This is a genomic window from Rhizobium sp. G187 (assembly GCF_051549525.1).
In the GTDB taxonomy this organism is placed as follows: domain Bacteria; phylum Pseudomonadota; class Alphaproteobacteria; order Rhizobiales; family Rhizobiaceae; genus Allorhizobium.
The window spans coordinates 341,113-396,558 of record NZ_JBPUGM010000003.1; the positions used below are offsets into that span (position 1 = coordinate 341,113).

General features: G+C 60.8%; 57 protein-coding genes (2 of these 57 cut by a window edge). 29 read left to right on the forward strand and 28 right to left on the reverse strand.

Features of this window, described 5'->3' with window-relative positions:
* Positions 1-86, forward strand: the 3' portion of a protein-coding gene (locus tag ACSV9I_RS10815) for a Gfo/Idh/MocA family protein (protein WP_438328881.1). 1,102 nt of this gene lie to the left of the window's left edge; the window shows 86 of its 1,188 coding nt (coding positions 1,103-1,188); the start codon falls outside the window, past its left edge; it ends in the stop codon at positions 84-86.
* A gap of 57 nt (positions 87-143) precedes the next feature.
* On the opposite strand, the gene ACSV9I_RS10820 is transcribed toward ACSV9I_RS10815, so the two are convergent.
* Positions 144-1,457 (reverse strand): hypothetical protein, encoded by a 1,314-nt coding sequence (locus ACSV9I_RS10820; protein WP_438328883.1) that lies wholly within the window; start codon positions 1,455-1,457, stop codon positions 144-146.
* Positions 1,458-1,712: 255 nt separating this feature from the next.
* On the opposite strand from ACSV9I_RS10820, the gene ACSV9I_RS10825 reads away from it, so the two are divergent.
* Both ACSV9I_RS10825 and ACSV9I_RS10830 read left to right on the forward strand, forming a co-directional pair.
* Positions 1,713-3,089: a GH1 family beta-glucosidase gene (locus ACSV9I_RS10825; protein WP_438328884.1), complete on the forward strand. Its 1,377-nt coding sequence runs from the start codon at positions 1,713-1,715 to the stop codon at positions 3,087-3,089.
* A gap of 60 nt (positions 3,090-3,149) precedes the next feature.
* The gene (locus ACSV9I_RS10830) at positions 3,150-3,890 is read left to right on the forward strand and encodes an EAL domain-containing protein (protein WP_438328885.1); all 741 of its coding nucleotides are present in this window, start codon (positions 3,150-3,152) and stop codon (positions 3,888-3,890) included.
* A gap of 21 nt (positions 3,891-3,911) precedes the next feature.
* On the opposite strand, the gene ACSV9I_RS10835 is transcribed toward ACSV9I_RS10830, so the two are convergent.
* Positions 3,912-4,304: a winged helix-turn-helix transcriptional regulator gene (locus ACSV9I_RS10835; protein WP_438328886.1), complete on the reverse strand. Its 393-nt coding sequence runs from the start codon at positions 4,302-4,304 to the stop codon at positions 3,912-3,914.
* Positions 4,305-4,462: 158 nt separating this feature from the next.
* Here ACSV9I_RS10835 and ACSV9I_RS10840 point away from each other — a divergent pair, with 158 nt between their 5' ends.
* From ACSV9I_RS10840 to ACSV9I_RS10875, 8 genes are all read left to right on the forward strand, one after another.
* Positions 4,463-5,101, forward strand: coding sequence for an NAD(P)H-dependent oxidoreductase (locus tag ACSV9I_RS10840; RefSeq protein ID WP_438328887.1), 639 nt, complete (start codon positions 4,463-4,465; stop codon positions 5,099-5,101).
* Positions 5,102-5,525: 424 nt separating this feature from the next.
* Positions 5,526-5,735 (forward strand): RebB family R body protein, encoded by a 210-nt coding sequence (locus ACSV9I_RS10845; RefSeq protein ID WP_082352409.1) that lies wholly within the window; start codon positions 5,526-5,528, stop codon positions 5,733-5,735.
* Positions 5,736-6,227: 492 nt separating this feature from the next.
* Positions 6,228-6,779: a hypothetical protein gene (locus ACSV9I_RS10850; protein ID WP_438328888.1), complete on the forward strand. Its 552-nt coding sequence runs from the start codon at positions 6,228-6,230 to the stop codon at positions 6,777-6,779.
* Position 6,780: 1 nt separating this feature from the next.
* Positions 6,781-7,446 carry a hypothetical protein gene (locus ACSV9I_RS10855; RefSeq protein WP_438328890.1) on the forward strand — a complete coding sequence of 222 codons (666 nt, stop codon included), beginning with the start codon at positions 6,781-6,783 and terminating at the stop codon, positions 7,444-7,446.
* A gap of 50 nt (positions 7,447-7,496) precedes the next feature.
* Positions 7,497-7,820 carry a RebB family R body protein gene (locus tag ACSV9I_RS10860; protein ID WP_054157056.1) on the forward strand — a complete coding sequence of 108 codons (324 nt, stop codon included), beginning with the start codon at positions 7,497-7,499 and terminating at the stop codon, positions 7,818-7,820.
* Between the two features lie 232 nt (positions 7,821-8,052).
* The gene (locus ACSV9I_RS10865) at positions 8,053-8,325 is read left to right on the forward strand and encodes a RebB family R body protein (RefSeq protein WP_054157057.1); all 273 of its coding nucleotides are present in this window, start codon (positions 8,053-8,055) and stop codon (positions 8,323-8,325) included.
* 117 nt (positions 8,326-8,442) lie between these two features.
* On the forward strand, positions 8,443-9,171 hold the full coding sequence (locus ACSV9I_RS10870; RefSeq protein ID WP_438328891.1) for a Crp/Fnr family transcriptional regulator: 729 nt from the start codon (positions 8,443-8,445) through the stop codon (positions 9,169-9,171).
* Between the two features lie 149 nt (positions 9,172-9,320).
* Complete coding sequence (locus tag ACSV9I_RS10875) at positions 9,321-11,552, forward strand: putative bifunctional diguanylate cyclase/phosphodiesterase (RefSeq protein ID WP_438328892.1); 2,232 nt, start codon at positions 9,321-9,323, stop codon at positions 11,550-11,552.
* Between the two features lie 47 nt (positions 11,553-11,599).
* On the opposite strand, the gene trhO is transcribed toward ACSV9I_RS10875, so the two are convergent.
* The 3 genes from trhO to ACSV9I_RS10890 all read right to left on the reverse strand — a co-directional run bounded on the left by trhO (position 11,600) and on the right by ACSV9I_RS10890 (position 14,016).
* Positions 11,600-12,544, reverse strand: a complete 945-nt coding sequence (gene trhO, locus ACSV9I_RS10880) for an oxygen-dependent tRNA uridine(34) hydroxylase TrhO (RefSeq protein WP_054157060.1) — start codon at positions 12,542-12,544, stop codon at positions 11,600-11,602.
* Between the two features lie 70 nt (positions 12,545-12,614).
* Positions 12,615-13,544, reverse strand: a complete 930-nt coding sequence (locus ACSV9I_RS10885; RefSeq protein WP_438328893.1) for a CHAD domain-containing protein — start codon at positions 13,542-13,544, stop codon at positions 12,615-12,617.
* Positions 13,528-14,016 carry a CYTH domain-containing protein gene (locus tag ACSV9I_RS10890; RefSeq protein ID WP_438328895.1) on the reverse strand — a complete coding sequence of 163 codons (489 nt, stop codon included), beginning with the start codon at positions 14,014-14,016 and terminating at the stop codon, positions 13,528-13,530. The genes ACSV9I_RS10885 and ACSV9I_RS10890 overlap by 17 nt, the downstream gene beginning before the upstream one ends.
* 155 nt (positions 14,017-14,171) lie before the next feature.
* On the opposite strand from ACSV9I_RS10890, the gene ACSV9I_RS10895 reads away from it, so the two are divergent.
* From ACSV9I_RS10895 to ACSV9I_RS10910, 4 genes are all read left to right on the forward strand, one after another.
* Complete coding sequence (locus ACSV9I_RS10895) at positions 14,172-14,810, forward strand: 2-dehydro-3-deoxy-phosphogluconate aldolase (RefSeq protein WP_438328896.1); 639 nt, start codon at positions 14,172-14,174, stop codon at positions 14,808-14,810.
* Positions 14,811-14,911: 101 nt separating this feature from the next.
* Entirely contained in the window at positions 14,912-15,610 is a 699-nt protein-coding gene (locus tag ACSV9I_RS10900; RefSeq protein ID WP_438328897.1) for a tellurite resistance TerB family protein, read from the forward strand.
* 98 nt (positions 15,611-15,708) lie between these two features.
* Positions 15,709-16,398 carry a GNAT family N-acetyltransferase gene (locus ACSV9I_RS10905; protein ID WP_438328899.1) on the forward strand — a complete coding sequence of 230 codons (690 nt, stop codon included), beginning with the start codon at positions 15,709-15,711 and terminating at the stop codon, positions 16,396-16,398.
* A 16-nt stretch (positions 16,399-16,414) separates the two neighbouring features.
* Positions 16,415-16,810, forward strand: coding sequence for a hypothetical protein (locus tag ACSV9I_RS10910; RefSeq protein ID WP_245281386.1), 396 nt, complete (start codon positions 16,415-16,417; stop codon positions 16,808-16,810).
* Between the two features lie 3 nt (positions 16,811-16,813).
* On the opposite strand, the gene ACSV9I_RS10915 is transcribed toward ACSV9I_RS10910, so the two are convergent.
* The 3 genes from ACSV9I_RS10915 to ACSV9I_RS10925 all read right to left on the reverse strand — a co-directional run bounded on the left by ACSV9I_RS10915 (position 16,814) and on the right by ACSV9I_RS10925 (position 19,582).
* Positions 16,814-17,908 (reverse strand): nickel/cobalt transporter, encoded by a 1,095-nt coding sequence (locus ACSV9I_RS10915; RefSeq protein WP_438329135.1) that lies wholly within the window; start codon positions 17,906-17,908, stop codon positions 16,814-16,816.
* A gap of 44 nt (positions 17,909-17,952) precedes the next feature.
* Positions 17,953-18,597 carry a DUF1007 family protein gene (locus tag ACSV9I_RS10920; RefSeq protein WP_438328900.1) on the reverse strand — a complete coding sequence of 215 codons (645 nt, stop codon included), beginning with the start codon at positions 18,595-18,597 and terminating at the stop codon, positions 17,953-17,955.
* 91 nt (positions 18,598-18,688) lie between these two features.
* Positions 18,689-19,582: a LysR family transcriptional regulator gene (locus tag ACSV9I_RS10925; protein ID WP_438328902.1), complete on the reverse strand. Its 894-nt coding sequence runs from the start codon at positions 19,580-19,582 to the stop codon at positions 18,689-18,691.
* Positions 19,583-20,186: 604 nt separating this feature from the next.
* Here ACSV9I_RS10925 and odc2 point away from each other — a divergent pair.
* From odc2 to ACSV9I_RS10945, 4 genes are all read left to right on the forward strand, one after another.
* Entirely contained in the window at positions 20,187-21,320 is a 1,134-nt protein-coding gene (gene odc2, locus ACSV9I_RS10930) for an ornithine/lysine decarboxylase (RefSeq protein WP_438328903.1), read from the forward strand.
* A 69-nt stretch (positions 21,321-21,389) separates the two neighbouring features.
* Positions 21,390-21,986, forward strand: a complete 597-nt coding sequence (locus ACSV9I_RS10935; RefSeq protein ID WP_438328905.1) for a GNAT family N-acetyltransferase — start codon at positions 21,390-21,392, stop codon at positions 21,984-21,986.
* 272 nt (positions 21,987-22,258) lie between these two features.
* A complete protein-coding gene (locus tag ACSV9I_RS10940; protein ID WP_438328906.1) occupies positions 22,259-22,954 on the forward strand; it encodes an OmpW/AlkL family protein in 696 nt (231 codons plus the stop codon).
* Positions 22,955-23,260: 306 nt separating this feature from the next.
* Positions 23,261-23,878 carry an outer membrane protein gene (locus ACSV9I_RS10945; RefSeq protein WP_082352410.1) on the forward strand — a complete coding sequence of 206 codons (618 nt, stop codon included), beginning with the start codon at positions 23,261-23,263 and terminating at the stop codon, positions 23,876-23,878.
* Between the two features lie 78 nt (positions 23,879-23,956).
* Here the strand turns inward: ACSV9I_RS10945 and ACSV9I_RS10950 are convergent, their stop codons facing one another.
* The 4 genes from ACSV9I_RS10950 to ACSV9I_RS10965 all read right to left on the reverse strand — a co-directional run bounded on the left by ACSV9I_RS10950 (position 23,957) and on the right by ACSV9I_RS10965 (position 29,225).
* Positions 23,957-25,801, reverse strand: coding sequence for a methyl-accepting chemotaxis protein (locus tag ACSV9I_RS10950; RefSeq protein ID WP_438328908.1), 1,845 nt, complete (start codon positions 25,799-25,801; stop codon positions 23,957-23,959).
* A gap of 289 nt (positions 25,802-26,090) precedes the next feature.
* Positions 26,091-27,077 (reverse strand): WD40 repeat domain-containing protein, encoded by a 987-nt coding sequence (locus tag ACSV9I_RS10955; protein ID WP_438328909.1) that lies wholly within the window; start codon positions 27,075-27,077, stop codon positions 26,091-26,093.
* 56 nt (positions 27,078-27,133) lie between these two features.
* The gene (locus ACSV9I_RS10960) at positions 27,134-28,252 is read right to left on the reverse strand and encodes a CobW family GTP-binding protein (protein WP_438328910.1); all 1,119 of its coding nucleotides are present in this window, start codon (positions 28,250-28,252) and stop codon (positions 27,134-27,136) included.
* A 181-nt stretch (positions 28,253-28,433) separates the two neighbouring features.
* The gene (locus ACSV9I_RS10965; RefSeq protein WP_438328911.1) at positions 28,434-29,225 is read right to left on the reverse strand and encodes a creatininase family protein; all 792 of its coding nucleotides are present in this window, start codon (positions 29,223-29,225) and stop codon (positions 28,434-28,436) included.
* A 94-nt stretch (positions 29,226-29,319) separates the two neighbouring features.
* Between ACSV9I_RS10965 and ACSV9I_RS10970 the strand changes: the two genes are divergently transcribed.
* The 5 genes from ACSV9I_RS10970 (at position 29,320) to ACSV9I_RS10990 (ending at position 33,880) form a co-directional block, all read left to right on the forward strand.
* Positions 29,320-29,910 (forward strand): MarR family winged helix-turn-helix transcriptional regulator, encoded by a 591-nt coding sequence (locus ACSV9I_RS10970; RefSeq protein ID WP_438328912.1) that lies wholly within the window; start codon positions 29,320-29,322, stop codon positions 29,908-29,910.
* 77 nt (positions 29,911-29,987) lie between these two features.
* Positions 29,988-31,004, forward strand: coding sequence for a LacI family DNA-binding transcriptional regulator (locus tag ACSV9I_RS10975; RefSeq protein ID WP_054157074.1), 1,017 nt, complete (start codon positions 29,988-29,990; stop codon positions 31,002-31,004).
* A 20-nt stretch (positions 31,005-31,024) separates the two neighbouring features.
* Positions 31,025-31,981 carry a 2-hydroxyacid dehydrogenase gene (locus ACSV9I_RS10980; protein WP_438328914.1) on the forward strand — a complete coding sequence of 319 codons (957 nt, stop codon included), beginning with the start codon at positions 31,025-31,027 and terminating at the stop codon, positions 31,979-31,981.
* Positions 31,982-32,092: 111 nt separating this feature from the next.
* Positions 32,093-32,572, forward strand: coding sequence for a hypothetical protein (locus ACSV9I_RS10985; RefSeq protein ID WP_438328915.1), 480 nt, complete (start codon positions 32,093-32,095; stop codon positions 32,570-32,572).
* Between the two features lie 201 nt (positions 32,573-32,773).
* Positions 32,774-33,880, forward strand: a complete 1,107-nt coding sequence (locus tag ACSV9I_RS10990; protein ID WP_054157077.1) for a TRAP transporter substrate-binding protein — start codon at positions 32,774-32,776, stop codon at positions 33,878-33,880.
* 130 nt (positions 33,881-34,010) lie between these two features.
* On the opposite strand, the gene ACSV9I_RS10995 is transcribed toward ACSV9I_RS10990, so the two are convergent.
* Both ACSV9I_RS10995 and ACSV9I_RS11000 read right to left on the reverse strand, forming a co-directional pair.
* Complete coding sequence (locus tag ACSV9I_RS10995) at positions 34,011-35,870, reverse strand: TRAP transporter large permease subunit (RefSeq protein WP_438328916.1); 1,860 nt, start codon at positions 35,868-35,870, stop codon at positions 34,011-34,013.
* Position 35,871: 1 nt separating this feature from the next.
* Positions 35,872-36,423 (reverse strand): TRAP transporter small permease subunit, encoded by a 552-nt coding sequence (locus ACSV9I_RS11000; RefSeq protein WP_054157079.1) that lies wholly within the window; start codon positions 36,421-36,423, stop codon positions 35,872-35,874.
* A 261-nt stretch (positions 36,424-36,684) separates the two neighbouring features.
* Between ACSV9I_RS11000 and ACSV9I_RS11005 the strand changes: the two genes are divergently transcribed.
* Positions 36,685-36,909 carry an aa3-type cytochrome c oxidase subunit IV gene (locus ACSV9I_RS11005; RefSeq protein WP_054157080.1) on the forward strand — a complete coding sequence of 75 codons (225 nt, stop codon included), beginning with the start codon at positions 36,685-36,687 and terminating at the stop codon, positions 36,907-36,909.
* 168 nt (positions 36,910-37,077) lie between these two features.
* Here ACSV9I_RS11005 and ACSV9I_RS11010 read toward each other — a convergent pair whose 3' ends face one another.
* Positions 37,078-37,887 (reverse strand): tetratricopeptide repeat protein, encoded by an 810-nt coding sequence (locus tag ACSV9I_RS11010; protein WP_438329136.1) that lies wholly within the window; start codon positions 37,885-37,887, stop codon positions 37,078-37,080.
* 191 nt (positions 37,888-38,078) lie between these two features.
* Entirely contained in the window at positions 38,079-38,312 is a 234-nt protein-coding gene (gene rpsU / locus ACSV9I_RS11015; protein WP_054157081.1) for a 30S ribosomal protein S21, read from the reverse strand.
* Between the two features lie 307 nt (positions 38,313-38,619).
* Between rpsU and ACSV9I_RS11020 the strand changes: the two genes are divergently transcribed.
* From ACSV9I_RS11020 to ACSV9I_RS11035, 4 genes are read left to right on the forward strand one after another with little or no spacing between them, the layout of a single operon-like run.
* Positions 38,620-39,873, forward strand: coding sequence for a sarcosine oxidase subunit beta family protein (locus ACSV9I_RS11020; RefSeq protein ID WP_054157082.1), 1,254 nt, complete (start codon positions 38,620-38,622; stop codon positions 39,871-39,873).
* 18 nt (positions 39,874-39,891) lie between these two features.
* Positions 39,892-40,212, forward strand: coding sequence for a sarcosine oxidase subunit delta (locus ACSV9I_RS11025; protein ID WP_054157083.1), 321 nt, complete (start codon positions 39,892-39,894; stop codon positions 40,210-40,212).
* Complete coding sequence (locus tag ACSV9I_RS11030) at positions 40,209-43,202, forward strand: sarcosine oxidase subunit alpha (protein ID WP_438328917.1); 2,994 nt, start codon at positions 40,209-40,211, stop codon at positions 43,200-43,202. Before ACSV9I_RS11025 ends, ACSV9I_RS11030 begins: the two co-directional genes overlap by 4 nt.
* Entirely contained in the window at positions 43,195-43,749 is a 555-nt protein-coding gene (locus ACSV9I_RS11035) for a sarcosine oxidase subunit gamma (protein ID WP_438328918.1), read from the forward strand. The genes ACSV9I_RS11030 and ACSV9I_RS11035 overlap by 8 nt, the downstream gene beginning before the upstream one ends.
* Positions 43,750-43,804: 55 nt before the next feature.
* Here the strand turns inward: ACSV9I_RS11035 and ACSV9I_RS11040 are convergent, their stop codons facing one another.
* The 12 genes from ACSV9I_RS11040 to glgB form a co-directional block, all read right to left on the reverse strand.
* Positions 43,805-44,335, reverse strand: coding sequence for a DUF2314 domain-containing protein (locus ACSV9I_RS11040; RefSeq protein ID WP_438328919.1), 531 nt, complete (start codon positions 44,333-44,335; stop codon positions 43,805-43,807).
* A gap of 215 nt (positions 44,336-44,550) precedes the next feature.
* Positions 44,551-45,609 (reverse strand): DUF2332 domain-containing protein, encoded by a 1,059-nt coding sequence (locus ACSV9I_RS11045; protein ID WP_438328920.1) that lies wholly within the window; start codon positions 45,607-45,609, stop codon positions 44,551-44,553.
* On the reverse strand, positions 45,606-46,094 hold the full coding sequence (locus ACSV9I_RS11050) for a MaoC family dehydratase (RefSeq protein WP_054157393.1): 489 nt from the start codon (positions 46,092-46,094) through the stop codon (positions 45,606-45,608). Before ACSV9I_RS11050 ends, ACSV9I_RS11045 begins: the two co-directional genes overlap by 4 nt.
* Before the next feature lie 89 nt (positions 46,095-46,183).
* Entirely contained in the window at positions 46,184-48,142 is a 1,959-nt protein-coding gene (gene glgX / locus ACSV9I_RS11055; RefSeq protein WP_438328921.1) for a glycogen debranching protein GlgX, read from the reverse strand.
* An 84-nt stretch (positions 48,143-48,226) separates the two neighbouring features.
* Positions 48,227-48,976, reverse strand: a complete 750-nt coding sequence (arsH, locus tag ACSV9I_RS11060; protein ID WP_438328922.1) for an arsenical resistance protein ArsH — start codon at positions 48,974-48,976, stop codon at positions 48,227-48,229.
* Positions 48,951-49,376, reverse strand: coding sequence for an arsenate reductase (glutaredoxin) (arsC, locus tag ACSV9I_RS11065; protein ID WP_054157090.1), 426 nt, complete (start codon positions 49,374-49,376; stop codon positions 48,951-48,953). Before arsC ends, arsH begins: the two co-directional genes overlap by 26 nt.
* Before the next feature lie 3 nt (positions 49,377-49,379).
* A complete protein-coding gene (locus ACSV9I_RS11070) occupies positions 49,380-50,072 on the reverse strand; it encodes an aquaporin (protein WP_438328923.1) in 693 nt (230 codons plus the stop codon).
* Positions 50,069-50,428 carry an ArsR/SmtB family transcription factor gene (locus ACSV9I_RS11075; RefSeq protein WP_438328924.1) on the reverse strand — a complete coding sequence of 120 codons (360 nt, stop codon included), beginning with the start codon at positions 50,426-50,428 and terminating at the stop codon, positions 50,069-50,071. Before ACSV9I_RS11075 ends, ACSV9I_RS11070 begins: the two co-directional genes overlap by 4 nt.
* 113 nt (positions 50,429-50,541) lie before the next feature.
* A complete protein-coding gene (locus ACSV9I_RS11080; protein ID WP_438328925.1) occupies positions 50,542-52,170 on the reverse strand; it encodes an alpha-D-glucose phosphate-specific phosphoglucomutase in 1,629 nt (542 codons plus the stop codon).
* Between the two features lie 3 nt (positions 52,171-52,173).
* The gene (gene glgA, locus ACSV9I_RS11085) at positions 52,174-53,613 is read right to left on the reverse strand and encodes a glycogen synthase GlgA (RefSeq protein WP_438328926.1); all 1,440 of its coding nucleotides are present in this window, start codon (positions 53,611-53,613) and stop codon (positions 52,174-52,176) included.
* 8 nt (positions 53,614-53,621) lie between these two features.
* Entirely contained in the window at positions 53,622-54,881 is a 1,260-nt protein-coding gene (glgC, locus tag ACSV9I_RS11090; RefSeq protein ID WP_054157095.1) for a glucose-1-phosphate adenylyltransferase, read from the reverse strand.
* 12 nt (positions 54,882-54,893) lie between these two features.
* Positions 54,894-55,446: the 3' portion of a 1,4-alpha-glucan branching protein GlgB gene (gene glgB / locus ACSV9I_RS11095; protein ID WP_438328927.1), read on the reverse strand. 1,664 nt of this gene lie beyond the right edge of the window; the window shows 553 of its 2,217 coding nt (coding positions 1,665-2,217); its start codon lies off the right edge, out of view; the stop codon is at positions 54,894-54,896.

Sequence of the window (55,446 nt, forward strand, 5' to 3'; positions counted from 1 at the left end):
CGGTGGATGACGGCGTGAAAGGGGTGGCATTTGTCACGGCCTGCATCGAGTCGTCGAAGAAGAATGGTGGTTGGGTGAAGGTGTAAACGACCAACGGAGCCTCCCGGTGCTGAATCCGGGAGGTCCCTGGCTTTGCCCTATGTTCAGGCAGACAGCGGTGGCAGGAGTGTCACCGTCCAGCTGGCGACGTCCTGGCCGTTGTAAGACACGGTGTTGACCAGCGGGCCATTGCCCAGGCGGTCGCTGTAGGGAATAGAGTAGACCTGATTGGTCGAGGCCGCGAAGAGCTCGGCTGCATACGTGTTATAATAGGGATGATCCGGTTGCGCCTCGCGGAAGGCCGGCAGCGGAGAGAGCTTCCACCAGGCATCGGATTTCATGTCCTTGAGCGCGACGTCCTGGCCTGCGGGCACCGTATTGCTGTTGATCAGACCGAGCAGAAGGCCTGTTGTTACCTCGCCGATCAACAGCTTCTGCGTTGTCAGCTCGACCGCTTGATCTTCCAGATCCCAGGACTTTACCTGGCTTGAGAGTTTGCTCCAGCCCGATCCTGAAAATGTCACCGCCGAATTGATGACCTGGCCGTAGATAGCCGTATTGTAACTGACGGGATCCACAGCGGATATCGTCGCGTTGCATTCTTTGAAGGTCGGCCCTTGTGCACTGCTATCGCCCGTGATCGTGGTGTGGATTTCCCCATTCAAGGTCAACGAGCCATTGGCAGCTGCTGTGGCCACGTGGTCGAGTGTCAGTATGTAGTTTGTGGTCTTTTGTGTTTTTTTAGACTTATAGAGAAAGGCATTGGAGTTGACGATCTTCGTCAACTGACCGGCTGCATGGACGGATTGCAGATAGGGAATGAAGCTCTGATAGGGCGTGGCAGGCGGCGGAGCGTAGGAGGAGGGACCGATAAACCGCACCCAATCACCCGCTGCGTCTTTCACCAAAGCGCCCCAAGGCGGCGAGGAACTGGCACCCAGTTTCGCCGCGATGGTGTTGGCGTCGGCGGTGTATCCGACTGACTGGATGAGGGTGCCATCGGCGGCGTAACTCGCAATCTCCATCGGCGCTGTGAAGTAGTTGATCGCGGTCATATCACCCTGGTCGCCGGCATTGCCCGTCATTGTGATTTCAAAGGTTTGGAACAGGGTTTGGTAATCCATCCCGCCGCCGATGAAAGTGGGGGCACTGGTGCGCGATTGCAGCGCATTGCCATAGGAAACATAGACGAGGATCGAGACGGCCTGATTGATCGTCAGCCCCGTTGGGCCTATGTCTTTCAGGCTCAGGGGCTCCGACATCAGGTTGTGGGGCTTGATCTCCACGGATTTCCCATTCCCGTAGGTCACGTCGAAATTCGTGGTGCCCGGGGCGCCGTTCTGAAAGCTGATGAAGACCTCGTGCGCGTGATACGGCGTGTTGTTGATAAAGTTCAGTTGCAGGTGCTTTTTTGTCATCAAGTGCTCCAGCCATTTCTGAACGAACGTGAACTCTCCCAGTTTGGCCGAGGCCGGGGTTGTCGTCTGTATCAAAGGTTGCATTGATATTTGAATGCACTGGCTCTCCAAGGATTTCCTGCGTGAACCGAGATTGCTCCTACAACGTTGCAGTTTTTTCGCCGCGCTGTCTTCACCCCGTTGCGGCTTTGCCCTAAACCGCTAGCGATGTTTGCGCGGCGGCACGCCAGCCGAGACGAGACGAAGGACCTTTCGATGATCGATCCCAAGATGCTTGCCACCCGTTTTCCTGGTGATTTTCTGTTCGGTGTCGCCACCGCCTCCTTCCAGATCGAAGGGGCGTCGAAGGCCGATGGTCGCAAACCCTCGATCTGGGATGCGTTTTCCAACATGCCGGGTCGGGTCTTCGGGCGCCACAATGGCGATGTGGCCTGCGATCACTACAACAGGTGGGAAAGCGATCTCGATCTGATCAAGGATATGGGCGTCACCGGCTATCGATTCTCGATCGCCTGGCCGCGCATCCTTCCGGAAGGAACGGGCCCGGTTAACGAGAAGGGTCTCGATTTCTATGACAACCTCGTCGATGGCTTGAAGGCACGCGGCATCAAGGCCTATGCGACGCTTTACCATTGGGATCTGCCGCTTTCGCTGATGGGCGATGGCGGATGGACGGCGCGGTCGACCGCGCAGGCTTTCCAGCGCTATACCAAGGTGGTGATGGAACGCCTCGGTGACCGGCTTGATGCCGTCGCGACCTTCAACGAGCCCTGGTGCTCGGTCTGGCTCAGCCATCTCTACGGCGTGCATGCTCCGGGCGAGAAGAATATGGATGCCGCCCTTCACGCGCTGCACTACACCAATCTGGCCCATGGGCTTTCGGTCCAGGCGATCCGCGAAGTGGCGCCGAAGGTGCCGGTCGGGCTGGTGCTCAACGCGCATGAGACGCTGCCGGGATCAGAGGCCACGGAGGATCGCGCGGCTGCCGAACGGGCGCATCAGTTCCACAATGGCGTGTTCTTTGATCCGGTCTTCAAGGGCGAGTACCCGGCCGAGTTCATCTCGGCCCTTGGCCATCGCATGCCGAAGATCGAGGAGGGGGATCTGGCGATCATCAGCCAGCCGCTCGATTGGTGGGGGCTCAACTACTACACACCGATGCGGGTCTCTGACGATCCGATGCCGGGTGCCGAATTCCCGGCAACCGTCAATGCAGCCCCCGTGTCGGATGTGAAGACCGATATCGGCTGGGAAGTCTATGCGCCGGCGCTGAAGTCGCTCGTCGAGCGGCTCTATGCCCGTTACGATCTGCCGGTCTGCTACATCACCGAGAATGGCGCCTGCTACAATATGGAGGTCGAAGGCGGCGAGGTCGATGACCAGCCGCGGCTCGATTACTACGCCGAACATCTCGACAAGGTGGCTGATCTGATTGCCGAGGGCTATCCGATGCAGGGCTATTTCGCCTGGTCGCTGATGGATAATTTCGAATGGGCGGAAGGCTACCGGATGCGCTTCGGCCTCGTGCATGTCGATTATGACACCCAGGTTCGCACCATCAAGAAGAGCGGCAAGTGGTATCGGGATCTGGCAGCCGAATTTCCCAAGGGCAACCATCAGATTTCAGAGTGACGGAGACGAGACCTTAACCGGTCTCTCCTTATGATTGCGCGCGCAACGGAGAGAACACGCGTGACGACTGGATGTGCAGGATGCAGGGGCGGTGCGAAATTCGACGTCGAGTTCTCGATGGCCTTCCAGCCTATCGTGGATCTGAGCACCGGTCGTGTCTATGCTTACGAGGCCTTGGTGAGAGGGAAAGAGGGGCAGGGTGCGGCCAGCATTCTCTCCGTGGTCGATGATGCCAACCGATATGCCTTTGATCAGCGTTGCCGCGTCAAGGCGATCGAACTGGCGGCAAGTCTGATGCCTCAGGGTTCGGATGCCCGGCTGTCGATCAATTTCATGCCGAATGCGGTCTATGAGCCGCGCGCCTGTATCAAGCTGACGCTGGAGACTGCCGCCCGTGTTGGCTTCCCGCTTGAACGGGTGATCTTCGAGTTTACCGAAACGGAGCAGACCGATCCGCGCCATCTCTTGTCGATCCTGCAGACCTATCAGGATATCGGTTTCCGCACGGCGATTGACGATTTCGGCGCGGGTCATTCCGGCCTGAACCTTCTGGCAAGCTTCAAGCCTGACATCGTGAAGCTCGACATGGAGCTGATCCGCAACCTCGATCAGGATGGACAGAAGCAGATCGTCGTCAAGCATACGGTTGCCATGCTGCGCGAGCTTGGCGTCACTATTGTCGGCGAAGGGGTGGAAACCCCGGGCGAGCGCGCCGCTCTCCAGGCGCTGGGGGTTCATTTGCAGCAGGGTTATCTGTTTGCGCGCCCCCAGTTCGAGAGCTTCCTGCCACTGGCAGCCTGAGGTCGTTACCGTCTCTTGCCTCTATGCCGCCTTGCCAATCTTTGCCGAGCTGTCGGGCAGACGGTTGTCAAAACGGACCCGAGCCGTCTGGATATTGTCGTGATTGGCGAAGACCCAGCCACCCAAAGCCTTGACTGGCACTGAGAAGGATCGCCCGAGATCGGTCAGCGCGTATTCGACCCTTGGCGGCACAGTTGGATAGACGGTGCGTTCAACGATACCGTCCCGCTCCAGCGCGCGCAGCGTGAGCGTGAGCATCCGCTGCGACACGCCAACGACCATGCGTTTCAGATCGCTGAAGCGCTGTGGCCCGTCATCCAGCATCATGATCACGAGCACGGTCCACTTGTCACCGAGGCGTGCCAGCATCTCGCTGACCGTCGTACACTTGGCGGGATCATAGCCGTCACACATTTCGGTTCTCTCCGTGAAACCTGGTATCAGAGATGTGCCTGCTTGCGCATTTCTTCCGGTTCCCTATGTAGGCCTGGTTACCAATCAATACCAGACCTTATGCGTCTCGCCAATGCCTCCCAGGCGGACCGAGGGTCGAAACCCGGATGGAGATCCTGATGTCCGCACTGATCGAAAAGCTGAACTGGCGCTATGCCACCAAGAAGATGGACCCGACGAAGAGCGTTCCCGAAGACAAGGTCGAGCGCATTGTCGAGGCAGCCCGTCTGGCCCCGACCTCCAGCGGCTTGCAGCCTTTCGAGGTGATCGTTGTGACCAATCCTGAGGTCCGCGCCCGCATCCAGGAGATTGCCTGGAACCAGGCGCAGGTGACCGAAGGGTCGCACCTTCTCGTCTTCGCCGCCTGGGACAATTACACGGTCGAGCGGATCAACGACATGTTCGATCTGGTCAACGATGAGCGTGGCTTCAAGAACGAGGGTTTTGAAAACTACCGCCAGATGTTGCTCAACCTGTATCCGGGCCGTGCGGCCGAGGTAAACTTCGAGCATGCTGCCCGTCAGGCTTATATCGGCTTTGGCATGTCGGTGGCCGCTGCCGCCTTTGAAGGCGTTGATGCGACCCCGATGGAAGGTTTCGATGCGGCCAAACTCGACGAGATCCTTGGCCTTCGCGAAAAGGGCCTGCGCTCGGTCACTATCCTTCCGCTCGGCTATCGCGCTGCGGAAGGGGATTGGCTGGCTGGCCTGAAGAAGGTCCGCCGTCCGAAGGACCAGTTCGTGTCCGTGGTTGCCTGATATCGTCTTTCTCGCACCGCTGTTCCAAAAATGACTGCAAGGGCTCTGGATTTCCAGGGCCCTTTTTTCATGTCGGGTAAACACCGGATCGCCCACAAGAGAAAAATGCAACCAAGAGTATGCATGCTTCGTGCTATGCAAGGTTGTGGAAAACCTCCGGTGGAAGATTGTTGCCTTGCTCGAGGTTGCAATGGTCTCAATCGAGATTCTTCCATTTTTATCAGTAGGATAGACTTTCCTGCTGGACTGCAGGGAAGGCGAAATGGCGCATATGGCTGGTTGATTGTGACAGGATGTGACTATCTATAATTGCATAAAATGTTAAGCATGTACCAAAAGTTACAGAACTGATGGGATCGCTAATTTACAACCGCCTTGTCCACCAGACGTAGAAAATGAAGCAGCTTAGAGCAGGTTAGTCGCGATGAGTGCACCACAGACTGGAAACGGAACTGCATCCGTGATGACCGAGGCTCCGAGTGTCGCGGTCAGCATGTTCTACCAGGCCGCCGGCCATGCCTATTCACTTTCCATGCAAAATGCGACGGCGGCGCAGCAAAATATCAATACGCTCGCGCCCTCGGTCATCGCCAATGCTCTGGCACTCCTCAACAAGCCGCCAGCGGCGCCTTAGCGGAAGGACCGTTTCGCAGAGAGCGGGAGATCTTGCCGCGTATCTCGCAACCCTTGTCAGTGTGTTTTGATCCTTGGCCGCGTGTGGCGGCTTCTATCACCAAATGATCGGGATGAAGTCATGTGGATGCTGAAGAGGAAGGAGCAGGCGGTTGCGCAGTCGAGGACCGAGCCGGCTCCTCTGCTGCAACCGGGACCTCCTTTGGCCGCACCTCCGACCGTTGTGGCGGCCGCGCCTACAGCCAATTCTGTCACTCAAGCGGCAATGCAGACCGCAGCGCCGGCTGGAGCCGTATCGGTGCCGCCGGCCGCCGCTACAGTCCGCCCTGTTCCGGTGGGGCCATCATCGGCCCCATCCCAGGCTGCGCCCGCCCCGGTTCGCCTTGGTGTCAGCCCAGTCTCCGCCGCTGCACCTTCCGTTCGGCCGTCCGGGATTGCTGCCGTTCCGCCCGGTGGCAATCCCGGTCCGGGGCAGGTGTCGAATGGGGCTCAGATGGCGCAGGCTCAGACCCGTCAAGGGCCGCCGATTGCGGCTGGCAATTCCAATCCGGCTCAGCCGCCTGCGTCGGTGGTTCCAGTTGCGCCACGGGCACCCGTATCCGGCACACCGATGTCGCTTACGACTGAGCCTTTGTCGGCCGATACTCAAGCTGACGGTCTAAGGCTCGAAAGCAAAACGGACGAGAAAGCCACGAACAAGCTCGGTGACACCGGAGGTGATGGGTCTGGTGGGGGCACGACACCCCCAAGCGGTCCTCTGATCGGGATATCGGACGCAACGGTCGAGACCTTTGCGTCCGCAGCGCTCGGCCAGGTCGTCTCGATGCTGGGCGAGGATACCCGGACCTACCTGCAGGGGATGGAGCAGATCTATACGGCCGCCGCCGGTAAGGCGTTGGCGATGATCGCCAGTGGCGTCTCATCGGAGCAGGAGACCGGCAAGACGTTGCTGACCCAGATCAAGGCGTCGCAACAGGATACCACGGCCTTTGCCACCGACATTGCAAGTCTCGCCAAACAATTCGTCAGCATCAAGGGAGGTTGAGATGGACACGGAGACTTCAACAGCAGAGCTGCGCGACCAGACCGGCACCGAACCATTGGCATCGCCGAGCGCTGATCCAGCGCCGGTTCTGTCGCCGGCGCCGCCGGATCAGACCATGGCACCGGCAACCGGGACCACCACGCAACCGGATATCCCGACCTTGCTCATCGATACCGTCGCGGCCGTGGTGTTTAACCGGGTCAAGGCGCTACTCGACGATACGCAGAAGATCAAGGAGCCGGGGATTCCGCTGCCCGTCGTGCCGGAAAAGCCTCAGGTGCTGGAATTGCCGGAGGTGAACATGGATCTGGTCCCAGGCCAGATCACGCTGCCGGGAAACAGCGGTGCAACCGAACCGGAGATACCGCGCATCCTCATCGATACAGTGGTGGCGGTGGTTCTCAAGGAATTCGCGCCGCTTCTTCAGGATCTGCAAAAGATCCGGGATCAGGGAATGGCTGCCTTGGGATCGCAGGCGGCCGGGCCGAATGGACAGCCTCTGGTCAGTGATCTTCTGGGGCGCGGTGCGGTCGCCGCGGGCATGGACGAAAAGACCAGAATGGCGTCGATGAAGGCGCGCGAGGACCAACTCAACTACCGCATGCAGAAATTCCAGGAGCGATACGAGGCACTGAAACGCACTGCCCAGCAAAAACGGGGACAGTAGGTCCTCGACGAATTGCAGACTTCAATCATTGTCACAAAGGGGAAGAGCAGATGCCGACCGCTGGAGAAAAGGGAAAGACAATGGACGTCGACAGCGATGCGGGCGCCCTGGGCGAGATCGTTGAAGCCGATAGCCCCGCCTATTCCATGGGGCAGGAATTTCTCACCGCCTCGCACTCGACCGGACTTATGTTCGCCAACGCCGTCAAGGCGCATGGCAATATCAATACCCTGTCCCTGTCCGGCCTTGCGCAGAGCGCCAAGCAGGTCAGCACCATTGATACCGTTGCCGATGCCGTGGCGCTGGCAAGTCTTCTTCTCGGTGAGCCGCGCGCCGGGATGGTTGCCCTGATGCGTTCCCGAATACCAGGTTGAACCGTCGCCGGGCGGAGGGTTGGCAGTGTGCCCGACCGCCCGCCGGAGCAGACGGGGCCGTTCCGGCGGAGTGGAGCGCAACCTCTCTCCGGGTCATGGCGGACAGCGACGGTTCGACACCCATTCCAGGTCCTTCTCGGACACCCGAACTCGTGCTGCGCAGGCGGCACCGAGAACCCCTGATTGCGCCGCGATCAGGTCCTGAAGCCAAAGCTAACCAAGGAGTGAACATATGACTACCCCGACCGCCGTCAATTCCGTGATCACCGATGCCGTTACCCAGGCCAACGTCAAGGTCGTGGGCGAAGCACCGGCCATGGCCATGGGCTCGCTGTATCAGGCTGCCTCGCATTCGACCGGCCTGATGTTCGAAAACTCGGTCACGGCCCAGAACAACCAGAACATCCTGGCGCAGGCTGCGACGACACAGGGCGTCATGCAGATCTACAGTGTCGACACGATCTCCGACGCTATCGCCATCGCCAAAATGCTCAGCGCGAGCTGATCCGCGTCCGCTGCCGGGAGGCCCTGCCTCCCGGCCATTTTTGGAAGTGCACCGGTCATCCGCTTCAGGGTTGGCGGCCGGCTTGCCATCTGTAACCGAACACGGGTCCCTTGCATCATGACGTCCTATCGCCTTGATCGCACCAAGTCTGCCTTTGCCAGCCCGCGTCCATCGGGCAGCGAGATCGCCAGTCTCGGCACGTCCTGCGCCTTGTTTCGCGGGCTTGACCCTCAGGCAATCCGGACGATCGTTTCCCGAGGTTATCATCGCAGCTATTCCAAGAACGAGATCGTGGTGACGCAGGGAAGCGAGAAGCGGCTGGTTGGCCTTGCGGTCAGTGGTCTCTTTGTGGTTCGTCGCTGCTCGCCGAGCGGAATTCTTCTTGCCTTGCAGACCATTCGCCCGGGCGACCTGTTTTGTGAAATGTCGTTGATCGAGGCGGGTGAAAACCAGCTTGAGGTGGCTGCCGGTTCGGAGAAATCCTCAGCACTCCTGTTTTCTGTCCGGACTTTTCGTGACCTGATGGCGCAATATCCGCCGCTCAGCGCTCGATTGATCGAGCAGATGGCGGGGCGGATCAATACGCTTGCCGAATTGAGCTTCGAACTGGCGACGATGAAGACCGACGACCGCCTGCGCCGGGCAATTTCCAAGCTTGCGCAGGAAACCGACCAGCTGCGCGACGGCGGCATGATCTATCCGGCACCGACCCATGCGGAGTTTGCCTCGATGCTCGGCACAACTCGCGAAGTTGTCAGCAGATCGATCATAGCACTCTGCCGAGAGGGGTCGATCGAGACCAGTCGCCAGTCGATTACCATCCGCTCCGCCGAAGCCCTGATGTGACGGCGAACGAATCCACACATCAAGTCTTGCGGTGGGATCAGATTGGCCGCCTCCAGCCCCCTAGATATAGCTAGCATCTAGTGAAGACCTGTTAAGTCAAATTGAACCTATTGCAATGCAGGGTAAAAATTCGATTGAAGGTCAACCCGATGCGGCACGAGGCAGTACAGACGGGGCTCAAGGCCCACCTCAACAGACGGTTCGCGGTCGCAGCGATGCTGTTGTTGTCGGCGGTTGTCGCAGTGACGGTGACCCTGATCGTCGTCACCGCACTTGATCGTGTCGCGAGCTACGCAAACCACCTCGATGAGGAGCGGTCACGCGAAACAATTCGCGGGGCGATCCAGACCTTCCGCTATCAGCTCGATGCGACGCTCAACGACTATGCGGCCTGGGATGATGCGGCTGACAATGTCTATGATCCGTCGCCGAGCGACTGGTCCGATCGCAATTTCGGCGACATGACCTATGACAGCGACCTGTTCGACGTGGCGATCCTTCTAGATCGCGCAGGGCGATCGCTGATGGCCTATTCCGACGGAAGTCCGATTGCCGGCGGCTTGGGGGGATATCTTCGGCAAGACATTCAGGCGATGCTGAAGGAAGTGCAGTCGCGGGAGGCGGGCGGCACGCCGCAAGTCTCCGGCTTCGTACGCACCGACAAGGGCATTGGAGCTGCCGGTGTTGCGCTCATTCGCAAGAAGTCGGGCGAAATCGAGGTCCCGCCGGAACGGCGGGCCTATCTCGTCTTCATCCGCCACCTGACGCCCGGCACCGTGGATCGGCACGCAGCAGCCTATGTCCTGCCTGGATTGTCCCTGGTTCCTGCCTCCACCCGCTCCACGCATCGGGTCACGATTGAATCCCCTTCGGGCGTACCGCTTGCAGCTCTTGCCTGGAGCCCACGTGCACCTGGCGACATGAGCCGCCAGCAAGTCGAGGCGCTGGTGACAACGGCGCTGGTGATCGTTGGCCTGTTCTGCCTCACCCTGCTTCTGACCGGCTGGATGGTGGTCCGGCGGTTGCGGGCGGATGAGCAGGCGGCCGTTCGATTGTCGCTCACTGACCAGTTGAGCGGTGTTGCCAATCGCGAAGGCCTGTTCAGGATGCTGGAGGCCCGCGTTGCGGAAGCGCAGGTGACGGGTGACGATGTCGTGCTGATCTATCTCGACCTCGACGGCTTCAAGGAGATCAATGACGCCTATGGTCATGCCACAGGTGACAGCCTGATCCGCGCCGTGGCTGCGGGTCTGACGGTTCTTGCGGGCGATCCTTCGGCTCTTGCGCGGATTGGCGGCGATGAGTTTGCAATCGTGCTGAAGGGGGAGGATGCCCAGGCGCGGGCAGAAGTCCTGTCAGAAGCGATCCTGTCCTTCTTCAACGAGCCGCTGTTGCTTGGCGACCGCGTGGTGGTTGTCGGCTGCAGTATCGGACTTTGTGTGTCTTCCGGGGGGCATGTCGATGCGGACGAACTGATCCGCCGTGCAGATATGGCGATGTATTCCTCCAAGGATGGCGGACGCGGACGCTGGACCTTTTACGATGCGGGGATGGACGACGCTCGTGAGATGCGCAACCAGCTGGAACTCGACCTCAGGGCTGCGATCCAGGATGGCGAGATTTCCGTCGTCTACCAGCCGATCGTCGATGCGCACAGTTTCGATCTGGTCGGCGTCGAAGCTTTGGCTCGCTGGACGCGACGCGGCCATGGACCTGTGTCTCCAGATGTCTTCATTCCGATTGCCGAAGCCAGTGGTCTGATCGACCGCCTCGGGCTCTGCGTGCTTGATATGGCGCTGTCGCAGCTGAAGCGCTGGCCGGGTATCAAGCTCTCGGTCAATATTTCGCCCGGCCAGTTCCGAGATCCGGCCTTTGTGTGCCGCGTCGAGGACTTGTTCGAACAGGCAAATGTCGATCCGCAGCGCGTCGTGCTGGAAATGACCGAGACCTATTTCATCCAGAATGCCGAGCGCGCGCGCATGGCGCTCGATCGCTTGCGGCGCATCGGCGTGCGGATCGCGCTGGACGATTTTGGCGTCGGTTTCTCAAGCGTCGGCTATCTCCGCCAGTTTGGCTTTGACCGGATGAAGATCGACCGGTCGCTGATCCAGAGCCTGGGTGATGGCCATCGGGCGGTCGAGATGCTGCAGGCGACTGTGGCATTGGCGCGGTCGCTCAATATTCCCGTTACGGCCGAAGGGGTAGAGACCGAGCAGCAGGCGGTCATTCTTCGCCTTGCGGGCTGCGACCAGTTGCAGGGCTATCTCTTCGGACGACCGTCGACCGTCGAGGATATCGACGCCTATCGGGCGCGCTCGATGACGCCACGGGCGCGGGCGGCCGATATCGCCTTTGCTGCCCATCGCGGCGAGCGGCACTAGGATGTCAACGGTTTAGGCCGGATCGACCCTAAGGTGATGGGTAGTTATCAGCTGCCGATATGGCGTTCGCCGCGCTTCTTCGCCAAAGCGATCTGCAATTGCCGCTGCCGGTAACGGTCGCGGTCAGCCTCGGTACGATCACCGTAGCAATGGCTGCAGGAGACGCCTTCCTCATAATGCGGGTGGGTGATTTCCTCGGCCGTGATCGGGTTGCGGCAGGCATGGCAGAGCTTGTGATCGCCTTCCTTCAACCCGTGGGTCACGGAGACGCGCTCGTCGAAGACGAAGCAGGCGCCATCCCAAAGGCTCTCTTCTTCCGGCACCTCTTCCAGATATTTCAAAATGCCGCCCTTGAGGTGGTAGACCTCGTCGAAGCCCTGTTGCTTCATGAAGGCCGTCGCCTTCTCGCAGCGGATGCCGCCGGTGCAATACATGGCGATCTTCGGCTTGTTGTGCAGGCCGGGATTGTTTTTCACCCAGTCGGGGAATTCCCGGAAGGTCTTGGTGTTCGGATCAACCGCACCGCGGAAAATCCCGATCGCCGTCTCATAGTCATTGCGGGTGTCGATGACGATCGTCTCCGGATCGGAAATCAGGTCGTTCCAATCCTTCGGATCGACATAGGTGCCGACGATCTCGTTGGGGTCGATGTCCTCGACGCCCATGGTGACGATTTCTTTCTTCAGCCGTACCTTCATGCGCAGGAACGGCATCTTCGACGCCCGGCTTTCCTTGTGCACCAGACCTCCGAATTCCGGCTGGCTGCGGATGAAGGCGAGCACCGTGGCAATGCCGGCATCGGTGCCGGCGATCGTGCCGTTGATGCCTTCATGGGCAATCAGCAGGGTGCCCTTCACGCCGTTGGCCTTGCACAGATCTTCCAGCGGTTCGCGGAAGTCTGCAAAGCGCGGAAATTTGGCAAAATGATAGAGAGCGGCGACGCAAAAGGCGCCGACGGCTTCGGGGCGGGGAGAGGTGAGGCTGTCTGTCATGGCTGCGAAATACTGCTTTGCGCCCTGCTGCGCAACGGATTTCCGCGTCCGGCGGCAAGTTTGAAATTCGTCAATTTCTACCGTCTCGTCCGACGGCTTTCGCCTCCGCCCATAGGCAGGCGATGATCTGGGCCTCGCGCCGGGGGTGATCGGCGAAGACCTCGCCCGCGAGCGTCAAAGCCTGCCGGCGCAGTTCCTGCTGGTGGCGGATGATGATGGCGAGCAGGAAGGATTGTCCTTGTCCATCACCGAAGATCTCCGCTTCCTCATCGAACAGCCCGGCCAGAATGGTCAAGTCATGTTCGTGACCAAGCAGATCGACGAGGCGCTTTGCGGCGTCGCGTTTGGCTGCAAAGGCGCTCGGCCAGAGCGGCTGCATGAGCGACAGGTTCATCCAATAGGCTTGCGCTGCCTTGCGCAGGTCGTGATAGGCTTCGCCATGTCCGTCACCCTTGCAGGCTTCCAGAGCCTCCCGCGCGCGCTCCAGTCCCTGGCGCCATCCTTTGGCGAGGAGTTGGCCGCCATGGCCCTGCTTCGAGGGCAGTTTGAGCTTGCCGAGGGCGTCGATGCCTTTCCGGCATTCGGCAATCACAGCTGCCACCTTGCCCTCAAGATCCGTTTCGGTTGCGGCAATCTCGTCCCGGCGGCGCTCAAGCACCTCGCGGACTGTGGCCAGCGTTTGTGCCTCATCGTCGGTAATTGCATGGGCGGACAGGTGCGCAACCGTTTCGATCAGCGCTGTGGCGTCGCGTACCCGCGACAGCGTACGGGCGCAATCGCGCAGGCGCTGGTTCTCTGACCGGCGGAAGGTCTTGGCGCTCGAGCCGATCAGACGGTAGAGATTGCGCAGGCGCTTGAATTTCTTGCGCGCCTCGTGGATAGCCTCATGCAGGCCTTCGGGCCTCTTCTCCAGCGCCTCAATCGCGTCTTCGAACTGCCCCGTGGCCACGGCGCGCACCTCGTTTGCGAGGTCGCGACCCGGCTCAATGCGATATGGCATGCACCAGCTCCGGGCGAGGGCGCTGGGTGGCGAGCGTCTGGTTGGAATAGCGCGTGTCACCGGTGACTTCGCGTCCAAGCCAGTCGGGCAGGGCGGGGTTGTCCTGCTCCGAAGCCATTTCGACTTCTGCAATCACCAAGCCGCGATAGACGCCTCCGAAGACATCAATCTCCCAGGTGAAACCTTCATAGTCGACGGTGTGACGGGTCTTCTCGATGACGCTGCCATTTGCAAATGTCATCATCTCCACGGCATCGGCATGGGGGATCTGGTATTCGAACTCGTCTCGCACCAGAATGCCGCTGCCAAACTTGATTGTCAGCTGTGCGGTTTCGTCATTGCGTGTGCGGATCCGTACGGAACGGTCGCTTTCGGCGGCGATATAGGCCTGTTTCATTCGCGTCTGCGATGTGACGGATTCTTTCCAGCTGTCAGCGCGAACGAGAAACTTGCGTTCAATTTCCTTCGCCATACACCCATACTCCGAAGATTTACCGCATTGCGACACTATCCGAGGATGTCACGTTAGGAAACCGTAAAGATTCAGTGCAACCTTGGTGCTCGACATCGACCGTCACCCGCGCTAGGGAATAGCGAAATCTAATCGTTTGAAAAGAGGCTTCTGCCATGGGCGAAAAAACCGAAAAGCTCCTTTCCACCCTGAAGCTGCAGCCGGTCGTTCCGGTGCTGATCATCGAGGACGCGAAGACGGCCGTGCCTCTGGCGCGGGCGCTGGTGGCCGGTGGCCTGAAGGCGATCGAGATCACGCTGCGCACGGATGCCGCACTTGAAGCCGTCCGCCTGGTTGCCCGGGAAGTCGAAGGTGCCGTCGTCGGTGCCGGCACCATCCTCAATGCCAGCCATTTTCACGCAGCGGTCGAGGCCGGCTCGCAGTTCATCGTCAGCCCGGGCACGACGCAGGAACTGCTCGACGTCGCTCGCGGGTCGGACATTCCCCTCTTGCCGGGTGCGGCGACTGCGTCCGAAGTGATGGCGCTGCGCGAGGAAGGTTACAAGGTTTTGAAGTTCTTCCCCGCCGAACAGGCCGGCGGTGCCGCCTATCTCAAGGCGCTGTCCTCGCCGCTTGCCGGCACGCTGTTCTGCCCGACCGGCGGTATTTCGCTGAAGAATGCCATGGATTACCTGTCGCTGCCGAACGTCGTCTGCGTCGGCGGCTCCTGGGTTGCGCCGAAGGAACTGGTTGCCGCTGGTGACTGGGCCGGCATCACCAAGCTTGCCAGTGAAGCCGCAGCCCTGAAGGGCTGATCTCTCGGTTCCACTTTGGGCAACAAGAAGCATCGCGGCCTCTTTGTAATCGTCTGACCCCTTCCTATCTAGGAAGCGACGGATACAACAAGGAGACCGCGATGTTCGATGCCAAGAAGCTGCTGGATCAATTCCTCGGATCGCAAATGCCCGGATCGACTGGCAGTGTGGGCCAGAAGGGCAGCGATCTCCTTGGCCTTGCCAAGGCCAATCCCTGGAAGACGGGCGCGCTTGCGACCGTGCTCCTCGGCACCAAGACCGGCCGCTCGCTCGGTGGTAATGCGCTGAAGCTCGGAGGCCTCGCTGTTATCGCCGGCCTCGGCTACCAGGCCTACAAGAATTACAAGTCCGGCCAGCCGGTCGAGCCGAACCAGGCGCTGCCGGAACTTCTTCCGCCGCCGAGTGACAGCCCGTTCAGCACTGAGCCTGCCGCCATCTCCAATGATTTTGCGCTGTCACTGGTGCGGGCGATGATCGCGGCTGCCAAGGCGGACGGTCATATCGATGCCGAGGAACGGGGCCGGATCATGGACAAGGTGCATCTGTCGGGCCTTGGCGCCGAAGCGGAAGCCTTCATCGAAGCGGAACTCGCAAAGCCCGCCGATCTCGACGCACTGGTGGCCGCTGCCAAGACAGAAGAGCAGAAGGTCGAGATCTACACGGCGTCGCGTCTGACGATCGAGCCCGACACGCGCACCGAGCGTGGCTATCTCGACATGCTGGCTGGCAGGCTTGGTCTTGCCGATGCGCTTGTCGATCATATCGAGGCAACCGTCGCCTCTGCCAAGGTCAGTCTCTAACGGCTGCGGCAACCGGTCCGGCCCGCCCGCGGCCGTTCCGGTTGCCTTTGGCCCTTCAGTGGCCTAAGCCTCGGGCAACCATTTTGCCGGAGGTTCCGATGCGTGATCTGTCGACATTCAAGGGGTGCCCCCCGCCCCAGCCGGTTCGGCTTGAGGGGCGTTTTGTCGTGATCGAGCCTTATGATCGCACCGCCCACCTCAATGCTCTTTGGGACGGTCTCGGCGGTATCGCCATCAATCCGCTGCTCACCTATTTTACCCAGCCGGATTTTGCCGGTGTCGAGGATTTCGATACGTGGCTCTCGGCTGTTCAGAAAGGCGGTTGGGTCACGGAAGTGTTTCGGGACAAGGCGACCGGCAAGGTCGTCGGCATGGCGAACTACATGCGGCCCGATCCCGCCAATGGCGTGGTTGAGATCGGCGGGGTGGCGCATGGTCCGCAGATGAGCCGCTCGCCTTTGTCGACGGAGGCGCATTACCTTCTGGCGCGGCACATTTTCGAGGATCTCGGCTATCGCCGCTACGAGTGGAAGTGCCACAACGACAATGCGCCGAGCAAGGCCTCGGCTTTGCGCTACGGTTTCAGTTTCGAAGGTGTCTTCCGCCAGCACATGCTGTCGAAGGGCAAGAACCGCGATACGGCCTGGTTCTCAATGATCGATGGCGAGTGGCCGCTGGCGAAGGCTGCGTTCGAGGCCTGGCTGTCGCCTGAGAATTTCGATGAGGCCGGACGTCAGCGCCAGCGCCTTGAAGATCTGCGTGCCGCGCTCTCGGCCGCCCACACATGACAAGGAAGAACATCCCGTGAAGCCGAACATCTTCAGCATCATTCTTTATGTCGGCACTGCCATCACGGCAGCGGCGCTTCTCTACGGTTCTGTCGTCAATCCGACGATTGCCTGGTCGGTTGGTATCTGTGTCGCCATCGGCGTTGTGGTCTATGCCTGGCGTTTCTTGCCCGCGCCGAAAAAATCGGCGACGGGCGAGGCGGGTGCTGTTGCGCCGCGTTCGACCGCCACCTCTGCCGCAGCCGTTGTCGCCGTCATCTTCGGCCTCATGCTGATCGTGCCGACCGTGGTGCTCTGGATCGGACGCTATTCGCCGGAACTTGGCGCCTTGTTCGGCGCGATTGCCTTGATGTCGATTTTCGTCATTCTGTGGCTGCGTTCGCGCTACCAGCAGAGCCGCAACGGCGAGTAAGCTTTAGACCTGCAGGCTGGCTGCGAGCAGCAGGGCCCCAAGCAGGATGACGAGAAGCGCGGCGGCGATTTCAATGGCCGTCGCGACAATGCCGGCGCGGCGGGAGCCGGGGCCGGAGAGGCGGAGCGCCAGACCCTTGGCGCCAACGGCGAGGCTGGCGAGGATCGAGACCGTGATCGCGGTGCCGAGCGCCATGGCCAGCACCGAGAGGACGCCCCCCAGCAGCAAGCCGTTCAAAAGGGCAAATGTCATCACCAGTACAGCGCCGGAACAGGGCCGCAGGCCGACTGCAATGACGGCTGACCAGGCATCGCGGAGATGGAAGGTGCCGCGCAGGAGGCCCGGATCGGGGGCATGCGCAATGCCGCATTCGTGGCAGACGGAGCCGGGAGCAAGTGCGTCGTGGCGGTGATGCACCGCCAGCGCCTGAAAGCGCGAGGGTGCTCTCACGGCGGATGGTCCGGTGGTCTCCGAGGGGTTGGCGAAGAGTGACGCGGTGGTGCTGTCTGCTGCCGCTGTCTGTCCGAACAGTCCATCTGTTGCCGGTTGGCTCGCGCGCGCTGACGGACCCCACAGGGTTTTCAGCTTGCGCAGCAGAAGCCAGACGCCGAAGGCGACGATCAGCGCATAGCTTGCAATTTCCAGGCTCTGCGTCGCCGTGGTCATGGTGATCGACGTGCCGCGCAGGACGAGATAGGCAGCGCCGACAACGACGATCGCGACCAGCCCCTGCATCAGCGCCGAGATAAAGGAAACGAGAATGCCGCGGCGCAGTTCGATCTCGTTGGCCAGCATGTAGGAGGAAATCACAGCCTTGCCGTGCCCGGGGCCGGCTGCGTGAAAGACGCCGTAAGCAAATGAGAGGCCGATCAGGCCGGTCAACGCCCAGGGATCTTCGCGCATGGCTTTCAGCGATCCGGTCAGCGCCCGATAAAAAGCCTGCTGGTGACTGTTGATCCAGAGGAGCAATCCGGCGAGCGGGCCGCTTGTTGGCTGGTAGGCGGGTTCGGCGCTGCCAACGCCAAGGGGCGAGGCTGCATGGGCGAGGCCAGCGGCCAGCAGAAGTACGCCAATCCCCACGGCTGCCATGGTAACCATCCGGGCGTTGCTCCCGCCGGACCGGCCGACATTCCGAGAGGCCGTCAGCACGCGATCTCCATGCGGGTGGCAAAGAGCTTGCCCATGTCGGTGCCGGCCGGATCGTTGAAGAAGGCTTCGGTCAGGTTATCCTGGTTCTGGGCAATGACCGCGTCCGCATCGGGCCGCACGACCTTGTGCTTGCAGGTTTCAAAGCCCTTGCCCTCGACCACCATGTCCGTGTCATTGGCAAAGTCGATCGCCGTATAGAGGGTCGGGTCATAGACGCCGACCGTCATCTTGCCACCAATCTTGAGCGGCGTCTTCGGATGAGCCACGAAGAAGACGAGGAGCTGATTTTCGCGGTAGTCGACGTTGAAGACCTCTGGGCGTGCCACTTCCGCCGGCTGCCCATCCTTGGTGATGAAGGTGAAGTAGCCGTAGTCGCCGAGCGACTCGCGGATCGTGTCTGCGATCTCCTTCAGTTCGGAAGGGTCGAGCTTCAGGTCGCTGTTCTTGTCATAGTCCATGAGGACGCTCGCCGAGAAGACATCATCGAAGCGCCAGACATTGCGCAATTCCTTCAGCGTGCCGTCATCGGCGGCGACGATTTCCAGCCGCGCTTCTGCGAAGATGTGCGGATGGGACAAGGCCGGCGTGGCGAAGCCTGCCACCAATCCGGCCAACCCTATTCCGAGACGTCTCAACATGGTGATCCTGACCTTCCCCCGAATGCCCGTGATGTGTGTTCCCTTGAAAGAGGATTGGGACGAAAATGGGACCCGCATCCGGCGCTGGGCTTCACGTATAGCGTTTGAACCATGCGTGGAGGTAGTCGACGAAAGCGCGCACCTTGGCCGGGAGATAGCGGCGATGCGGGTAGACGGCATAGATGCCGCGATCCTTGGCGATGAAGTCGTCGAACAGCGAGACCAGTTCGCCAGAGACGATATAGGGTCTGGCGATGAAGTCCGGCAGCATGGCGATGCCCATTCCAGCGCGCGCCGCCCGAAGTGTGGCCTGGGGACTGTTGACCTCGATCGGGCCGCTGACGCCGACCGAGATGGTGGCGCCGTCCGCATCGACGAAGCGCAGACTGTTGTGCGAGCGGGAATTGGTGTCGATGAGGAAGGGGAGGCGTGACAACTCGCTTGGATGGATCAGGGGGTGGTTGGCGGCGACGAACTCCGGCGTGGCGCAGGCATAAAGCCGGAAATCGGAGAGCTTGCGGGCAATCATGCCGGAATCATCCAGCTTTGTGATTCGGATGCCGAGGTCGAAACCCTCCTCGATCAGATCGACAAATCGGTCTTCTGCAACGATTTCCAGCGAAAGTTCGGGGTTTTCCTTGGCAAAATCGATCAGCGACTGACCGATCTCTGCGTCGAGAAAGGTGCGCGGCACCGTCACCTTGAGCTTGCCCTTGAGGTCAGCATTGTTTTCGCGAACGAGATCGGCAAGGTTGTCGATCTCCTTCAGGATGTCGGCGGCCGTGCGGTAATAGGTGTGGCCAGCCTCGGTCAGAGAGAACTGTCGGGTGGTGCGGTTGAGCAAAAGCGCACCGAGCTCGTCTTCCAACTCCTTGACATATTTGGACAACAGGGCTTTTGAGCGGCCGGTCTTGCGGGCCGCTGCCGAGAAGCCCTCCGCTTCGACGACATCGATGAAAGCACGAATTCGCGTCAGGGTGTCCATCGTTTTCCTTGTTCCGCTGGTCTGCAGGCCGGTTCTGGTCGGGTCTGTTCTATCCGTGGATTGTGAACAATAGCTCGGCACTGTTCAATAGTGGCTGCGGGAGGTCTTCAAAAAACTTCCCCAGAGGTTGAAAAACCGCTTGATTATGACGGCCACCTTTCTTATCTCGTGATCAGCCCAAAGTCGCACGTGCCCGTGTGTGTCCGCCGACCCTCGAATGGGGATTTATCCCTAAGGTGAGGTCATCGGTAAGGTACCTGGAACTAACCCCTCCAGTCGCTATTCCGGCCAACCGGAAAATGCGAGGACATACGAAGCAACGACGGTGCGGGCCTTTCTAGTCTCTTCCGGCTTTCCATCAGCTGGAGTTACTTCAGAGGCACACCATCATTGCCGGAAGTGCGGTAGGGTCTCCCTCCAATCCATGGCAGACAAAGCGGATTTATGCGCTCGTTGCAGGGTGCGTTTATCCAATGTTTCGCGCGTCGAGCGTTCGTACGGTACCGGTGTCTCCACCGACTGGTTTCGAGCGATGTCTCGCCGTCCTTTGTCCATCCGCAAGCTTGGCAGCTTCGGATACACTTGGAATATGGAAGGTAGACCGATGACCACGGCTCGCATCCTCGACTTCATCAACACCCGACGTCCCGAAGGTCCCTGCCTCGTGGTTGACCTCGACGTCGTACGCGACAATTTCGGCGCCTTCCGGCATGCCCTGCCGGACAGCGCCATCTACTACGCAGTCAAGGCGAACCCAGCCCCAGAGATCCTCCAGCTCCTGGCGTCGCTCGGTTCGAACTTCGACTGCGCATCCGTTGCCGAAATCCAGATGGCGCTCGATGCCGGTGCGGATGCCTCGCGCATCTCGTTTGGCAACACCATCAAGAAGGAACGCGACATTGCCCGCGCGTTTGCACTTGGCGTGAACCTCTATGCCGTCGACAGCCATGAGGAAGTCGAAAAGATTTCCCGTGCCGCTCCCGGCGCACGCGTGTTCTGCCGCGTTCTGACCGATGGTGAAGGCGCTGAATGGCCGCTGTCCCGCAAGTTCGGCTGCGTTCCGCAGATGGCCGTCGACGTTCTCGTCTACGCCCATCAGCTCGGCCTCGAAAGCTTCGGCGTCTCGTTCCATGTCGGTTCGCAGATGACCAAGGTCGATGCCTGGGACGGCGCCCTTGCCGATGCCAAGCGCGTTTTTGCGTCGCTGGCCAAGCAGGGCATCGTTCTGAAGATGGTCAATATGGGCGGTGGTTTCCCGACCAAGTACCTGCGCGACATCCCGTCGGCAGAAGCTTATGGTCTGGCGATCAAGGCGTCGCTGAAGAAGCACTTCGGCAACAACATCCCGCAGACCATCATCGAGCCAGGCCGCGGCATGGTCGGCAATGCCGGCGTGATCAAGGCTGAGGTCGTGCTGATCTCGAAGAAGTCTGACCATGACGAGAACCGCTGGGTGTTCCTCGACATCGGCAAGTTCGGCGGTCTCGCCGAAACCATGGACGAAGCGATCCGTTACCCGATCCGCACCGCCCATGACGCCGACGAGATGGCGCCTTGCGTGCTTGCTGGCCCGACCTGCGATTCGGCCGACGTGATGTACGAGAAGAACATGTATCCGCTGCCGATCACGCTTTCGATCGGCGACGAGGTTCTGATCGAGGGCACCGGCGCCTACACCACCACCTATTCGGCGGTGGCGTTCAACGGCTTCGACCCGCTCAAGTCTTACGTCATCTGACGTCTCCCGTGCCGGCAAACCGGCACGGACCCTCACAATTATCGTCATCGCTTGGGATGGGAGGCCAGAATGGCCGCTGTTCTGACCAGCATGCGTGCGCTTTTTCACGCCACGCCTGCCTTCGTCATCGATCATGAAACGCCGGCTGATGTCGTTTCGCGCGAAGCGCTTCTCGACCGTGCCATGGGTGCGGATCGACGCAAGAAGTCGTCGGAGAAGATTCGGCGCAATCGCATTCCGGCCGAAGGGCTGGCGCTTGTCGCACGCGACCGGGACGGCCACGTGATCGGCACCGTGCGCCTGTGGAATGTCGAAGCTGGCGTCAGCCGCGAGGGGCAGGGTATTGATGCGCTGTTGCTCGGTCCACTTGCGGTCGATGCTGCCCATGCTGGCAAGGGCATTGGCGGTGCGCTGATGCGTGCCGCGCTTCTGGAAGCGAAGACCCGGGGCCACGGTGCGGTGGTCCTTGTCGGCGATGCGCCCTATTACGAGCGCTTCGGCTTCTTTGCCGAAAAGACCCAGCATCTGGTGATGCCGGGGCCATTTGCCCGCGAGCGTTTCCTGGCGCTTGAGCTTGTGCCCGGCTGGCTGGAAGGCGCGGCAGGCATGGTTGTTGCGACTGGCCGGCGGCTGTCCCAGCCGACGGATCGACGTCGCGCAGCCTGATCGACACCTCAAGGCATTTGCTGAAAGAGGCCCGGCCGACGATTCGTCGTGCCGGGCCTTTTCTTTCACGGGGCTATTTGTGGGTGTTCGCCCAACCTGCCGTTTTTCCAATCGTCAAATCTGACTGTCGCATTGCGGCAACAGTCTCCATTGTGATTGTTGTTCTTTATAATTCAAGGCTGACCTATTGATCTGGCTCAAATCGGGTCTCTCTCCATGACTGCTAGCTGGCATTGGCTAATGCCACAGATCGAATTCTCAAGGAGAGACCAATGACCACCCCCTGGACTGCCTGCAACCGCGCCATCATCGCGACCGCGACCCTCATGCTGCTGTCGTCAGCGGCGGCGGCGGCGGATCTCGCGCCACTGCAGGAGCCTGTCCCTGCGGCAACGACGGATATCGCTTCACTCAGCCCCTGGCAGATCCGCGTGCGTGGGCTTGGGGTCTTCACGAATGATTCCGGTTCGGTGGATGGCGTTGCCGGCTCTGACCTGTCCTACAGCGACACGGTGATCCCGGAACTCGATGTATCTTATTACTTCACCGATAACATCGCGGCTGAACTGATCCTCGGCACGACCTACGCCAATGTCTACGGCGAGGGGTCTGTTGCCGGTCTCGGCAAGATCGGCAAGACCTGGGTCCTGCCACCGACCCTGACCTTGCAGTATCATTTCACCGACTTCGGCGCCTTCAAGCCTTATGTCGGTGCCGGCCTCAACTACACGATGTTCTATAGTCAGTCGGGGGATACGGCGAGCGATCTCGATGTCAAGAACACCTTTGGCACGGCCTTGCAGATCGGCGCCGACTATATGGTGAACGAGCACTGGGGTGTGAACTTCGACGTGAAAAAGCTCTTCCTGAAGGCTGACTACGAGACCACGATCGGTGGTACAGACTTCTCGGGCAAGGCGAAGCTCGATCCCTGGCTGATCGGTGCCGGCGTCACCTATCGCTTCTGATCAGGCGGGCTACCGACGTAGAGTGAAAGGGGCGATCGCAAGGCGGTCGCCTCATTTTTTTGTGTCGATTGCGCAACAGCTTACAAAAGCATCAAGGCAAGTTGAGCTGCAATGATCTTTTTTCCGCCATAACACGGAACCAATTTCTCTCTACACCCTTCTGGCAGCGGGGTCCGGCGCGAAAAATGTTCGCTCGGGCGGGAACTAAAACGCTGATGAAGTTCTGATGGTTGTGTTGTATAATGATTACAGACAAAAATCAGGGGTGGCGTTACAACCCGATCTTGTAACACAGGAGTGAAACACATGATCAAGAGCATCCTTCTCGGTTCGGTCGCAGCTGTTGCGATCTCGACCTCGGTATTCGCAGCAGATGCGATCTATGAAGCACCGGCCGAGCCGCCGGTCGCTGTTGAATCCGCACCGGCCTTTACCTGGGCAGGCGGCTATGCAGGTATTCACACCGGCTACGGCTGGGGCAACGGCGACGTTGATGGCGTTGGTTCGGAAAGCTTCGACGGCGCTCGCTTCGGTGGCTTTGCTGGCTACAACTGGCAGCTTTCCAGCGGCTTCCTGGTCGGTCTTGAAGGCGACCTGAACTACGACTGGAACGAAGAAAACCTGGCCGGTTCGGATGTCAGCACCGGCCTCAGCGGCTCAGCTCGCGGTCGCGTCGGCTATGCCATGGACCGCGCGCTGCTCTTCGCAGCCGGTGGTTACACGGGCACCCAGATCGAGGGCAATGGCGACGATGACACGCTGCACGGCTGGACCGTCGGCGGTGGCGTCGACTACGCGCTCACCGATCGCATGTTCACGCGCGTCGAATATCGTTACAACGATTTCGGCACGGGTGACCTGGGTGGCAACGAGATCGATTTCGACCAGCACGTGGTCAATGTCGGTCTTGGCGTGAAGTTCTAATCAGAACACCCGGACTTAATAAGAACGCCCGGCCTCCTGAATGGATGGCCGGGCGTTTTTCGTTGGTGCCTTGTGTGATCAGGCGGCTGCTGACAGACGCCTTACGGGCTTTGCTGCTTCCTCGTCACGAATGCCAGAACGGCGATTGAGCTGGAAGCGACCGACAAGGTTCGACAGTTCGGTCGCACCGGCGGCAAGTGCGTGGCTGATGGCCGAGGTTTCCTCAACCATGGCGGCATTGCGCTGGGTCATCTGATCGATGTTCTCCACGGCGGCGCTGATCTCCTTGAGGCCAAGCGCCTGCTCCTTTGCAGCAAGAGCGATGGCGTCGATGTTCGTATCGATCTGGGTCACGAACTCCCCGATGCGGTCGAGCGCCGAACCGGTTTCGCCGACCAGCCTGACGCCTGATGAGACCTCGGTGCTGGACTTCTGGATCAAACCCTTGATATCACGCGCGGCCGTCGCGGATCGCTGGGCCAGTTCCCGCACTTCCTGGGCGACGACGGCAAAGCCCTTGCCGGCCTCGCCGGCGCGTGCGGCTTCAACGCCGGCGTTAAGCGCCAGCAGGTTGGTCTGGAAAGCGATTTCATCAATCACGCCGATGATCTGCCCGATCTCTGATGAGGCCTGTTCGATCCGCTCCATGGCTGTCACGGCCGAGCGCACCACTTCGGCGGATGCGATGGCCGAGTCCTTGGCCTCGCGAACGAGGTTGCGGGTGTCCTGTGTACGATCGGCCGAGGCATTGACGGTCGCGGTGACCTGTTCCAGCGCCGAGGAGGTCTGCTCAAGTGCGGCTGCCTGTTGTTCCGTTCGGGTGGCGAGGTTGGACGATCCCTCGCGCATTTCCATGCTGTTTTCGTGCAGCCGCCGGGTCTCGACCAGAACTCGTTCCAGTGTGGTCTGAAAGGTCGCGATGGAGTGGTTGAAATCCTCGCGCAACCGTTCGAATCGGTGATCGAAGGGCTCGTCCAGCGTCATGCGGATGTTGCAGTCGGCCAGGCGATGCAGGCCTGCGCCGAGCGTCTCTATGACGAAGCGGAGCGCCTCTGCTTCGATTGCCCGGTCCTGATCTCGGGCGCTGCGCTCCTGATCGATGACGGCACGGGCTCTTTCTGCGTCGGACTGCAGGCGCTGATTCTCAAGTCCGGCTTTGCGGAAGACCTCGACGGCGGCTGCGATCTGTCCGATTTCGTCCCGACGCTCTGAATGCGGCACGAGTTCCGAATAGGTGCCGGTGGCCATCTGCGTCATATAGCCGGAGATTTCGGCCAGCGGATTGAGGGCACGCCGGCGGACGAAGAAGACGGTCCCGATTGCGGTTGCGATCAGCATCAGGCCCAAAACCATTGACAGCGTTTCGCGGCTCGCAGATTCGGCCGCGGCATAGCCCTCGCGATCAACGAGATAGGCCCCGGCCATGGCAACCAATTGATTCACAGAAGCCTCATGGTCATGAAACTCTTGTTTTAGCTTCAGGAGAACCGGCTTGATGGCGCTAACATCGCCGACATTTGCCGACGGGATGTAGTCGCCTTCAAGTGTCTTCCAATAGGTGTCGCCCTTGGCCAGAACGTCCGTATAGAGCTTATTCTGCAAGCTTGCGGGCAGGGTGGAGGATTTCCAGTAGTCGCGTCGCTCTTCGTAGAGCTTATGCAGATCTTTGATGCGCGGGACATTGGTCGCTGCCGTTTCCGGATGCAGCGCGGTTTCGCTGGCGAGTGCATAGGACTCGATGAGGTAGAGCGGAGGAGGCAGGATGTCGGCGATCAGGTCCTTGCCGTCGACGATCTCTTGATAGATCGGTCCGTTCACCTTCAGCATCTGCAGTGTCTGGGCGCCGATGGCTGCGACGACCACGATACCGCCTGCGAGAGCTAGACCGGCTGTCGTGATGACGATTTTCAAATTGAGTGTCATGGTGTATCCGTGCGGATGGCAGGGCAGCCGGCGTCCAGTGCAAGCAGGAGCGTCCGCGGAGCAATGCCGTGGTTCAACAGTCTGATTTTTTGAAATAGCGCGGCGAACGAAGCGCGGCTTATATCTCTCGCCCGTCCTGTCCTCATCAAAGGACAAATATCCTACCGGTCGGTTAAGGTTGACGACTCGTTTAGGGGGCTATGCAAGATTTAGCGGGTTTTTTTTGTCATTTCGGTAAGGGCGCCCGGAAGCCTGCAATCAACAGGGTTTCCCGGGCGCTCCGGCTCAATCAGGCGGTGATGTCGATGACGCCGCAGTCGCCCTGATCGGATGCAAAGCAGAGAAGCTTGCCGGTCGCGCTCCAGTCCATGGCCGTGATCGCACCTTTGCCTGGGCGACGCAGAAGGGCCTCCTTGCCGTCCGCAATCCGCACGGCGAGGATCATGCCGTCGATAAAGCCGATGGCGAGAACCTCTTCCAGTGGATGGAAGGCGACCTGGGTCACGAGGATGTTGGCGCGTGTGCCGAGTTCCAGCGGCGCCTTGCCCATTGGGCCATCCTTGCCGGCAAAAGGCCAGACGATGGCGGCAGGCGCACCGGATGAGGCCAGCCATTTTCCCTTCGGCGACCAGGACAGGGATTTGACCTTTGCGGGGTAGCCGGTCATCCGCATGTGACGGGCATCCGTGCTCTTGCCGTCCAGCTTCCAGCCGTGAAGGGCGCTTTCCTGCATCGTGGTGACGACGAAGCGGCCATCGGGTGAGAAGGTCACGCCGGTATGCGCGCCTTTCCAGTCGAGGTCGACAGGTGCGCCCGCAGTTCCAACCCAGTGCAGAGTCACGCCATTATAGCGGGCGACTGCGATGCGCAGACCCTTGGGCGCGAAGTCCACACCCTCAACCGTGCGCTCCTCGGCGAATTCCTTCGTCGTACCATCTGCGAGCCGCACGAACGTGGACTTCCCATGGGCATAGGCTACGGCGCCTTGCGGGCCGGGGGCGACGACATTGATCCATTTACGCGGGGCATGGGCCAGTTCGGTCACGCTGCCGTCAGGGGCGATCCGGAGCACGCGCCCGTCCTCGCCGCCGGTGAGGAGGGTTTGGCTGGCGGGATCCTTGACGCAGGTCAGCAATCCGGCATCCGTTTCCGTCACCTTCTCGCCGCCATCGAGGCGGTGGATAGCACCGCTCGAGGCGGCGAAAACCGGAATGTCGCCGAGAAAATGGGCTGCCAGCACGTGGCCTTCGATGTCGAGCGGGGCAACGGTCGGCATGGGTCAGATATGTCCTCTTGCTTTGTATTTGGGCAGGGTCAGGTGAGGGCGACGGCTCACGCCGTCGCCTCGCAGGCCTTGAAGCTCGCTTCGAGCTTTTCGCGATCCAGCTCTCGACCGATGAAGACGAGGCGGCTTTCGCGCTTTTCACCATCCTTCCACGGACGCTGGTGATCGCCCTCGACGATCATGTGCACGCCCTGAACAACGTAACGTTCTTCGTCGCCCTTGAAGGCGATGATACCCTTCAGGCGCAGGATGTTCGGGCCTTGCGTCTGCGTTACCTTCTGGATCCAGGGGAAGAAGCGATCCGGGTTCATCTCGCCGCCGCGCAGCGAGACGGAAACAACCGTTACGTCATGGATCGCGGATGGGGCGTGATCATGGTGGTGATGGCCGTGGTCATGCGCATGGCCATGATCATGATGATCGTGCCCGTGGTCATGATGATGATGGTCGTGATCATGGTGATGATGGTCGTGGCCGCAATCCGGACCGCAGACATGATCGGGGGCATCGTGATCGAGGAAATGCGGATCGTTTTCCAGCGCGCGCTCAAGATTGAAGGCGCCCTGGTCGAGCACCTTGGACAGATCGACGCCGGAGCGGGTGGTCGAGTAGATGCGGGCGGACGGGTTGATCGCGCGTACGATGTGCTCGATCTGGTGCAGCTCGTCATGGCTGACAAGATCGGCCTTGTTGATGACAACGACATCGGCAAAGGCGATCTGGTCTTCGGCTTCGCGGCTGTCCTTCAGGCGCAGCGGCAGGTGCTTGGCGTCGACAAGCGCGACCACGGCATCAAGCTCGGTCTTGGAGCGGACATCGTCATCCATGAAGAAGGTCTGAGCAACGGGAACAGGATCGGCGAGGCCCGTCGTCTCGACGATGATGCCATCGAACCGGCCGGGGCGGCGCATCAGGCCTTCAACGACGCGGATCAGGTCGCCGCGCACCGTGCAGCAGACGCAGCCATTGTTCATCTCGTAGATTTCTTCGTCCGACTCGACGATCAGGTCGTTATCGATGCCGATTTCGCCGAATTCATTGACGATGACGGCGTATTTCTTGCCGTGGTTTTCCGACAGAATGCGGTTCAAGAGCGTGGTCTTTCCGGCGCCGAGATAGCCGGTGAGCACGGTGACGGGTGTCGGTTTTGCGGTTGCTTCGGTCATGAAAGCCTCGATCGGGTGGGACTGCCGCATCAGCGGCTTGTAATGGTGTTACCCCCATATAGGCGTTCAGCCGGAGCAGTTCAAAGGCTTTCGTGCGGTCAGGTGAGGTTCAATGTCGGGCAACCGCCTGAGGTCGGGGTGGCAAAGCGGAAGCCCTTGCCGAAGCAGGTACAGGCTGTATTCACCGAAAGTCCGCCACATCAAACTGACGCACATCCTCAATCAGCTCCACCAGTCCCTGTACCGCGTGCTCGATCAACCTTTCGCCCTTGTCCGCCGTTGCTGCCTTCGCATTGCCGGCGACGCCTCGTGGGTTGAGGTCGGCCATTTTCCAGCCGAAGGCATGCGGACCGTAGGCGCGCAGGTGCGTGAAGCGCTGGACTAGATCGGTTTGGCGGGACGGAAAATTTTCGGCCTTCTGCATGTCGACACGCTCAGGTGCGAGCGCCAGCATGACCGAGGTTTCGATATCGCCGCCGTGAATGTCGATGGCCTTGGCCTCCGGTGTGATGACGCCCTCCGGCAGTCCGAAGCGGGTCCAGCTTGTCGCCACGACCAGCATGTTGAAGCGGACGCGGGCCTCGGTCGCGACAATGGTGAGCAGGGGAGAGTTGCCGCCATGGGCATTGAGCAGAACGAGCTTGCGAATGCCCCCTTCGTTCAATTCCTCCGCCATGCCCAGCCAGCGGGTGACGGCCTCGTCGAAGGCGAGCGTCCGAGTGCCCTCGACGTCCATGTGTTCGATGGAATAGCCGACCGGCTCCGTTCGCAGGATCGTGACTGGCAAATGATCCGGCAAGGCGGCTGCGAGCCGCTCTGCGATGCCGGTTGCGATGATGGTGTCCGTCTCGAAGGGCAGGTGCGGGCCGTGCTGCTCATGGGCGCCGAGCGGCAGGACGGCGATCCAGTCGTGGCGATCACGCGGCGACAGCCGGGCATCGTTGAGGTTGAACCAGCGCTCGGGTTTCGCCATCTGGCCTCGTCTCCTGATCTTCGATATGACAGGCGACCGTTCGCGGCCAGCCTATCGGCTGGTGATGCATGCGGCCAAGCCCCCGGGGAGAGTAATGGCGAAAAAGGACAAGGCCGACAAGGCACCCAAGGCACCCAAGCCTGAGAAGGCGGCCAAGGGCGACACTGGCGGCAAGCTGGATCGCAGCGAGAAGAAGAAGGGGGCGAAGAAGAAGGATCTCGCCGGAAGCGGCCTGCTTTCTGCCTCCGTCACTCAGGTTGCGCGGGCCATGCGCACGCGTCTCTCCCACGGGCTTTCGCAAAGTGGTCTTTACCCCGGACAGGATGGCGTCATCCAGCTGCTGGCCGCCGATGACGGCATGACGCCCGGCGCCCTGGCGCTTAGGCTCGGCGTCAAGGCACCGACGATGACGCGCACCATCGGCCGCATGGAAGCTCAGGGCTTCGTCACCCGGCATGCGGATGATCGTGACCAGCGGCAGACAAAGGTCTATCTGACCGGAGAGGGCCGCAACAGCCTGGCGCGTATACAGGCCGCCATGGCCGAATGCGAGCGTGAGGCGATCCGCGGACTGTCTGGAAAAGAGGTGCGCCAACTTGTGAAGCTGCTCACCGCCATTGAGGACAACCTGTCAAGCCGGCCGCAGGCCGTGCGTGAACCAGTCGATCTGGACGAAGACGATTGAAAGCCGCGCTTAAATTGTTTAATTAAACGGTTTAAGGGCGCGAACTCGCGCTGCCGGTCTGCTGCGAGGGAGGATACGTGGCACAAAAGGTCAAGCTTTCGACCATTGCGGAATCGCTCGGTCTGTCTACGGCGACAATTTCGCTTGCGCTCCGCGACAGTCCGCTGGTTGCCGTCGATACCAGGGAAAAGATCAAGGAGCAGGCAAGGGCGCTCGGTTATATCTATAACCGCCGTGCGGCCAGTCTCCGGACATCGCGGTCGGGCATTATCGGCGTTGTGGTGCATGACATCATGAACCCGTTTTACGGGGAGATCCTGAAGGCGATCGAGACCGAACTCGACCGCAGTCGCCACACCTTCATTCTGTCCAACCACTATGATTCGGTCGACAAGCAGCGCATGTTCGTCGAGACGCTTTTGCAGCTTGGCGGTGACGGCGTGATCATGTCGCCGGCCATTGGCACGCCGCCGGAAGATGTGATGCTGGCGGAAAACAACGGGATGCCGGCAATCTTCATTGCCCGCTCGATGGATGGGCTCGACGTACCGATCTATCGCGGTGACGACACCTATGGCATTTCGCTTGCGACCAATCATCTGATTGGTCTTGGCCATCGCTCGATTGCGATGATCGGCGGTACCGACCAGACGTCGACGGGGCGTGATCGTTATCAGGGCTATGTCAATGCGCTGCGCAAGGCGGGCATAGAGGTCGATCCGGGCCTTCGCATTCCAGGGCCCCGCACCAAGCAGGGCGGTTTCGAGGCGGCTGTGAACTTCCTGTCTTTGCCGCAAAAGCCAACGGCTGCGGTGTGCTGGAACGATCTTGTCGCCATCGGTCTGATGAACGGCATTGCCCGTGCGGGACTGGTGCCCGGCAAGGACATTTCCGTGACTGGCTATGACGATCTTGAAGAAGCCTCGATCGCAACGCCAGCGCTGACGACCGTCTGGAACGGTCAGGCCGAGGTCGGCAGGCTGGCCGCGCGGGCGCTGCTCGACAAGCTTGCGGGCAGCCACGAGCCTGATGGCATCCATCTGATCAAGCCCGAGATGCGGATTCGCCAGTCGACCAGCCCCATTCCGCGTTGAAAGCCGAAGGAAGCTCCCCCATGACCAAGCCTGTCATCCTGATCCCGGGACGTATCCATCCGCGTGTTACCGGGCGCCTGTGCGAGCGCTGCGAACTTGTCGAAATCGCCTCCGTCGACACGTCAGAGCTGGATGCGGAAACATTGTCGCGGGTGCGTGGCGGTGCGGTGTCAGGCCGTTTTCCGGCGTCGCTGATGGCGGCGCTGCCTAATCTTGAGGTCATCGGCAGCTTCGGCGTCGGCTATGACGGCGTTGACGTTGCGGAAGCGGCCCGCCGGGGCGTATTCGTCACGCATACGCCTGATGTCCTGAACGACGAGGTTGCCGATACGGCGCTCGCCTTGCTGCTCAATACCGTGCGCCGGTTTCATTTCGCTGAAACCTATCTGCGCGAAGGGCGCTGGGAAAGCGAAGGGGCTTTCCCGCTGTCGCCCCTGTCGCTCAAGGGCCAGCGCGTCGGCATACACGGGCTGGGGCGGATCGGCCTGGAGATCGCGTCGCGGCTGGTGCCGTTCAAGGTGGAGATCCATTATCACACCCGCACGCCCCGTGCCGATGTGCCCTACACCTATCACGAAAGCCTGCTTGCACTCGCCACCGCCGTCGATACGCTGATCTCGATCGTGCCGTCGACGCCGCAGACCGCGGGTGCAATCGACGCCGGGGTGCTGAAGGCGCTTGGGCCGAAGGGCGTGCTGATCAATGTCGGACGTGGATCGACAGTCGATGAGCCGGCGCTGATTGCGGCACTCAAGGACGGGACCATCGCGGCCGCCGGCCTCGACGTCTTTGCGGACGAGCCGCGCGTGCCGAAGGCTTTGCTCGACCTGCCGAATGTCTCGCTCTTGCCGCATGTCGCCTCGGCCTCCGTCCCGACGCGGGATGCGATGGCGGATCTGGTGGCCGACAATATTCTCTCCTGGTTCGAAGAGGGGCGGCCGCTGACGCCGGTTCCGGAAACACCGTTCAAGGGCTGATGTAACCCCCGAAGGCCTTGGCCGACTTGCAAGCTTGCCGCTCCAGCTTTCGGCAAGCTTGTCGGCGCATTGTTCCCTGACCAGCCCTCAAGGCGGTGAAGGGGTGCTTCCATGAAAGCCTATCTCCTCGTGCTTGCGTCGTCGCTCGGCGCTGCAGCGGTTGCCGCGACAGGATTGTCGCTGCTCGCCAATCCTGCCGCCATGTCGTCTGTTCAGACCGATGCCCTGATTTCTGGCGGTATTCCTCAGCCGGCTGGGCCCAAGCCCTCGACGCTGATTGATGCGGCGGCTGTCGGGGCGTCGCCACCGGCGATTTTTTCGGTTTCCAATTTTACCCGCCGCAGCGTCTGTCTGGTCGAGCGGGGTGGAACGCTCACCAGCCGCAGCCGCTCCTTCTTTGCCCCTCCGGATTGTGCCGCAGTCTGGCCCGGGCTGCAGGCGGCGCGGACTTGGACGGAAAACGAAGATGGCAGCGTCACCCTCAGCGACGGTGCCGGAAAGGCGCTGATCACGCTGGTACGGGGAAAGAGCTTTTCCTACGAGATGGCAGACCCACGTGAGGCCGATCTCGCTTTGCTCATGCTGCCGTGACGCGCCCGTGCCACCTTGCTGGCCCTTTGTCGGTGGGACAAAAGTGCAGGCATCTGGATGATACAACCAAAGTCTAGGCCTAAAGGTGCATGAGGCATGTCTTGAAAGCGTTGTGCCAACATGGTTAGCTCTCGTGATCGATGCGAGGGGGAAGGCGCAACGGCGCCTTTTCGTCGATCAGTCCATAACGGGAGGTATTACATGGATCGTCGTTCATTTATCAAAAAGGCCGGGATTGCCGGTGCTGGCGCTGCCGCTTCGACAGTGCTCGCCGCACCTGCCATCGCGCAGGGTGCGCCCAAGGTCACCTGGCGTCTGACGTCATCATTTCCGAAGTCGCTCGACACCATCTATGGTGGCGCTGATGACATCGCCAAGCATGTTTCCGAAGCCACTGACGGCAATTTCACTATACAACCCTTTGCAGCGGGTGAGATCGTGCCCGGTCTGCAAGCCGCTGACGCCGTGTCTGCCGGCACTGTCGAGATGTGCCATACCTGCTCCTACTATTATGTCGGCAAGGACCCGACCTTCGCGATCGGCACGGCCATCCCCTTCGGCCTCAATGCACGCCTGACCAATTCCTGGTTCTATGAAGGCAATGGCAACACGCTACTCAACGAATTCTATGCGACCCACGGCCTTGTCGGTTTTATCGCCGGTAATACCGGTGCGCAGATGGGGGGCTGGTTCCGCAAGGAGATCAATACCGTCGACGACTTCAAGGGCGTGAAGATGCGCATCGCCGGTCTGGCAGGCCGCGTTGTCGAAAAGCTTGGGGCCGTACCGCAGCAGATCCCGGGCGGCGACATCTACCCGGCGCTCGAAAAGGGCACGATCGATGCCGCTGAGTGGGTCGGGCCCTATGACGACCAGAAGCTCGGCTTCAACAAGGTTGCCCCTTACTACTATTATCCAGCCTTCTGGGAAGGTGGCCCGGTTATCCATGCCTTCGTCAACAAGACCAAGTATGATGAGCTTCCGGCCGGCTACAAGGCGGTGCTGCGTGACGCCTGCGCCTATGCCAATACCAGCATGATGGCGAAGTACGACAAAAAGAACCCCGTCGCTATCCGCGAGCTTGTGGCAGCCGGTACGCAGCTGCGTCCATTCAGCCAGGAGATCCTCGAAGCCTGCTATAATGCCGCAACCGAGGTCTATGCCGAGATCACCGCGTCAAACGAGTGGTTCAAGAAGATCTACGAAGACCAGGTCGCGTTCAAGCGCGATGCCTATCTGTGGATGCAGCTGTCTGAATACACCTATGACACCTTCATGATGATGCAGCAGCGCGCCGGCAAGCTCTAAGCCTTATGCCTTCGTGATCCGCAATGCCCGGCCTCCTGTGGAGGCCGGGTTTTTTATTGTCTGCTGCGTCGCTGCGAATGGGAGACAGAAAAAAAAGCCCCCGGACGGGGGCTTTTCCATTTTGGTTGCATCAGTTGAAGGCTGGTGGCTGACTGAGATCCGGGGTCTTCGATGCCGGTGCCGGTGCCGGGGCAGCTGGAGCGGGTGCCTGCGCCCCGCCGAAGTCCGGCGGCGGCAGACCGAGCGATGGTGCTGCTGGTGCTGCGGACGTTCCGGGTGTTGCGGGCTGTCCACCAAAGCTCGGCGGAGGTAGTCCGAAGGATGGGGCCGTACCGGTTCCGGATCCGAGTGGCGGCAATGACAGGCCACCACCGGAGGGAACCTGAATCTGGATCGTGCTTGGATCGGCCGTTCCTGCCGTACCCTTGTAGTGCATGACCAGGCCTGGGAAGGCAATGACCACCATGATCATCAGGAATTGGATGACGATGAAGGGGAGGACGCCCTTGTAGATGTCCAGTGTCTTGATGCCGGGTCGCGTATGTCCCGTCACCTTGTCCTTCCATTGGCCTTCGGGTGCGACAGAGCGCAGGTAGAATAGCGAGAAGCCGAAGGGAGGTGTGAGGAACGAGGTTTGCAGGTTGATGCCAAGGATGATGCCGAACCAGACGAGGTCGATGCCATGGCTTTCGGCCACAGGTACGAGCAGTGGCACCATGATGAAGGCGATCTCGAAGAAATCGAGGAAGCAGCCGAGGATGAAGACGATGATCGTGACAACGATCAGGAAGCCGTATTCACCGCCCGGCAGGGCAAGCATCAGGTCCTCGATCCAGACATTGCCGTTGATGCCGTAGAAGGTCAGGCCGAAGACTCGGGCACCGATCAGGATCATCATGACGAAAGCCGAGAGGCGGGTGGAGGCGTCGAGTGCATTCTTCAGCACCGCAAAGGACAGACGTCCCTTGGCGGCGGAGATGATCAGGGCCCCCGTTGCACCCATGGCGCCGCCTTCAGTCGGGGTGGCGATGCCGAGGAAGATCGTGCCAAGCACGAGGAAGATCAACGCCAGCGGCGGCACCATCACGATGATCACCTGCTGGGCGAGGCGGGAGATCAGGTTCAGGTTCATGCCGCGGTTGACGAGCGCCAGGATGTAGACGGTCGTGACGCTAAATGCGAGCCCGGCGACCAGCTGCCATTCCGGGCTCTGAATGCCTGTGAACAGAAACGACCGACCGAGGAAATAGAGGCCGGTCCCGAGGGCGATCATGACCAGCAGGGACGTGACCCCGTCACCCAGTGTGCGGGCTTCCTTCGGCAGGGCAGGGACCCATTGGGGTTTGATCAGGCTGATTACGAAAATATAAGCGCAGTAGGTGGCGATGATGAGGAGTGCGGGATAGAGCGCGCCGACATACATGTCTCCAACAGATCGGCCGAGCTGGTCGGCCATGACGATCAGCACGAGCGACGGCGGCACGATCTGCGCCAGCGTGCCAGAAGCTGCAATCGTTCCGGTCGCGAGCGGGGCGTTGTAATTGTAGCGCAGCATGATCGGCAGAGAGATGAGGCCCATGGCCATGACCGATGCGGCGACAACGCCTGTCGTGGCGCCAAGCAGGGCGCCAACCAGAATGACCGCATAGGCAAGGCCACCGCGAATCGGGCCGAACAGCTGACCGATCGTGTCGAGCAGATCTTCTGCCATGCGCGAGCGCTCGAGGATGATGCCCATCAGGGTGAAAAAGGGGATCGACAGCAATGTCTCGTTGGACATGATGCCGCCGTAGATGCGGTCTGGATGGGACTGCAGCAGCGGCCAGAACAAGCGGATCTCTGAAGAGATCGTTGAGAATTCGACGCCGAGGACGAAGTAGATCAATCCGCCAGCGGCGAGCGTGAAGGCGACCGGATAGCCGAGCAGCAGCATCAGCATGACGGTCGTGAACATGATGGGCGCAAGGTTATGTGCGATCAGATCGATCATCTCAGCGCTCCATATTTTCGGTTGCGGCTTCTTCCAGTGCGGGATCGGCCATCCGTCCGGTGACGATGGCGAAGCGCTTGATGATTTCAGAAAACGCCTGGGCTACGAGCAGCATGAAGCCGATCAACACGACTCCCTTTGCGGGCCAGATGATCAGGCCGCCGGCGCTTGAGGAGATTTCCCCCGATGTGAAGGATCGCCAGAACCAAGGCCATGCGAGGTAGGCCATCAGCGTGGAGAAAGGCACCAGAAAGATGATGTGCAGGATGAGGTCGATCCAGTCCCGCGTCCGCTTGGTCCAGGTGCTCGACACGATGTCGATGCGGATGTGTTCGTTGCGCAGCAGCGTGTAGGCGGCGGCCAGCATGAAGACCGCGCCGAACAGGTACCATTGTAGTTCGAGCCACGCATTGGATGACAAGTCGAACATCTTGCGCATAACGGCATTGCCGGCGCTGATCAGCACGGCTGCCAGGAGCAGCCAGGACACGGAACGTCCGATGAAGGCGTTGACTGTGTCGATCAGCCGGGAAAGAGCCAATAGAATTTTCATGGTTTTTGTCTCCCCATAGTGCTTCGTGATTAGAGCATGGATTGCATGGGTGCAACGGTCGCTCTGCCACTTCTCCGGAGGCATTCGACCAAAGTCGCGACGCTGTGTTTATGAAGGTACAGCCGGGGCGACAAAATGCGCGCTGGCTGCGATTGCGCTCCCGCTGTCGTTTGTGTATTCGGGAATTCGACCTTATTTCACCAGCGCTGGCCGGATGCGATTCTGCGGGCGGGTGTCAGACGAAGACGTGGGAGATCGACTATGAGCGAACATCATTCCGGTCCGGTTGAAACCGGTGCTCAGATGGATTACCGGGAGCATGAAAAGACCTATGACTTCTTTATCGCCGGCACCAAGTATGGCACGGCCATCCTGGTTGCTCTGATGATCGCCATGGCTGCCGGCTTTTTCGGTGGCGCTGGGCTGATCGGCGGCTTCTTCGTCTGGATCGTTCTCAGCATTGCCGGCGTCTTTATCATGCGCTGATCGGCATTCCTGCTGATATGTTGTTCAAGGCGATCCGTCAGGCGGGTCGCCTTTTTCTTTGTCTGCTGTTCTGAGCCCTGGCCGTCGCCGAGCACAAAAGAAAACGGCGGGTTTCCCCGCCGCTGATCACTGTCAAAACTTGGCTTCAGTCTCGCTGAGCTTAACCGCTCAGCTCGCGCCGCGCGTCCGGGCGAGGCCCTGCTTGGCGGGTTCATATTTCGGGTCCAGATTAAGCGCGTGGGCGTAGGACTTGGCAGCGCGTGCCTTGTCGCCGCGACGCTCATAGACCAGTGCCTGGTTGGCCCAGCTTTCAGCGATGTTTCCGTTCAGCTCGATGGCGAGGTTGAAGTCGGCAAACGCGTTTTCATCGTCGTTGAGCGCGATATAGGAGACGCCGCGGCCGTTATAGGGCTCGGGCGCGCGTCCGGACAGCGAGATGGCTTTTGAGAAGTCCTCGATCGCCTTGGCGTGGTCGCCGCGCAGCTGGTAGATCAGGCCGCGATTGTGGTAGGCGCGCCCGTCCGTGGTGTTGAGCTGGATGGCGCGGTTGAAGTCTCCGAAGGCTTCGTCGATGCGCCCGGCCTGACGATAGATATTGCCGCGGCCGATATAGGCGACATCGTAATTCGCGTTCAGCTTCAGAGCCGCATTGTAATCGGCGGCAGCTTCAACCGGCTTGCCCATGTTGCGGTAGACGAGCGCACGGTTGGCATAGGCCTGGTAGAACTGTGGGTTGATCTGAAGTGCGGTGTTGAAGTCGTCCAGCGCGGGCTTGAACTGGCCTGCACGGCCATAAGCGGAGCCGCGAACATTGTAGCCTTCAGGGTCGCGTGGGTTCGACTGAATGACGGCCGTCAGCGATGCAATGTTTTCCTCAGAGCCCTGGGCGCGATCGACGCGGATAACATCCGTCGTTTCCGTAGTTGTCGCGCAGCCAGCCAGCGCCAGAAGCGCGGTCACAGCCATCGCAGTCGCCATCTGCCTCGTACGGATTGCGGGGAGGGCGGTCGCGAGGATCGAGGTGTTTTTCATCGGTCGCATCATCCGGCCGCTGCCAGCGCCAGAAAGCTCCGGGAACAGCGTCAGTTCGTGTTTCATATCAAAAGAGCGGCGGCGATTCTCTTCGCCCCCGCTCTCATTTCATAGGAAAACGTCCAAATCGGGGCTGATCAGCGAGCAGCCGAGCGCGACGGACCAGCAATCAGACCTTCGCGCTGCATCCGCTTGCGAGCAAGCTTGCGAACGCGACGAACGGATTCGGCCTTTTCGCGAGCGCGCTTCTGGGACGGCTTCTCATAGAAGTCGTGCATCTTCATTTCACGGAAGATGCCTTCGCGCTGCATCTTCTTCTTGAGAGCGCGGAGCGCCTGGTCAACGTTGTTGTCGCGGACTAGTACCTGCACGTTTATCCCGTTCCTTCGGTTCTAAGAGTTGTGTCCTTCCGCCAACGAACGTTGCATCGACGGAAACAGCAAAAAGGTTCGCCTGACCTTGTGAGTCTGGCGATTGACGACGGCCAATAGCAGAGAGATGCCCGGAAGTCCATATGGGGCAGGCGTTCCGGTCTTAATTTTTGGCTCTCTGCAGCCACGATCTGAAGCGTGTCGAAAGAGGAGCACCTGCGTGTCGCAAAATGCACGTCATGACGCATATTGATTTGCGACAGCTAAGGCCCTACCCAAATGCCTGAACCACAGGAGTTTAAGGCGAATGCGCAAATATTCGGTCTTTGCCGTTGTCCGTGAGGCGATGCGTGCCCACAAGGGATGGGAGGCTCAGTGGGTCTCTCCCGAACCGCGGCAATCCTATGACGTCATTATCATCGGTGCCGGCGGCCATGGTCTTGGTGCAGCCTATTATCTGGCCAAGGAACACGGCATCACCAATGTCGCGGTGATTGAAAAAGGCTGGCTCGGCGGTGGCAATACCGGTCGAAACACGACGATCATCCGGTCCAATTATCTCTATGAAGAGAGCATGGACATCTACGAGCATTCGCTGAAGCTCTGGGAGGGCCTGAGCCAGGACCTCAACTACAACGTCATGTATTCGCCGCGCGGCGTGATGATGCTGTCGCACAATGTGCATGACCAGCAGTCCTTCAAGCGCCATGTGAATGCCAACAACCTCTATGGCATCGACAATGAGTGGCTGACGCCGGAGCAGGCGAAGGCATTTTGCCCGCCGCTCGATATTTCCAAGACTGCTCGTTACCCGATCAATGGTGCTGCCCTTCAGCGTCGCGGCGGCACGGCGCGTCACGATGCGGTTGCCTGGGGTTATGCGCGTGCCGCGTCTGATCGCGGCGTGCACATCATCCAGAATTGCGAAGTGACGGGTATCCGTCGCGGACCAAATGGTGAAGTGACCGGCGTCGATACGACCAAGGGCTTTATCGGCGCGAAGAAGGTCGGCGTTTCCGCTGCTGGCCACTCTTCCGTCGTCATGGGCATGGCCGGCGTGCGCCTGCCGGTTCACTCGACACCGCTGCAGGCGCTCGTCTCCGAGCCGCTGAAGCCGATCTTCCCCTGCGTGGTCATGTCGAACACCGTGCATGCCTATATCTCGCAGTCGGACAAGGGTGAGCTGGTCATCGGTGCCGGTACCGACCAGTACAATTCCTATAGTCAGACCGGCGGCATGCAGATCATCACGCACACGCTGGATGCGATCTGCGAGCTGTTCCCAATGTTCCGTCGTGTGAAGATGATGCGCCAGTGGGGTGGCATTACCGACAACACGGCCGACCGTTCACCGATCCAGAGTGTCACGCCGGTTCAGAACCTGTTCGTCAATGCCGGCTGGGGGACGGGCGGTTTCAAGGCAACGCCGGGGTCTGCCAACCTGTTCGCGCATCTGATCGCCAAAGGCGAGCCGCATCGTCTGGCCCAGGGCCTGACGCTCGACCGCTTCCGCACCGGCCGCCTGATCGATGAGGCAGCAGCCGCTGCCGTTGCTCACTGATTTCAAGGATCGATCAACATGCTGATCATCAAGTGCCCCTATTGCGAAGAAGAGCGCGCCGAGCTCGAATTTCGCGCAGCCGGTGAAGCGCATATCGCACGCCCGGAAAACATCGCCTCGATCACGGACGAAGAATTCGCCGACTACTTCTTCCTGCGCGACAACCCGAAGGGTCTGATCTTCGAGCGCTGGCGTCATATCCATGGCTGCGGGCGTTTCTTCAATGCGGCCCGTGACACGATTTCCGACAAGATCCTGCTGACCTACAAGGCCGGTGAACCCATGCCCGATCCCGCAACACTGGTTGCCCCGTCTGCATCGAAGGGAGAAAAGGCATGAGCGCTGCCAACCGCATTCCCGGCAAGGGCCGTCTGACGCCGGCTCGCACCGCCCGCTTCACCATTGATGGCCGCAGCCTGACCGCATACGAAGGCGATACCGTCGCTTCCGCGATGATTGCCAACGGCATGCATCTTGCTGGCCGCTCGTTCAAATATCATCGTCCGCGCGGCATCCTGACGGCCGGCCCGGAAGAGCCGAATGCGCTGCTCGACATTTCGCGCGATGCTGCCCGCCGGCAGCCGAATGTGCGGGCGACCGTGCAGGAAGTCTTCGACGGGATGAAGGTCGAGACGCAGAACCGCTGGCCGTCGCTGTCGCTCGACATCGGCGAGGTCAACAATCTGTTGTCGCCGTTCTTCGCCGCCGGCTTTTACTACAAGACCTTCATGTGGCCGAAGGCCGCCTGGCATCAGATCTATGAGCCCTTCATCCGTCGCGCTGCCGGTCTTGGCCATGCGCCGAAGGAATCGGATCCGGATCACTATGCCAGCCGTTATGCCCATTGCGACGTGCTGGTGATTGGTGGCGGCGCTGCCGGTCTCGCCTCTGCGCTGGCCGCCGCCCAGACGGGCGTTCGCGTCATGATCGCTGACGAGCAGCCGGAAATGGGCGGTGCCTTCCATTTCGACATCGGTGCCACGATCGACGGCCAGAATGGCTATGACTGGGCGCAAGGCGTGGTCGCCAAGCTCAAGGCCATGCCGAATGTGACGGTGCTGACCCGCACCACCGCTTTTGGCTACCACGCCCATAATTATGTGGCGCTGGCTGAGCGCGTGACCGATCACGTCGCCAACCCGTCCAAGGCGCTTCCGCGCGAACGTCTGTGGCAGGTCCGCGCCAAGCGGGTCGTGATCGCCAGCGGCGCGATCGAGCGCCATATGGTCTTCGCCAATAATGACCGCCCCGGCATCATGCTGGCGTCGGCAGCCCGGACCTATCTGAACCACTTCGGCGTTGCCGTTGGTGCAAAGGTTGCCGTCTACACGGCGCATGATTCGGCATATGAAGCCGCGATCGACCTCAAGAAGGCTGGCGTCTCGGTGCCTGTCATCGTCGATGCCCGCGAAAAGCCGGGCGCGACGGTCCTCGCAGAGGCACGCGCGCTGGGTATCGAGGTTCTGACCGGTCACGGAGTCGTGGATACCGCCGGACGTCTGCGGGTTCGGTCGATCACGGTCCGTCGCAACGGCGGCGGTCAGGCGCGCAAGATCGAGGTCGATGCGCTTCTGATGTGCGGCGGCTGGACACCTTCCGTCCACATGTTCTCGCAGTCGCGCGGCAAGCTCAAGTTCGATGCAGCCAACCAGCGCTTCCTGCCGGATGTCTATGCGCATGATTGCATCTCTGTCGGCGCCTGCAATGGCACCGACGATCTGCAGGCTCTGCTGGATGAAGCCACATCGGCTGGGCTTTCCATGGCCAAGGCTGCCGGTGCGACGGAGACTGCAAGCGTTTCGCTGACGGGTTCGAACGCGCATGCCTGGACCGGTGGCATGATCGGGGCTGCCGAAGGACTGGGCCGCGAAGACAACGTCAAGGCCTTCGTCGACTTCCAGCACGATGTCTGCGCCAAAGACATTCGTCTTGCCGTGCGCGAAGGCATGCATTCGATCGAGCATATCAAACGCTTCACGACAAATGGTATGGCGTCCGATCAGGGCAAGCTGTCCAACATGCATGGTCTGGCGATCGCGGCGGAAGTGCTTGGCAAGGAAATCCCGCAGGTCGGTCTCACAACTTTCCGTGCGCCCTACACGCCGGTCACCTTCGGCACGTTGATCAACCATTCGCGTGGCGAACTGTTCGATCCGACCCGCAAGACGCCGATGCATGCCTATGAAGTCAGCCAGGGTGCCGTCTATGAAGACGTCGGCAACTGGAAGCGCGCCTGGTACTATCCAAGGGCCGGCGAAGACATGCATGCGGCCGTCAATCGCGAATGCAAGACGGCCCGTGACGTTGCTGGCGTGTTCAACGCCTCGACGCTTGGCAAGATCGAGGTTGTCGGTCCTGACGCGGCCGAGTTCCTCAACCTCATGTACACCAATGCCTGGGACACGCTGAAGCCCGGCAAGGCGCGCTATGGCATCATGACGCGCGAAGACGGCTTCATCTATGACGACGGCGTTGTCGGGCGTCTCGCCGAGGATCGCTTCCATGTGACCACGACGACCGGCGGTGCGCCGCGTGTCATGCACCACATGGAAGACTATCTGCAGACGGAATTCCCGCATCTGAAGGTCTGGCTCACCTCGACCACCGAACAGTGGGCGGTCATCGCGGTCCAGGGTCCGAAGGCGCGCGACATCATCGCGCCTTTCGTCGAGGGCATCGACATCTCGAACGAGGCCTTCCCGCATATGAGCGTGGCCGAAGGCAAGTTCTGCGGCGTGCCGACGCGCCTCTTCCGCGTGTCGTTCACCGGGGAACTCGGTTTCGAAGTCAACGTGCCTGCCGATTTCGGTGCTGACGTCTTCAGACAGATCTGGGAACGGGCCCAGTCGATGGGCGCCTGCCTCTACGGCACCGAGACCATGCACGTGCTGCGCGCCGAGAAGGGCTACATCATCGTCGGACAGGACACGGACGGCACGCTGACCGCAGACGATGCCGGCCTCTCCTGGGCGGTGTCGAAAAAGAAGACCGACTTTGTCGGTATTCGCGGCATGAAGCGTCCGGATCTGGTCAAGGAAGGCCGCAAGCAGCTGGTCGGACTTTTGACCAAGAACCCGAATGAGGTGCTGGAAGAGGGCGGGCAGATCGTGGCCAATCCAAACCAGCCGAAGCCGATGACCATGCTCGGTCACGTCACCTCGTCCTACTGGTCGGAAAACCTCGGTCGGTCGATTGCGATTGCCATGGTGGCCGGTGGTCGCGCCCGGATGGGTGAGACGCTCTATGTGCCGATGAAGGACAAGACCATCGCGGTGGAAGTGACCGACATGGTATTCTTTGACAAGGAAGGAGGCCGCATCCATGGCTGATGCTGTAATCGCCGAGCGCAAGACTGTTCTTGCCGGCTTCCATGGTGGCAGCGCCAAGGTGCGCCTCACGCCCGCACCCGTTGCTAACCGCGTCTCGTTGCGCGCCGGTGCCGACGCAGTCGCCGGGCTTTCCAAGGCGCTTGGGTTGACGCTTCCGACGAAGCCGAAGACCTCCGCCACCGCCAAGGGCCGTACGGCCTTCTGGATCGGTCCGGACGAGTGGCTGTTGATCGACGAGGCTGGCGGAGATCTGATGGCCGATTGCGCCGCATCCGGCACCCTGCATTCCGCGGCTGACGTCTCTCACCGCAATGCGGCGATCATCGTCTCGGGACCTGCGGCTGACGTCACCGTCAACAGCGGCTGCCCGCTCGACCTGTCGCTGGGTGCTTTCCCGGTCGGCGCTGTGACACGCACGGTGTTCGGCAAGATCGAGATCATTCTCCATCGTGTCGAGGCCGAGACGTTCCGCGTCGAATGCTGGCGATCGTTTGCGGAGTATGCCTTTGGCATGCTGGCCGAAGGCGCTGAGGATGCCTCGCTCTGAGGCGGGCGAGCTGCATATGTTGATCGAGGAAAGGCCGGGATAATCCCGGCCTTTTTCAATGGGTGATGGCCTGTGTGTCGCAGACGAGGCCCATGGAGCGGAAGAGTTCGTCGATCTCGGCGGAAGGGGTGATCTTGGCAATTGCGCAACCGGTGAAATTGCCGGTCATGCCCTTCTCGTCCATGTAGAACCAGTCGGCGATATCCTCCTTGGTGAAGGCGATCGTCTGGCCCATTTCGATGTGCTCGACCATTTCGGGCTCGTTGCTGATCCGGCCGGTGTAGCCGCTCTCGTTTTTTTCGATGTCGCTCAGCCAGAAGAATTCAGAGGATAGGGAGCCCTCCGGGAAGCTGTTGATCCGATAGCTGTCGCCCTCATCGAAGATGCCGATCTTGACCGTGTAATTATAGGTCCCCTCAGGCGGGTTTTCCGCCTTGGTGAGGAAGTCATCGAGGCCAGCCTTCGCTTTTTCAAAGGCCTCGGCCATAATCGGATCACCTTGTTCGACCATGACTACGGCCGATGCCGCGCTAAAAGACGCCAAGGTGAGGTATGCGGCAAAGCTTGCCGCCTTGAAAACTGTCATCGCCAAAGTTCCGTTCTCTTCGCCTGTTGTGCCGATGAGAGCGTCTTATCCCGCGTGTAGCCCTTAACTGCCGATACGGCAGTCATGGAAACGCGGCGTGGCCCAGTGCCGGCAAGGCGGCATCTACCGAAAGCCCTGTGCGTTTTGGAAGTGGTGGCAGTCACAGGAGAATGGCGCCGTGTCTGACAAGTGACGGCTGCACGGATGCGGAGGCTTTATGCGCTCCAGCCTACCCACTTCACCCAGCGTCCATGAAAATCCGCCCGCCCGATCTCGCGGGTCTCGCCCGTCGGCCACATCGTCAGGAGGATGGCAGCGCCATCCGGCTTGCCGTCGGCCTCGAGTTGCAGGCGGGCCAGTGGCGCGTCCTGTGTTGCACGCAGACCCGCCTCGGTGATCAAGGCTTCGCCCTCGGCCTTCAGCTCGGCTGGGAAATATTGCCAGGCGATGGTGTGGTAGATCACGTGGGTAAGGCCGGGGCGGGGCGTGGCCAGGCGTTGGCGGAGCCAGGCAATGGCATCGGCCTTCTGAACCTTCAGCCCATTCTCAGTCGCCATGGCGAGTGCTGCTGCGGTCCGGTCCAGACGGTCCTGCTGATCGGCCCAGATATAGGAGAAGAGCCGCAGGCGGTCATCTTCGGACGCCGGGTCCAGCGGGTTGAGGTCGCAGCCGGCACGCTCGGCAACGTCCAACCGGACATCTGGCGGCGGGGGGCCTTCCCAGCGGGGTTCGAGATGAACGGATGAGGTGTCACCAAAGCCCGTGTCGCCAAGCGTGTAGCTGTAGCGATCCCATTGCAGATTGAGGCCCGCACTGGCACCGACTTCGGACAAGGCGAGCGGTTTTTCCGTCAGCGCCGCGATCGTGAGGAAACCGGGGAGCAGGGCGGATGAGCGGCGCACCTCATTGGTCTGTGGTGCGGATGCCAGCCGGTCGAGCATGAAGGCTTCGTCGCGTTGAAGGGCGTTTGAGATCGCGCCCCAGAGGGTGTCGTCATCGACCGCATGCGGCGGATAGACGGCTGCGAGTTCGGGATCCTTGCCGGAGCGAACCAGCGCATGCAGCGTGCCGGCCAGCCGCAGCGCCACGGCATCACCGGTTCCATCGGGATTGCCTTGCCAACCGAGGATGACCGTGCCCACCGAGGTTTTGTCCGTCAACCTGTCGGCTGCCAGCCTGCAGAGGCGGGCGGTAAAGGGTGAACCAAGATCGTCACACGCTTTCGCCTGACGGTGAAAGCTTTCGCGGATCGTCTCTGGTCCGTTCCTGGTCATATGGTCTCCGGTCGATCCTTCGGGTCGAACTGGGAAATGGTGATCCAGTTCGCGGTCAGCGCCGGCTTGCGCTCATCTTCAATCTCGACCGTCACTTCATAGGTGTTCATCAGCATGCCGGCGCCGCGGAAGCGGGCCTCTGCCAGCTTGAAGCTGCCACGGATGCGCTTTCCCGTCTTGACCGGCGACATGAAGCGCAGCTTGTCGAAGCCGTAATTGATGCCCATGGTCTGTTCGCGGATCTTCGGCAGGCAATTATAGTTCATGGCCGAGAGGAGCGAGACCGTGAGGAAGCCATGCGCGATCGTGCCGCCGAAAGGGGTTTCGGCAGCGGCGCGAACCGGGTCGGTATGGATGAACTGGTGATCCATGGTGGCGCCGGCAAAGGCGTCGATCATCGTCTGGTCAACAAGGATCCAGTCCGAGACCCCGACAACCTCACCGACAAGGCCCTGCACATCCGACAGCGAAATTTCACGCGGCATATAAACAACCTGATTGATCAATCCTTGGGCAACGCTACAGCCGCTTCACGTCAGGCGGAATAGGCGCCGGTCACCGCACTGCAATAAAATCAGCTTTCCAGCCAGAAATCGACGCTTCTGGCCTTCACCTCGATCTTTGCCGCGCCTTTTCCGCTCGAAAGTCGGCGCCATTTCTTCTCCGTCTGCGGGGGTAGGGAAAAGACGGCGGCGTCGTGGGATCTGTTGAACAGGACGGCAATGCGGCAGGCGGTGCCCGTTTCGCGGTCGAGCGAGCGCAGCACCATGGCGAATGTCGCGTTGTCCGGCTGCTCCCAATCGGCAACCGACATTTGATCGCCGGACGGTGCGAGCCAGGAAACGTCGCCATCACCGGTGAGGAAACCGGGATCGGTAAAGCAGGTGAAACGCTGCCGGATCGCGGCGAGGCGGGCGGTGGTGTCGATCAGCTCCTCGTCGGCCTTGGACCAATCAAGCCAGGTGATGGCATTGTCCTGGCAATAGGCATTGTTGTTGCCGCGCTGGCTTCGACCGAATTCGTCGCCAGCGGTCAGCATTACGGCACCACGACTGGCAAAGAGGGTCGAGAGCAGCGCCTCGACATCCTGGCGACGCGCTTTGCGGATCACCTTGTCACTCGTCTCGCCTTCGACGCCATTGTTCCAGGAATGGTTCTCGTTATGGCCGTCGCGGTTGTCCTCGCCATTGGCCGCATTGTGTTTGTGGGTATGAGAGACGAGGTCGTAGAGCGAGAAGCCATCATGGGCTGCGATGAAGTTGACGCTGCGGGTGAGCGGAAGGCCGCTGTTTCCAAACAGATCCGCCGAACCGGCCAATGCTGTTGCGAGGTCGCCGGTCGTTCCGCCATCGCCGCGCCAGTGGCGTCGGTAGGTATCGCGGGCGCGGTCGTTCCATTCGAGGAAGGCGGAGGGGAAGCGGCCGAGCTGATAACCGCCGGGGCCGATATCCCAGGGCTCGGCAATCAGGATGCGGTCTTCCAGCACTTCGTCTTCGATGATGGCCTTGAGGGTGGGAGCGTCGGCGTGGAAACCGTCCCAGTGCCGGCCCATGATCGGCGCGAGGTCAAAGCGGAAACCGTCGACGCCGGCCGAGAGGACGAAGTGGCGGAGCGTGTCGACGATTAGCTTGCGGATGAAGGGGTGATCGCAGGCGAGCGTATTGCCGCAACCGGTGTCGTTGACCAGTCTGCCCGGATCATTGGCGACATGGCGGAAGAGCGAACGATTGTCGATGCCGCGCATCGAGAGGGTCGTGCCGTGCACATCACTTTCCCCGGTGTGGTTGAAGACGAGGTCAAGGATGACACCGATGCCCTCTGCATGGAGCGCCGCCACCGTTTCGCGCAGTTCCTGGACGCCGCCGGGTACAATGCGCGGATCGAGCGCCATCATAGCGACGGGGTTGTAACCCCAGCTGTTGGTGAGGCCGAGGGGGGGCAGATGTCGCTCGTCGATCCAGGCGGTGATCGGCATGAGTTCGACCATGTCGACGCCGATACGCCTGAGATGGGCGAGGATGGCGGGATGGGCAAGGGCTGCCAGCGTACCCTTTTGCGCGTCCGGTACATCCGGATGCAGCATGGTCAGCGCCTTCACGTTGACCTCGTAGATGAAACCGGCGCGGTCGCCAAGCGGCATCATCGGACGCAGCGGCTGGTGATTCTTCAGGATCGCCTTCGGCATCAGGCCGGCGGTATCGACGCCAAACTGGCCCAAGCGGGGATCATAGACGAAGGGCCGGTCGAGCTCTGTGGCATAGGGGTCGATCAGCAGCTTTGCCGGATCATACCAGTGCCCATCGGTTGGCGCATAGGGGCCGTGAACGCGAAAACCGTAACGGGTTCCTTCCTTCGCGCCCTCGACAAAGACGTGGTGGATGTCGCCGTCGCCGCGCGTCAGGGGCACACGGGCCAGCTCATCTTGTCCATTGGCGTCGAAGAGGCAAAGCTCGACATGGCTGCAATGGTGAGACCAGAGCCGGAAATCGGCTCCGGTGTGTCCGACTGTGACTCCCGGCATCGGCTCTGTCATGCACGGCCTCGCGATCTCGGTGATTCTCTCCGTTCAGAAGAGAATAGCAGGCCGCCGCTGCGCGCAAATGGGGGCCGCCGACTATTACAGGGCGGCGAGGTTGAGGGGCTTTGCCGACTTGGCCGCGGCTTCCTTGCGTTCGCTGTAGCGATCGGTGAGGTAGTCCGAGATGTCTCGCGTGAGGTAGGTGAACTTCACCAGTTCCTCGCAAACGTCGACGACGCGCTCGTAATAGGACGAAGGCTTCATCCGGCCATCGGCGTCGAATTCCTGCCAGGCCTTGGCGACAGAGGACTGGTTGGGGATGGTGATCATCCGCATCCAGCGGCCGAGCAGGCGCATGGCATTGACGGCGTTGAACGACTGCGAGCCGCCGGAAACCTGCATGACGGCGAGCGTCTTGCCCTGGGTCGGTCTGATAGCGCCGACGGACAAGGGAATCCAGTCGATCTGCGCCTTCATGATGCCAGTCAGCGTGCCGTGGCGCTCGGGGCTTACCCAGACCTGACCTTCTGACCACGCAGAGAGATCGCGCAGTTCCTGGACCTTGGGGTGGCTCACTGGTGCATCGTCGGGCAAGGGCAGGCCGGAGGGGTCGAAAACCTTCACCTCCGCGCCGAAATGCTCGAGCAGACGCTTGGCTTCCATCGCCAGCAGGCGGCTGAAGGAGATCTGCCGCAGCGAACCGTAGAGGATCAGGATCCGCGGCTTGTGCGTCGAGAAGGGGCGGCGCAGCGCCTCCAGGTCCGGCAGGCGGAGGTGATCGAGATCGGCGGCCGGCAGATCGGTGGTGTGATCAGGCTTGTTGTCAGACAAGGCGCTTGCCCTCCGCATCGAGCACAGCCTCGCCGTCTTCCTTCACGAAGGCAGCAGTGAAGGCATCGGCGGGGAGAATGTCGAGCACGACTTCAGACGGCCGGCAGAGGCGGGTGCCCATTTCCGTGACGACAAGCGGGCGGTTGATCAGGATAGGGGTCGCGATCATGGCGTCGAGCAGTTGATCGTCTGAAAGGGCAGGATCGGCAAGGCCGAGGTCCTCGTAAGGTGTGCCCTTTTCGCGGATCGCTTCGCGCACGGAGAGGCCAGAGTCGGCGATCATCTTTGCCAGTTCCGGCTTGCTCGGCGGGGTCTTCAGATATTCGATGACCGTGGGCTCGATACCGGCATGGCGGATGAGATCCAGCGTGTTGCGCGAGGTGCCGCAGGCCGGGTTGTGGTAGATGGTGACGTTCATGGTCTATCGGCTCCTTGAGCTGTTGTGCTGTGGGTCGCGGCCTTCATCGGCAAACAGCCATGCTGCGAGCATGGAAGCCAGCAAGGCGCCAATGATTTGCGCGATGATGAAACCCGGTAAATCGATCGGGCGGACGCCAGCAAATGTGTTGGTCAGGCTGCGGGCGATTGCGACGGCCGGATTGGCGAAGGACGTCGAGGCGGTGAACCAGTAGGCGGCCGTGATGTAGAGGCCGACGAGCATGGGAATGGCGTCCGCCTTGAAACGCAGGCCGCCGAGGATGGTGAGAAGCAGGCCAAAGGTTGCGACCGCTTCCGCCGTCCACTGGGCGGAGCCCGTGCGAACCGTCTCCGAGATCTGGACGAGCGGTAGCTCGAACATGGCATGGGCGATGAGTGTGCCGGCGATGCCGCCGAGGATCTGGGCGATGAGATAGGACAGAGCCGCGCCTGGCGTCATTTCCCGGCGGGCGGCAAACACTATCGTCACGACCGGATTGAAATGGGCGCCTGAGATGGGCCCGAGGATGGTGATCAGCACGAAGAGGATGGCGCCGGTCGGGATGGTGTTGCCGAGCAGGGACACGGCGACATCGTCGGACAGGCGATCGGCCATGATGCCGGAGCCGACGACGGTGGCGACGAGAATGGCGGTGCCGAGTGCTTCGGCGGTGAGGCGACGGGAGAGATCGGTCATTGCGGCAATACTGATTTTGGAGGCGTGCTGCAGCAGGCGAGATCTTCGATCAGCGGTTGGCAGAGGCTCACATTGCCGCCACAGCAATCCTTGAGCAGATAGAGGGCGACCGCGCGAAACCGGTCGAGATCGGCTCGGTAGATAATCGAGCGGCTCTGGCGTTCACTAGATACCAAACCTGCCTGGGAGAGCGTCGACAGATGCGCAGACATGGTGTTTTGCGGCACACCGATCAGGCGCGCGAGTTCACCGGCAGGCACGCCATCGGGTTCATGGGCCACCAGCAGACGGAATGTCTGAAGGCGGGTCGGCTGGGCCAGGGCGGCAAGCGCCGCGATCGTCGATTTTTCATCCATATATCTAGAATAGTGGATATGATGTGAGAGTCAATCGCTGCTGTTCCTCATAAAGAAAAACCCCGGAGCTGGAGCGCCGGGGTTGATATCAGTCTCAAAAGTACTGCGTCAGATCAGGTGATGACCGTCGGCTCGTTCATCCCCGTGTAGCGCTTGATCTCAGCCACTTCTTCCGCTGCCGCGATCAGATCCGCCAGGGCCTCTTGCGTCTCAATGCGGTGGCGGCTGGCGTCGGGCTCGTAGCGTTCGACATAGAGGCGCAGCGTCGCGCCGGAGGTGCCGGTGCCGGAGAGGCGGAAGACGATGCGACTGCCGCCTTCGAAGAGGATTCGGATGCCCTGGTTCTTCGAAACCGACTGGTCGATCGGGTCGTGATAGGCGAAGTCGTCGGCGGCTGTCACGTTGAGGCCGTTGATCGCCGTGCCGGGCAGGGTGTCCAGCTTGGCCCGGAGGGCGGCGACCAGAGCGTTGGCGTTCTCGGTGTCGACGCCCTCATAGTCGTGGCGGGAATAGTAGTTGCGGCCGTATTCGGCCCAGTGACTTTCCACGATCTCTCTGACGCTCTGTTTGCGGGCGGCAACGATGTTCAGCCAGAAGAGCACAGCCCAGAGGCCGTCCTTTTCGCGCACATGGTCGGAGCCAGTGCCGAAACTTTCTTCGCCACAAACGGTGACCTTGCCGGCATCCATCAGGTTGCCGAAGAACTTCCAGCCGGTCGGGGTCTCAAACATGCCGATGCCGAGCTTTTCAGCGACGCGGTCGGCAGCAGCACTTGTCGGCATGGAGCGGGCGATGCCGGCAATGCCGCGCGCGTAGCCCGGGGCGCATGTGGCGTTTGCTGCGATCATCGCCAGACTGTCCGAGGGCGTGACGAACATGCCCTTGCCGACGACCATGTTCCGATCGCCGTCGCCATCGGAGGCTGCACCAAAGTCCGGGCCGTCAGCGCTCATGACGTCGTCGTAGAGGGTCTTGGCATGGACGAGGTTCGGGTCCGGGTGGTGATGACCGAAATCGGGCAGTGGGACTTCGTTGCGCACGGACCCTGCCGGAGCGCCCAAGCGCTTTTCGAGGATCTCGACGGCATAGGGGCCGGTGACGGCGCTCATCGAATCGATCACCACGCGGAAGCCGCCTGCGATCAGCGTGCGGATAGCTGCGAAATCAAAGAGGGTCTCCATAAGGTCGGCATAGTCTGTAACGGGGTCGATCACCTCGACCACCATGCCGGCGAGATCGAAGCTGCCCACCGTGTCGAGATCGATGTCGGCGACATCAACCGTCTTGTAGCTGTCGATGACCTTGGTGCGGGCGAAGATCGCGTCGGTGATCTTTTCCGGTGCCGGGCCGCCATTGCCGATGTTGTATTTGATGCCGAAGTCTTCGGTCGGGCCGCCGGGATTGTGGCTGGCCGAGAGCACGATGCCGCCGAAGGCCTGGTATTTGCGGATGACATGCGAGGCGGCCGGCGTCGACAGGATGCCGCCCTTGCCGACCAGAACCTTGCCGAAGCCATTGGCGGCCGCCATTTTCAGCGCCTTCTGGATGACTTCGCGGTTGTAGAAGCGGCCGTCGCCGCCGATCACCAGGGTCTTGCCGGCAAAGCCTTCCAAGCTGTCGAAAATCGCCTGGATGAAGTTCTCCGCATAGTTTTCCTGCTGGAACACCGGGACCTTCTTGCGCAGGCCGGATGTGCCCGGCTTCTGGTCCGCATAGGGTTTGGTGGAGACGGTGGAAATCATCGATTAGAGGCCTTTCGAGACGAGGCGTTGATAGAGTTCGGCATAGGTGGCGCCGCTCCTGGTCCAGGAGACGTCCGACTTCATGCCCTGCTTCTGCAGTTGTGGCCAGAGTCGCTCGTCACGGTATAGGCGCATCGTGCGTTGGATTGCGCGGCGCAGTGCCTCGGCCGTGACGGGAGCAAACTGGACCCCGGTCGCGACACCAGCGGCAAGGGCTGCTTCATTGGCATCGATGATCGTGTCGGCCAGACCGCCGGTCCGGGCAACGAGCGGCACGCAGCCATAACGCAGTGCATAGAGCTGTGTCAGGCCGCAAGGCTCGAAACGGGAGGGCACAAGGATGATGTCAGAGCCGGCCTGCATCAGGTGCGACAGGTCCTCATCATAGCCGAGGACCATGGCGACACGGCCGGGATTTTGGCTTGCGGCTGCTTGAAGCGTTGCTTCGATACCGCCATCGCCGGAACCGAGGATGGCGAGTTTGCCGCCACCTCTGACGATGTCGTGCACAACTTCATGCAGGAGGTCGAGCCCCTTCTGCCAGGTGAGACGCGAGATGACGCAGAAGATCGGGCCATCATCGTCATGCAGGCCGAAACGCTCAACCATGGCACGGCGATTGCGCTCGCGTTTCTTCAATTGGGTGGCGGAGTAGGTCGCCGGCAACAGCGTGTCCCTTGCCGGGTTCCAGACGTCGGCGTCGATTCCGTTGACGATGCCATAGAGATCGGCGCTGCGGCTGGCGATCACCCCTTCCAGACCCATGCCGAATTCGGGTGTGAGGATTTCCTCGGCATAGGACGGGCTGACGGTCGACAGCGCATGGGCCGTCATCAGGCCGCTCTTCAGGTAGCTGATCGTGCCGTAATATTCGAGTGCTTCGTGCCAGGCATGGCTGGGCAGACCGAGGCTTGCGAAGAGTTCGCCACCGAACTGGCCCTGGAAGGCGATGTTGTGGATGGTGATCAGGCTTGGCACTTCGGGCGCTTCGGCGTAGCGCATATAGACAGGGGTGAGCGCGGCCTGCCAGTCATGGACATGCACGAGATCGGGCTGGAAACCGGCAACGGCGCCGGCGGCGAATTCGGCACCGGCCTTGGAAAGCGCTGCGAAGCGCTTCCAGTTATCCGGATAATCGCGGCCAAGGCTGTCGAGATAGGGCCCGCCGGTGCGCAAATAGAGGGCGGGAATATCCAGAATCAGGAGTTCCAGGCCCTCATGGCTTGCCTGCAGCAGGTTGGCATGTTCCCCGAGCAGATCGGGGAACTCGTGCACCTTTTTCGGCTTCTTCACCGCCTTCATCACTGCCGGATAACCAGGGATCAGCGTCTTCGTCTCGACGCCATGGGCGGCGAGCGCGATCGGAAGGGCGCCCGCCACATCGGCAAGGCCCCCGGTCTTGATCAGCGGGTAGATTTCGGAGGCGACCGATAGGACCTTCATCGGATTGGCTAACCCAGTTTGTCGATCATCGCCTGCGTGATCAGGCAGATGCCGTTCTCCGAACGGCGGAAGCGTTTGGCATCCATTTCCGGATCCTCGCCGACGATCAGGCCCTCGGGAATGACGACGCCATGATCGATCACCACGTTGGTGAGGCGAGCATGGCGGCCGATCTGCACCTTGGGCAGGATGACCGCCCCTTCGAGGCGCGAATAGGAATTGGCGCGCACACCGGTGAACAGCAGGCTCTTGTAGAGCGATGAGCCGGAGATGATGCAATCCCCCGAGACCAGCGAAGAGATCGCCGACCCGCGACGGCCTTCGTCGTCATGGACGAATTTGGCCGGCGGCGTGTTTTCCGAATAGGTCCAGATTGGCCATGTCTTGTCGTAGAGGTCGAGTTCGGGAACGATGTCCGTCAGGTCGATATTGGCCTGCCAGTAAGCGTCGATCGTGCCGACGTCGCGCCAATAGGGTGTGCGCTCGAAATCGGAGCGCACGCAGGAGCGGGCGAAGCGATGGGCGACCGCCTTGCCGCTCTTGACCACGTAAGGGATGATGTCCTTGCCGAAGTCGCGGCTGGAATCCGGATCGGCGGCATCCCGACGCAGGAGCTCCATCAGGAACTTGGTGTGGAAGACGTAGATGCCCATGGAGGCGAGGGCAAAATCCTCATTGCCGGGGATGCCCGGCGGGTCGGCGGGCTTTTCGACGAAATCGATGATCCGATCCGTCGGATCGACATGCATGACGCCGAAGCCGGTCGCTTCCATGCGCGGCACTTCCAGGCAGCCGATCGTCACGTCGGCGCCCGAATTGACGTGCTGCTGCAGCATCAGCTCGTAGTCCATCTTGTAGATGTGGTCGCCGGCAAGGATGACCATGTATTCCGGCGCGTACGACTCGATGATGTCGGCATTCTGGTAGACGGCGTCGGCAGTGCCTTCATACCACTGCGTTTCCGACACACGCTGGGAGGCGGGCAGAACGTCGAAGCTCTCGTTGCGCTCCGGTCTGAAGAAGTTCCAGCCGAGCTGCAGGTGGCGGATGAGCGAGTGGGCCTTGTATTGGGTGGCGACACCGATGCGGCGGATGCCGGAATTGAGTGCGTTGGACAGGGCGAAGTCGATGATGCGGGCCTTGCCGCCGAAATAGACGGCTGGCTTGGCGCGCCTATCCGTCAACTCCTTCAGACGGCTGCCACGACCGCCAGCCAGAACATAGGCCATGGCGTCGCGCGACAGGCTTTTTGCCGATTTTTCCGTCATTTAGTCCTCCCCTTAATGTTCCAGTTCCAGCATGATGACGGCGAGTGGCGGAAGCGTTACCCCGGCTTTCGCCCAGCCACCTTCTGCAGCGTACGCCTCCACGCGTCCGCCATTGCCCTTGCCGCTGCCACCATAGATTTCAGCATCGGTATTGAGTATCTCGCGCCAACGACCGGCCGCTGGCAAGCTCAATTCGTAACGTTCGTGATAAGTCGGTGTCAGATTGCAGATCACGGCGATGGTTTTTTCGCCAGGCGCCTTGCGAAGCCAGGCGTAGACGGAATTGTCCTGATCATCGCCGACGATCCATTCAAAGCCTTCGCCCTCGCAATCGCGGGCATGCAGGGCCGGCTTCTTGCGGTAGGTGAAGTTCAGGTCACGCACCAGGCGGCGCATGCCTTCATGCGGGGCGTAATCCAGCAGGTTCCAGTCGAGAGATCGCTCTTCCGACCACTCGCTCCATTGCGCGAATTCCTGGCCCATGAAGAGCAGCTTCTTGCCGGGGTGACCCCACATCAGCCCGTAATAGGCTCTGAGATTGGCGAACTTCTGCCAGTCGTCGCCC

Bases quoted from the DNA above. Each gene is read 5' to 3' on its own strand.
- ACSV9I_RS10820 (WP_438328883.1), bottom strand. From the start codon at position 1,457: ATGACAAAAAAGCACCTGCAACTGAACTTTATCAACAACACGCCGTAT.
- ACSV9I_RS10825 (WP_438328884.1), top strand. From the start codon at position 1,713: ATGATCGATCCCAAGATGCTTGCCACCCGTTTTCCTGGTGATTTTCTG.
- ACSV9I_RS10835 (WP_438328886.1), bottom strand. From the start codon at position 4,304: ATGTGTGACGGCTATGATCCCGCCAAGTGTACGACGGTCAGCGAGATG.
- ACSV9I_RS10840 (WP_438328887.1), top strand. From the start codon at position 4,463: ATGTCCGCACTGATCGAAAAGCTGAACTGGCGCTATGCCACCAAGAAG.
- ACSV9I_RS10845 (WP_082352409.1), top strand. From the start codon at position 5,526: ATGAGTGCACCACAGACTGGAAACGGAACTGCATCCGTGATGACCGAG.
- ACSV9I_RS10850 (WP_438328888.1), top strand. From the start codon at position 6,228: ATGGCGCAGGCTCAGACCCGTCAAGGGCCGCCGATTGCGGCTGGCAAT.
- ACSV9I_RS10855 (WP_438328890.1), top strand. From the start codon at position 6,781: ATGGACACGGAGACTTCAACAGCAGAGCTGCGCGACCAGACCGGCACC.
- ACSV9I_RS10860 (WP_054157056.1), top strand. From the start codon at position 7,497: ATGCCGACCGCTGGAGAAAAGGGAAAGACAATGGACGTCGACAGCGAT.
- ACSV9I_RS10865 (WP_054157057.1), top strand. From the start codon at position 8,053: ATGACTACCCCGACCGCCGTCAATTCCGTGATCACCGATGCCGTTACC.
- ACSV9I_RS10870 (WP_438328891.1), top strand. From the start codon at position 8,443: ATGACGTCCTATCGCCTTGATCGCACCAAGTCTGCCTTTGCCAGCCCG.
- ACSV9I_RS10875 (WP_438328892.1), top strand. From the start codon at position 9,321: ATGCGGCACGAGGCAGTACAGACGGGGCTCAAGGCCCACCTCAACAGA.
- trhO (WP_054157060.1), bottom strand. From the start codon at position 12,544: ATGACAGACAGCCTCACCTCTCCCCGCCCCGAAGCCGTCGGCGCCTTT.
- ACSV9I_RS10885 (WP_438328893.1), bottom strand. From the start codon at position 13,544: ATGCCATATCGCATTGAGCCGGGTCGCGACCTCGCAAACGAGGTGCGC.
- ACSV9I_RS10890 (WP_438328895.1), bottom strand. From the start codon at position 14,016: ATGGCGAAGGAAATTGAACGCAAGTTTCTCGTTCGCGCTGACAGCTGG.
- ACSV9I_RS10895 (WP_438328896.1), top strand. From the start codon at position 14,172: ATGGGCGAAAAAACCGAAAAGCTCCTTTCCACCCTGAAGCTGCAGCCG.
- ACSV9I_RS10900 (WP_438328897.1), top strand. From the start codon at position 14,912: ATGTTCGATGCCAAGAAGCTGCTGGATCAATTCCTCGGATCGCAAATG.
- ACSV9I_RS10905 (WP_438328899.1), top strand. From the start codon at position 15,709: ATGCGTGATCTGTCGACATTCAAGGGGTGCCCCCCGCCCCAGCCGGTT.
- ACSV9I_RS10915 (WP_438329135.1), bottom strand. From the start codon at position 17,908: ATGGTTACCATGGCAGCCGTGGGGATTGGCGTACTTCTGCTGGCCGCT.
- ACSV9I_RS10920 (WP_438328900.1), bottom strand. From the start codon at position 18,597: ATGTTGAGACGTCTCGGAATAGGGTTGGCCGGATTGGTGGCAGGCTTC.
- ACSV9I_RS10925 (WP_438328902.1), bottom strand. From the start codon at position 19,582: ATGGACACCCTGACGCGAATTCGTGCTTTCATCGATGTCGTCGAAGCG.
- odc2 (WP_438328903.1), top strand. From the start codon at position 20,187: ATGACCACGGCTCGCATCCTCGACTTCATCAACACCCGACGTCCCGAA.
- ACSV9I_RS10935 (WP_438328905.1), top strand. From the start codon at position 21,390: ATGGCCGCTGTTCTGACCAGCATGCGTGCGCTTTTTCACGCCACGCCT.
- ACSV9I_RS10940 (WP_438328906.1), top strand. From the start codon at position 22,259: ATGACCACCCCCTGGACTGCCTGCAACCGCGCCATCATCGCGACCGCG.
- ACSV9I_RS10945 (WP_082352410.1), top strand. From the start codon at position 23,261: ATGATCAAGAGCATCCTTCTCGGTTCGGTCGCAGCTGTTGCGATCTCG.
- ACSV9I_RS10950 (WP_438328908.1), bottom strand. From the start codon at position 25,801: ATGACACTCAATTTGAAAATCGTCATCACGACAGCCGGTCTAGCTCTC.
- ACSV9I_RS10955 (WP_438328909.1), bottom strand. From the start codon at position 27,077: ATGCCGACCGTTGCCCCGCTCGACATCGAAGGCCACGTGCTGGCAGCC.
- ACSV9I_RS10960 (WP_438328910.1), bottom strand. From the start codon at position 28,252: ATGACCGAAGCAACCGCAAAACCGACACCCGTCACCGTGCTCACCGGC.
- ACSV9I_RS10965 (WP_438328911.1), bottom strand. From the start codon at position 29,225: ATGGCGAAACCCGAGCGCTGGTTCAACCTCAACGATGCCCGGCTGTCG.
- ACSV9I_RS10970 (WP_438328912.1), top strand. From the start codon at position 29,320: ATGGCGAAAAAGGACAAGGCCGACAAGGCACCCAAGGCACCCAAGCCT.
- ACSV9I_RS10980 (WP_438328914.1), top strand. From the start codon at position 31,025: ATGACCAAGCCTGTCATCCTGATCCCGGGACGTATCCATCCGCGTGTT.
- ACSV9I_RS10985 (WP_438328915.1), top strand. From the start codon at position 32,093: ATGAAAGCCTATCTCCTCGTGCTTGCGTCGTCGCTCGGCGCTGCAGCG.
- ACSV9I_RS10990 (WP_054157077.1), top strand. From the start codon at position 32,774: ATGGATCGTCGTTCATTTATCAAAAAGGCCGGGATTGCCGGTGCTGGC.
- ACSV9I_RS10995 (WP_438328916.1), bottom strand. From the start codon at position 35,870: ATGATCGATCTGATCGCACATAACCTTGCGCCCATCATGTTCACGACC.
- ACSV9I_RS11000 (WP_054157079.1), bottom strand. From the start codon at position 36,423: ATGAAAATTCTATTGGCTCTTTCCCGGCTGATCGACACAGTCAACGCC.
- ACSV9I_RS11005 (WP_054157080.1), top strand. From the start codon at position 36,685: ATGAGCGAACATCATTCCGGTCCGGTTGAAACCGGTGCTCAGATGGAT.
- ACSV9I_RS11010 (WP_438329136.1), bottom strand. From the start codon at position 37,887: ATGGCGACTGCGATGGCTGTGACCGCGCTTCTGGCGCTGGCTGGCTGC.
- ACSV9I_RS11020 (WP_054157082.1), top strand. From the start codon at position 38,620: ATGCGCAAATATTCGGTCTTTGCCGTTGTCCGTGAGGCGATGCGTGCC.
- ACSV9I_RS11025 (WP_054157083.1), top strand. From the start codon at position 39,892: ATGCTGATCATCAAGTGCCCCTATTGCGAAGAAGAGCGCGCCGAGCTC.
- ACSV9I_RS11030 (WP_438328917.1), top strand. From the start codon at position 40,209: ATGAGCGCTGCCAACCGCATTCCCGGCAAGGGCCGTCTGACGCCGGCT.
- ACSV9I_RS11035 (WP_438328918.1), top strand. From the start codon at position 43,195: ATGGCTGATGCTGTAATCGCCGAGCGCAAGACTGTTCTTGCCGGCTTC.
- ACSV9I_RS11040 (WP_438328919.1), bottom strand. From the start codon at position 44,335: ATGACAGTTTTCAAGGCGGCAAGCTTTGCCGCATACCTCACCTTGGCG.
- ACSV9I_RS11045 (WP_438328920.1), bottom strand. From the start codon at position 45,609: ATGACCAGGAACGGACCAGAGACGATCCGCGAAAGCTTTCACCGTCAG.
- ACSV9I_RS11050 (WP_054157393.1), bottom strand. From the start codon at position 46,094: ATGCCGCGTGAAATTTCGCTGTCGGATGTGCAGGGCCTTGTCGGTGAG.
- glgX (WP_438328921.1), bottom strand. From the start codon at position 48,142: ATGACAGAGCCGATGCCGGGAGTCACAGTCGGACACACCGGAGCCGAT.
- arsH (WP_438328922.1), bottom strand. From the start codon at position 48,976: ATGCGGAGGGCAAGCGCCTTGTCTGACAACAAGCCTGATCACACCACC.
- arsC (WP_054157090.1), bottom strand. From the start codon at position 49,376: ATGAACGTCACCATCTACCACAACCCGGCCTGCGGCACCTCGCGCAAC.
- ACSV9I_RS11070 (WP_438328923.1), bottom strand. From the start codon at position 50,072: ATGACCGATCTCTCCCGTCGCCTCACCGCCGAAGCACTCGGCACCGCC.
- ACSV9I_RS11075 (WP_438328924.1), bottom strand. From the start codon at position 50,428: ATGGATGAAAAATCGACGATCGCGGCGCTTGCCGCCCTGGCCCAGCCG.
- ACSV9I_RS11080 (WP_438328925.1), bottom strand. From the start codon at position 52,170: ATGATTTCCACCGTCTCCACCAAACCCTATGCGGACCAGAAGCCGGGC.
- glgA (WP_438328926.1), bottom strand. From the start codon at position 53,613: ATGAAGGTCCTATCGGTCGCCTCCGAAATCTACCCGCTGATCAAGACC.
- glgC (WP_054157095.1), bottom strand. From the start codon at position 54,881: ATGACGGAAAAATCGGCAAAAAGCCTGTCGCGCGACGCCATGGCCTAT.